The organism is Arthrobacter sp. B2060 (assembly GCF_059090445.1).
The window spans coordinates 337,100-392,789 of the sequence record NZ_JBNHFR010000001.1 but is presented as its reverse complement, the minus strand read 5'-3'; the positions used below and the strand labels follow the sequence as shown (position 1 = coordinate 392,789).

The window sequence follows — 55,690 nt, the reverse complement described above, 5'->3', positions numbered from 1 at the left end:
GCGCTGCCGGCCGGCGCCAGGCATCGGAGCCCGGCTCCATGGTGTCAACGACACCGATCAGCATGGCCAGAAGGCGGACCATATCCGTCAAAGAGATGTCCGTGCGGAGCGTGCCCTGCCCCTGGCCGCGGCCCAGGAGTACCCCCACGGATTCTATGAGGCTCCCCGTGATGCCGGTCAGCAGGTCTCGGCGGCCGGCCACGGCACCGAGGAGGTTGGCGTTCTCGCTCGCCGCAGCCATCACGGCGTCGATGACACGGAACAGTCCGTCGGCTGCGTCCTGGCCTGCCAGGGCGACGTCGATGACAGGGTCAACGGTGAGCCGGAGTTGGCGGTTCAGTGCGGCCAGGACCAGCTCTTCCTTGTCGGAAAAGTTGCGGAAGAGCGTCGCGGGTCCCACACCGGCGGTGGCGGCGATGGTCTGCAGCGGCACATCGGGTCCGTGGTCCCGGAAGCATTCGCGGGCTGCATTAATGATCTTGTCCACATTGCGGGCAGCATCGGCACGAAGGGGCTTGCGCTCTACTGCGAGATTCATAAGTAAAAGGTTAGCAACGCGGTGTCCCGCCGACTTCGTTACCGATTGGTAGTTCCAAATATGACGCAGCGCACGCCCGGCTCCCCTTTCCCGGCATGCCAGACTGAGGCTATGTTGCTTGCATTTTCAGTTGCCCCGTCCGGAATTCCTGCCGATGCCGCCTACACCAAGGAGGACGCCGACGGCTCCGTGCATGACGCTGTTGCCGCCGCCGTCAGGGTTGTCAGGGACTCCGGGCTGCCCAATAAGACCGACTCGATGTTCACCACGATTGAGGGCGAATGGGACGAGGTGTTCGCGGTGGTTAGACGCGCCACCGAGGAGGTAGGGAAATACGGCAGCCGGGTTTCGCTCGTGATCAAAGCCGATATCCGGCCCGGGTTCTCAGGCGAACTGACGGCAAAAGTGGAGCGGCTGGAGGACGCTCTCGGGGACCGTTCCTGAATCTGAAGGACCCGCCGCAGGCATGACACAGACCCGCCGCAGGCATGACACAGGCATGACACAGGATGCCGCCAGCTCAGGGGCAGGGCAGTGCGGGACTCTGGCCCGCCGGTTCCGATGCTGGGAGACTGGGGCCATGTTTGAGCATAAGGCGCGGCCCGAGTGGGTGGCCGTAGAAGAGTTCCTGTCCGACGTCGTCGTGCATCCCGACAGCGCGCTGCAGCGCGCTGTGCAATCCGCCGCCGACGCCGGGATGCCGCCGATCGAAGTATCACCGAATGCCGGAAAGCTGCTGAAGCTGCTGGTCGGGGCTTCGGGAGCACGGCGCGTTTTGGAGATCGGCACACTCGCAGGCTTCAGCACCATTTGGATGGCGCAGGGGCTTCCCGACGACGGGCGGCTGGTGACGTGTGAATATCTCCCAAAGCACGCGGAGGTGGCGCGCGGGAACGTCGACGCGGCCGGGCTTGGCCACAAGGTGGAGATCCGGATCGGCGCGGCGCTCGACACACTGGCGGCTCTTGAGGCGGAGGGCGCCGGTGCCTTCGATTTCGTCTTTATCGACGCCGACAAGGAAAACAACCCCGGCTACCTGGACTGGGCGGTGCGGCTGGGCCGGCCCGGCACCACCATTGTGATGGACAACGTGGTCTGGGAGGGCGCGGTGCTGGATCCGTCAATGGACGAGGTCAACGCGCCTGGGATCCTCAGTGCGCTAAAGCTGATGGGGGAGGACAGCCGTTTGGATGCCACCGTCATCCAAACCGTAGGATCCAAAGGCTGGGACGGCTTCGCGCTGGCCGTGGTGCGCTAGCCGGCCCCGGTGGGAGCTGAGGGCGCAGCTTCCAGGAGAACGGACAAAGCACCGCCCGCATACTGCGTGTACGCGGGCGGTGCTTTTAATGTGCGGTGCTTTTACAGTGCGGTGCTTTATTACAGTGCGAGGCAGTTGCCCTTAGCCGAGCACATTCATGATGTTCCAGCCGCCGCCGACCCGGACCCGGTTGGGGAAGGTGCCGGCACCGTCGCCCATGTAGGACCAGAGGACGCCGCTGGTGTCGCGGGCCACGAGGTCATCGCGTCCGTCGCTGTTGAGGTCTGCGGCGCCGCTGATGGCGTTCATGATGTTCCAGCCTGCGCCTGCCCTGACCCGGGTGGGGAATGCGCCGGCGGCGTTGCCCATGTAGGACCACAGAACTCCGCTGGAATCCCGTGCCACGAGATCGGCGTTACCGTCGCGGTTGAGGTCGCCCGCGGCGCTGATGGCCATGGTGCTCCAGCCTGCGCCGGCCCTGATGCGGGACGGGAAGGTGCCGGAGTTGTTGCCGCTGTAGCTCCACAGGATTCCGCTGGAGTCGATGGCGAGCAGGTCATTCCGTCCGTCGCCGGTGACATCACTGGCTGCGCTGATGGTCTTCATGGTGTTCCAGCCTGCGCCGGCCCTGACGCGGGTCGGGAAGGTGCCGGAGCCGTTGCCGCGGTAGGTCCAGAGGACGCCGCTGGAGTCGCGGCCCACGATGTCAGCCCGGCCGTCTCCGGTGAGGTCTCCGGTGGCGCTGATGGAATTCATGGTGTTCCAGCCGGCACCGACCCTGACGCGGGTGGGGAAGCTGCCGGAGCCGTTGCCCATGTAGGTCCACAGCACCCCGCTGGAGTCGCGGGCCACCATGTCGGCACGTCCGTCACCGTTGAAGTCCTGCGAGACGCTGGTGACGCCGGTGCCCGTACCGATGCGGACGTTCCGGTTGGCAACGACACCGACGTTTCCTGCCGCATCCGTGGCGCGGACGCTGAAGGTGTAGAAGCCGTTGGTCTGGGCGTCCCAGGTCTTCGGCGACGAGCAGGTTGGATCCCACGCGCCGTTGGTGGGCAGCAGCCGGCATTCGTACCGTGCCTGCGGGTCAGCGCTGCTGAAGGTCAGGCTCGGCGTGCTGTCCAGGCTGGGCGTGGACGGGAACGGTGCCGTGACGGCAACTGCCGGCGCCGTGGTGTCCACTGTGAACCTCAACGTCCCGGAGCTCTCAGCGCCGGCACGGGCCTGTACGCTGTGGGAGCCCTGGGCCAGCGGTGCCAGCGTAATTGAGTACGTGGAACCAGCCACTGTGGCTGCCTGCGCGGGGCCGCCATTGACACTCACTTCCACCGGTCCCGTCGTGCCTGTCGGCAGCGTGCCCGTCAGCGTCGGCGTGGTCACGTTGGTGACGTTGTCGGCCGAGGAGCGGCCGCTGTCGCTGGCTGCGGCCAGGTCTGGTGTAGAGGGACCAGCCTCAGTACCCTCGGCGATCAGGCCCTGGACCGTGAACAGGTTCGCCGTCACCGTGTCGACGCCGGGACCACCGGCGTCCGGTCCGACCACCTGGACGAAGTTGTTGCCCGACGGGGCTCCCGTGACAGTCCGTGCCGTGTCGATGGATCCGATGGTGCCGGTCTCTGCGCCGACCTGCTGGAGGAAGGTAGCTGTGGAACCGGTGGTGTAAGCCCCCAGGAAGGCCGCACCGACTCCTGCCCAATCGCAGGCAGTTGTCGCGGTCGGTGCGCAGCCCTCGTCCAGGGTTTCATTGATCACCCCTTCGGCGTCTGCCTCGAAGGTGTGGACGCCGTACGGGTGGGTGATGGTGTACGACTGTCCGGCCTGCAGGCTGTCAAACCGGAACCGCAGCCGGCCGAAGCCCATCTGATCGCCGTCGATGACTTCTTCATTGGCGTGCGCTGCTTCGAGAGCGGCTTCGTAGGAACCGATGCTGCCGACATCGGCCGAGGCAGCAAACCAGAACGCTTCATCAGGGAAGTTATCGGGGTAGGAAACGGGCGCCTCCGGGTTGGGCGGCTCGGAAAGGCAGCCCTTCCCTGCTTCGTAGCAGAGCTGCAGCTTGACGGTTCCGTCTGAATACCAAGTGGGAAAACCGTTCGCATCGTCAACGGGTCCGACGCCGGCGGTTGCGGCGTTGGCAGGAAGGCCGGCCAGCGGCGCCAGGGAGGCGGCCAGCAGTGCGCCGGAGACGACGGCGGCGAGACGGCGGGAAGTTGTTGTCATCGGCTGGCGGTGAGCCCGGCGTGCGCTGCGCGCTCCATCCGGCATCTCGGGCCGATCTACAGACTTGGAAAACATGGTGACTCCTCAAATGGACACTCGATTAGTGGCCCCCAGTACCTTCAAGGCCAGGCCAGGAAGCGGATTCCCTGCCACCGCCACAGTGGCTAACAGACCTTGGATTAATCTCGGATGGGAGAGGCAGGGAATCCCAGCTTTCCGTGCGTGACCTCCCGCTTCGCGCCCGAACCGGCCGCAAATGTGCCCCAAACAGCGGGACGCCGGACCCGGCGCCCCTGGGGATACGTCCCGGACCCGGCGGTCCTTGTCACTCTTCCGGTGGCGGCCATCCGCCGGTCGGGACATCACCAGATTTCCTGCCGATACCTATGAAATTCCCGGGCCTCGGGCACGGGTAACGCCTAGGAGCCAGTGGCGGGGGACCCTGCATTGGAATGGCCGGCAAACCCTGTCCCCCCAGTTAAGGCATCGATGTCCCCCAGTTAAACCATCGATTTGAGGGGGCTCAATTGGGGGTGGGTCCGGGGACGCCCGCCCATGTGCCCCGCAACCCCAGTTTTTTCCAAGAACGGCCGAACATGCTCATGGCAGTCCTTCGAAAGGAGACACAGCCATGTCCGCTTCCCGACGGCGCCCCGTGCCTACGGCAATGTCCCAGACAGCAATGTCCAAGGCGGCGCTATCCGAGGCAGGACCAACCCCGTGGGACGGCTAGCCCGTCACCGGGCAGCTCGGCCCGACACCGCGGGCGGAAAGTTCGGGCGGCACGTTTGGAGCCGAAAAACCACGACGGCGGCAGTTCTGGCGACGGGCCTGCTCGCCACACGCTTGTGGGTCCTTGAGCCGATGACCGTCAGTTCCGAAAGCATGGAGCCGGCGGTTCCCCGGGGAAGCACTGTCCTGCTGTACAAGCCCGGTCCCCTCTTGGGTGGACTGAGAGCCGGGGACCTGGTGGTGTTCAGCAGCCCCGAGGACGGACGCCCGACGCTCAAACGCGCCATCGCATTCCAGGGCCAGTCTGTGGCCATCGAAGACTCCGTCCTGGTAGTGGACGGGACACCGCAGGCCGAGCCTGGAGTCGACCACAGCCGTATCGACGGCACGTACTTCGGGCCCGTCACGGTCCCTGCAGGCCATGTCTTTGTGCTTGGCGACAACCGGTCCGGCTCCATCGATTCACGGGCGTACGGCAGCGTTCCGCTGGACAAGGTGCAGGCCACGGTGGCCTGGCCATCGGGGGAATAGTGGAGTCAGGGCGTAGACCACAGAAGGTAAGTATGCTGGGTATCAGCTTGACCGGCCGTACTCGGCCAGGACCCGTCAACAGCAGCGGAGGAAGAAATGAAAGCGTCCCAGACACTGGCCGGCAACCTTCAAATGGTGCTCACCGATCTGATCGAACTTCATCTGCAGGGGAAGCAGGCACACTGGAATCTGGTAGGCACCAACTTCCGGGACCTGCATCTCCAGCTGGATGAGATCATCGCCAGTGCCCGGCTGCTTGCGGATCAGACGGCGGAGCGCATGCGCGCGCTCCACAGCCTTCCGGATGGCCGCAGCGCAACGGTGTCAGCCGGCACGCGGCTGGAGGACTTCCCCGGCGGGCTCACAACCACCAAGGACACGGTCAAACTCATCACCGCCCGGCTGGAGCAGACCGTGAAGACCATACGGGACGTCCACGACGAAGTGGACGAGGAGGACCCAACGAGCGCTGACTTGCTGCATGCCGCCATCTCACGCCTGGAGCAGCTGGCGTGGATGGTCAACGCGGAAATCATGGCGGCGTCGGCTTCTGTGACTGTGCCCGCGGAAGACTGAGTCGCCGTGAACCCGCCGCGCCGCCGATGGCAGGCGGTCCAAATCAGCTCTACGCCGGAACAGCTCGCAGACCTTGACCCGACGCTCGAGGCAGTCGCGGCCGCAGTGGAGGACGTCCCCGCGCTGCTCGCTGCCGCCAACGAGGCCGGGAAATCCGCGCCAAAGCCGGGAGGCGGGGGCACCGCACGGCTTTGGGAACTGCTGGCGTCTGTCGCCTCCATCGACGTGGCTGCCGGACGCATCCTTGAACCGCACCTTGACGCCGGCGCCATACTTTCGCAGGCCGGAATGGCAGACTCCTTCACCGGAACCTGGGCGGTCTTCGCTGCTGAGGGACCCGGCACCCGCCTGACAGCGCAACCCGGACCCCAGCCCGGGGGAGTGCAGCTCACCGGGTCCAAGCCATGGTGCTCGCTGGCCCAGTTCGTGGATCACGCGGTGGTCACCGCGCACACCGCAACGGGAGGGCGGGGCGCCTTTGCCATCGACCTCAGGGATGCCGGCGTAACCTGCACCGACCCCGAATGGACCAGCCGGGGCCTGCGGGAAATCCCTAGCGGGACGGTCCATTTCGACCGTGTGGCGGCGGCGCCGCTCGGCGGCGATGGCTGGTATTTTCAGCGCCCGGGATTCGCATGGGGCGGCATGGGGGTGGCAGCGTGCTGGCTGGGCGGTGCCGTTGCGCTCGGGCGGTACTTCAAGGCTGCACTCATTCGGGGCGCGCATTCCCAACGGGAGCCCGACCAGGTGGCCATCGCCAGCCTCGGCGAGGTAGACAGGATCCTCACCTCCACCTCCCAGTACCTCGCCCGCGCGGCTGAACTGATCGACGGCGGCCGGCTGGGAAGCGTTGACGCGCCGGCGGCGCAGGTAGAGATCCCGACAGCAGAGCTCCCGCATGCGGAGGCAGCGCAAGGAGAGCCAGAAAGCGGAGGCGGGCAGGGGGACGGTGCATGGAGCGAGGCGCTCCGGGTCCGCGGAACTGTCGCCGCCGCCGTCGACCGCGTTCAGCTGCTTGTAAGCCAGAACCTCGGACCGGGACCGCTGGCCTTCGACGACCGGTACGGAAAATGCATGGCGGACCTGTCGCTTTACGTCCGTCAGCACCATGCGGCGCGCGACGACGCGGAACTCGGTGCGCTGACCCTAAAGGGCGAACACGCGTGGTGACCTTCGGCCGCCGGATCGGCACCCAACTGCGCACCCTCGGAGTGGAGGCCGCCGCCGCGCTGCGTTGCGCTTAGCGGCGGCCGCTTTCTCACTGGGTGCCGGCTCACTGGGAGTCGGCGCGGTCCTGGTCCTTCTGCTCGCGGCTGTGCTGTTCGCGGAGTTCGCGTCCGTGCCGGATGTCTTCTTCTTCCTTCTCCTGCAGTTTGTCGCTCTTCTTCGTGTCCCGGGGCGGCAACTGGATGGTCTCTTCCGCCTCAATGCCGGCCTGGAGTTGCCGTCCGCGTTCCATTTCAGCGTCGAACTCAGCGCCGAAAAGCAGGGACATGTTCAGGATCCACAGCCACAGGAGCATGACGATCACGCCGCCGATGGCCCCGTAGGTCTTGTTGTAGTTGCCGAAGTTGGCCACATAGAAGGCAAAGCCCAGTGAGGCCAGCACGAATGCCAGGAGTGCAATGAAGGAGCCAATGCTCATCCACCGGATCTTCGGCTGTTTGACGTTGGGGGTGGCGTAGTACAGGATCGCGATGACCACGACGACCAGCAGGATGATGACCGGCCATTTGGCAATGTTCCACACGGTCAGGAACGCGCCGCCGAGGCCGAGGACCCCGCCTACCGCTTCCGCCACCGGCCCGCTGATCACCAGCATGGCCGCGAGCAGCGCGACGATCACCACCGACAGCAGCGTCACGCCGAGCATTGTGCCACGGAGCTTGACGAAGCCGCGGCCCTCGTCGATTTCGTAGATCCGGTTCATGCCCCGGCCAAAGGCGTTTACGTAACCGGACGCGGACCAGAGGGCAGTTGCCAGGCCGATGACAAGGGTGAACCCTGCTGCCGGCGACGAGGTCAGTTCCTGGATGGGCTCACGGATTGTGTCGATGGTGGAACCCGGTGCGATGCCCTGGGCGATATCCAAAAGCGCCGTCGTCGTCTTTTGCGCGTCGCCAAAGATTCCCAGCAGCGAAACCAGGGCGAGCAGCGCCGGGAACAGCGAGAGGACGGCATAGTAGGTGAGGCCTGCGGCGACGTCCGGGCACTGGTCTTTCGAAAACTCGCGCAGTGTCTTCTTGGCAATGTACTTCCAGGAAGGCTTGGTGACGTCCGTGGGGCTGTCGGGCTTGCGTTCGTCGTCTGGGGCGGGCGCCGTGGACGACTTCGCCGTACTGGATTCCGGGGCTTCCTTGGTGGCCATGGGACCATCCTTTCGGGCACGTGCAGGCTGGCAAACGACTCATGCTGTTTGCAGTGGAGCTGCCTGCGGTCAAGGGGGATTAGGCGGTGCGGAGGTTGCTCCAGGCTGTTGTTCTTGCCATGCGGCCTGCGGCAACCTGCCCACCGTGCGCCTAACGGGGATTCGATCGATCGCGCGTGAGCGGGTCACTGCCCATCGGATCGTCCGCGACTTCTTTTCCTGCCAGCGGATCGTTCGCAATGTGTGTCGGGGACTCGGTGTCCTCTACGAGTTGGGGCGAGTCCAAAGGGCTGGGGGGCTTGGTGGCAGGGGTGGCCTCGGGCGAGGAAGTGGACCCACCGAGCCCGGCTGTGGTGGCATCAGGGCCGGGGAGGTCCACAGGCGGCGGCGGAACGGCTGCACCCGCCGGTGGGACGTAGCTTCCGGAGGCGGTCTCAGGCCCTGGAAGATCCACCCGGGGCGGCGGCACTGCAGCGACGGTCGAGTCCGGTGCCTGCCGGGCTGCCTCCTCTTTGCCGGCATCCTCTTGGCCGGGGTCGCCCTTCGAGGAAGCCGGGTCCGGTGATTTCGAGCGTTGCGAGGCAGCAGTCTGTGGTTCACTCCCGCCCTGCGACCATTGGTTCTCTGTCATCATCGCTCTCTTTCAAAGAAGGTGGGCTGCCGATTACAGCCGGAGTTACTCGCCATAAAATAGTAAGCATGATTACTATTAGATAGTAAGTACCCCGATTGCCGTTAGTTCAACCGGCCGGGCGTTGGAGCTGCGTTTGCTTCCGCGCGTTGGCCGGATCGCGCTGGATATGGAGAGAGGTGGATCCTCAGTGGATACAACCGTCTGGGTATGGATCGTTGTTGGAATCGTCGTCGTGGCACTGATCGTTGTGCTGCTCATGACGAGCCGCAAGCGCAAGGAAGCGTTTAGGCAAAAGCGCGATGAAGCGAACCGTCAGCACGCTGCGGAAATCCGCAGGGAAGCGGAGAACACGGAACTCGAGGCCCGGGAGAACGAGGCCCGGGCGCTTCGGGCGAAGTCGGACGCGGAGCAGGCGCAGGTCGAGGCTGCACGGCTTCGCCAGGAGGCGGAGCAGCGCCAGTCCGAGGCGGAGGGCCTGCGCGGCGACTCGGAGAAGCATATGACCAAGGCGAACGCGCTGGACCCGGATGTGGAGGACGACGGCAGCCGGCGGCCAGGGGCTGCGATCGATCCCGACCAGAGGGTCGACGCCTCACGCAGCCCGGCAAGCGACCGCAATCCGGCCAGCGACACGCGCACGGACTCCGGTGCCGAGCCTGGCCCAACCGATGCACGACGGAACACTCCGCGGGAGTGACGGGCTGCAGGCGCCCCGCGCTGGTGAATCCAGCTGGGTGAATCCACCCGCGCTGGTGAAACCATGAGCACCGTCGGGGGCGGTGCCCGTCTAGTGCTGTCCCCGCAGCCTGCGCCGCGGCTTTAGTGTGTGCCGCGGCTTCAGCGGCGGGGACAGGGGTACACCGGCCCCTGCCCCCATGCCCTCGATCACTTCCTGGATGGCATCCAAGGATGACGTCCTGGGCTCCCAGCCGAGTTCCGTGCGGGCGCGCGCCGTTTCCATGATGGGCGCGCCGGCGGCCATCTCGACCCAGCCTGAATCCGTCTGCTGCAGCCGGAGGCGCCATGTGGCGTCCACGAAAGCGTGCAGGAACCGCACGGGAATGGGCAGCACCCGCCGCGCATGGAAGAGGCGGGCCAGGTTCTGTGGGGTGACAACCGGCTCGGCTGCGACGTTGAACGCCCCGGCCGCCTTGCGCTGAATGACACGCCAGTAGGCGTCTGCCACGTCGTCCGCGTGCACGGCCTGGAAGACAAACTCGTCCGGAATAGGCAGGATGGGCAGCGCAGGGCGGCGCGGCACGAGCCGGGGATGGACCATGCCAAGGAAATACCGTCCGACCTCACTTCCGGCGTCACGCTGAAAAATCAGCCCCGGCCGCAGCCTTGCCACGGTGACGGAAGGATTGTCCCAGGCGAACCGGTCCAGGAGCGCCTCCTGCTCGGCCTTGTCCCGGCTGTAGTGCGAGCCGGCCATGCCTCTGGCGGGCCAGCCCTCGTCCACCCGCCGATTCTTGTCCGCCTTGCTGTAGGCGCCGACAGAGGAGGCGCACACCACGTGCCCGACTCCCGCTTCCTTTGCTGCAGCCAGCACGTTGGCAGTGCCCGTGACATTCGTCCGGTGCAGCACGGCAAGGTCCCGGTTCGGCTGGACCTGCCATGCCAAATGCACCACCGCGTCAACTCCGGCGAAGGCCGCGCGGATGCCGGCCTGGTCGCTGTCCAGGCCGACGTCCGCGGCGTGCCACTCGACCCCGGCATAGGGGGCCCGTGAAGTGTCCGGCATCCGGCGGCTGATGCCCACCACTTCCGGTCCGCCGTCGGGCTCCTGCTGCAATCTGCGCAGCAGGGCCGTGCCCGCGTTTCCGCTCGCTCCTGTAATGGCGATTCGCATGTCATATCCTCCGTGGTTGCGTTGGACCGGTACCGGCGGCATGGCTATGGTCCGCCCGCCGTATGCCTGATGCTTTCCTGAGCCTATCGCCTGGGAGGCATTGTGTAATAAGCACGCTTATGTTTTCCTACCACTAAGTCTTGCCGCAGGCTTTCTTGAGATCCACATCGAAGGAATCCCCGACAATGCCAGAGAATCCTCCCCATACCACCGTGGATAGCGCCCGGAATGGTGACCCCTTGTTCGAGGGCACCTGCCACGGGCCCGACGTGCGCCGTTCCAGGCGTCCGGCCCAGCAGGCGGGTCGCCTCCATGAGGCCTTCCAGAATCAACTTGTCCTGAGCTACCTCGACCTGGCGGAGTCCCTCGCAGCGCGCTTCGCCACACGCGGCAGGGACCGGGCGGACCTGGTCCAAGTCGCCTACCTTGGGCTGGTCAAGGCGGCCAGGGGGTTCGATGAGAAAAAGGGGGAGAGCTTCCCCGCCTACGCCGCCCCCACGATCAGCGGCGAGCTGAAGCGGTTCCTCAGGGACCGCTGCTGGACAGTCCGGCCGCCGCGCAGGGTGCAGGACGTGCGGACCCAACTGTTGCGCACGGCACCGGACCTGACGCAATCCCTGGGCAGGGTCCCCACCGATCAGGAGTTGGCAGCTGAGATGCGTGTGTCGGCTGATGAACTGAGGGAAGCCATGGCTGCGGGGAGCAGCATGCATCCCGATTCGCTCGACAACGCAGATCCCTGGGGCGGACCGCCGATGGCAGATGTCCTGGTTTCCCCCGACATGGCCATAGAACGCCTGGAAGAGCTGGTCTGCCTGAATGAGGCAATCCAGGAGCTGGACCCTGACGACCGGGAAATGCTCTACCGGCGCTATTTCTGCGAAGAGACGCAAACCGAACTGGGCCATCGGTTCGGGATTTCGCAGATGCAGGTGTCGCGTCGCCTGTCCCGCATCCTTGTCCGGCTGCAGCACCGGCTCCTGGCTGAGGAAGATCAGGTCAGCGGGAGGCCGCGGACCGCAGTGAGCACGTCCTCCACTGAAACAGCCAGAAGTGCCGGGTCGGGTGTGGCAGCGAAAGTGTCGCCCCGTCGGGCTTGAGCATCGGTGAGCACGACGTGCGGTCCCGGCGGTGGCCCCCATACTTCCACTGGGGCGGGTCCGAACAGTACGACCGAGGGCCGTGAATACGCCGAGGCAAGATGCGCCGCGCCCGTGTCGGCCGAGACAACCAGTCTCGCCTCTGCCACCGCCGCCACGAATTCCGTCAGCCCCAATGTGCCGGCCAGGACGTGGTTCTCGCCAAGGCCGGACAGGCGGGCAACATCAAGCGCCCGTGGCCGCTCCGCCGTGCTTCCCGTGAAGACTACATTGTGCCCGTCGGCAGCCAGCGTCCGGGCCACGTCGGCGAACCTCTCAGCAGGCCACAGACGGCTGCCATAGGCTGCACCCACGTGAAGCACGGTGGCGCCGGGGCAGGGACTGGGAACCCCAGGAGGGAGCAGCCGGTAGTCAGCAGGTTCGGCCTCGATGCCATGCCACTGCAGCAGGCGGGTCCAGCGCTCTCGTTCATGGATGTCCTTGATCCAGACAGGGCCAGGCCTGCCGTCGGCATGGTGGCCAACGATGGTACGCGGCTTGATTTCAGCCAGCCGGTCGTCGCTTTCCGGTCCGCTGCCGTGGAGGTTCACCGCCACGTCCACCCGGCCGGGTTCGATAGGAATCGGAACGTCCAGACCGTGGGTGGGGAGCAGTTCGTACCCGCCCACCAGCTCCAGGGCTTCCGCCAGCCAGCCTTGGGCCGCGTAGAGCAGCCGGTGGTCCGGGTACGCGCGTCGCAGTGCACGGAGTGCCGGCACCGCGACCAGCAGGTCGCCGAGCTTTAAGGCGCGGAGAACCAGCAGGACAGGCTGTTCCTGATTGCCATTCGATGCTTCCACTGACTGGCCTCCTCGAGCTGAAGGCACGCCCGTTCGGGCTGCCTGACGAGGAGTCTAGTCCGAAGAAGTAGGCGGCCGGTTGTTTAGGCTTCGCCGGAGGGGGAACGAAGCGTGTATGGCAAGCAACGCTTCTCTGCACGCTTCTCAGCTCAGGGCTGTGCTGTTCGACCGGGACGGCACCCTGGTCGTGGACGTGCCCTACAACGGGGATCCCCGGAAGGTCAGGCCGTTCCCCGGCGCGCGAAAAGTCCTTGACGAACTGCGCAGCCGGGGACTGGCGACGGGCGTCCTTAGCAACCAGTCGGGTATTGCCCGGGGCATCCTGACCCCTGGCGAGGTCGAGAGCGTCAACGCAAGGGTGGAGGAGCTGCTCGGCCCCTTTGACGTCTGGGAAGTGTGCCCGCACGGAGACGGGGATGGCTGCGTCTGCCGCAAACCCGCCCCCGGGATGATCCGCAGTGCCTGCAGCCGGCTGGGCATCGATGCATCGGAAGCGGCCTTCATCGGCGACATCGGCAGCGACATGGAGGCTGCGCGGGCCGCCGGAGCCAGGGGCGTCCTGGTACCCACACCGCTGACGCGGGACGAGGAGGTTGCTGCTGCCGGTGAGGTCGCAGCCGACCTGGAGCAGGCAGTCGCGCTGCTCCTCCGGGGACCGGTATGAGCAGGATACTGGTGGCCCGCCTGGACAGCGTGGGCGATGTCCTGCTCGCCGGCCCTGCCGTCAGGGCCGTGGCAAACGGCAAGAGGGCCGACGGCGGCAGCCCCAATGACATCGTGGTGCTCTGCGGGCCGCAAGGGCAGGCCGCGGCGTCGTTGCTGCCGCATGTTTCGGACGTTTTCGCCTGGGACAGCCCGTGGATCTCCAACCCCGCGCCGCCCATGACCGGACCGCACCTGGACACCTTCGTGACCTTTGTCCGCAACTCCCGGATCACCGAAGCCGTCATCCTCACGTCCTTCCACCAGTCCCCGCTCCCTTTGGCGCTGCTCCTGCGGCTGGCAGGCGTGGGGCGCATTACCGGTGCGTCCACCGACTACGCCGGATCGCTTCTGGACGTCCGGCTTAAGCCGGGCGAGGACTTCCCCGAAGACCAGCCGGAAGCCGTCCGCGCGCTGGGCATCGCCCGGGCAGCAGGCTTCCGGCTCAAGACAGGCGACGACGGAAAACTCATGGTCAAGGACCCGCCCGACGTAAAGCATCTGGTGGGTGAGGGGCCTTACGTGGTGGTGCACCCGGGGGCGACGGTTCCGGCACGGGCCTGGCCTCCGCTGCATCACGCTGCCGCCGTGGAACTGCTGGAGGGCAACGGCCACCGGGTGGTAGTGACCGGGGGACCCGGAGAAACAGAGCTCACTGCCACCGTGGCCGGCCCGTCCGGTATTGATCTTGGCGGGCAGACGGACTTGAAGACCCTCTCCGGAGTCTTGGCAAACGCGGAGGCGGTGGTCTCCGGCAATACCGGACCTGCCCACCTGGCGGCCGCCGTCGGGACCCCGGTGGTGAGCCTGTTTTCACCGGTAGTCCCGGCCGTCCGCTGGGCGCCCTACGGCGTCCCGCTGGAACTGCTCGGTGACCAAAATGCACCGTGCCGCCTGACCCGCGCCCGGATTTGCCCCGTTCCCGGGCATCCGTGCCTGGGCTCAGTATCGCCCGAGCAGGTGGTGGACGCCGTGGAGCGGCTGATCAGCGGGGTTTCCTCGCTCAACACGCGGAGAAAGGTGCGCAGGCAATGAGAATTCTCCTCTGGCACGTGCATGGGTCGTGGACGGACGCGTTCGTCCGGGGCCGGCACGAATACCTCCTGCCGGTCCTGCCCGACGGCGGCCCCTGGGGCCTGGGCCGCGCCGGCCGGAACTGGCCGGCGTCAGTCCACGAAATCTCGCTGGCGACGCTCGACGCGGACAGCATTGACGCCGTCGTCCTGCAGCGCCCCGCGGAAGCAGCCGAACTCGCCCGGATGTTGGGGCGGCGCCCCGGCGTCGACCTGCCTGCCGTGTACGTCGAGCACAACACGCCCAAGGGCGATGTCCCCTTCACGGTGCATCCGCTCGCCGGCCAGCACGAGATTCCGGTGGTCCACGTGACCCATTTCAACCAGCTTTTTTGGGATAACGGCCAGGCGCCGACCACCGTGATCGAACATGGAATCCCCGACCCCGGCTACCTTTACACCGGGGAGATTCCGGAGCTGGGCGTGGTGGTGAACGAACCGGTCCGCCGGGGGAGAGTGACCGGAACGGACCTGCTGCCCGGCTTCGCAGCGGCCGCCCCGCTCCAGGTCTTCGGGATGGGCGGCGACGACCTTCATGCCAGCACCGGGCTCGGACCGGCCAGGCTGAGGATCCGCGGTGACCTGAAAAGCGCAGAGCTCCACCGGGAACTGGCCCGCTGCAGGGTCTACCTTCACCCGCTGCGGTGGACCTCGCTGGGACTCGCGCTGCTGGAAGCGATGCACCTGGGTATGCCCGTCCTCGCCCTGGCCACTACCGAGGCTGCGCGGGCGGTGCCTGCTGACGCCGGAGGGATCTCAACGGACGTGCACGAGCTGCGCCGGTGCGCCGAACTCCTCATCAACGACCCCGAAGAGGCGCGCCGCCGGGGAAAGGCAGCCCGGGAGGCTGTGCTGGAGCGCTATGGGCTCGACCGCTTCCTGGCCGACTGGGACACGCTGTTGGCAGAGCTCCGGGCCCGGCCCCGTCCGCTGCCGCCCCGGAGGGGGAATGCGGTGCAGGGGCTTCTGACGGGGCAGGAAACTTCGGAGGGGAACGGAACATCGATGGGGCCCGGAACCGAGCCCTTAACGCCGGCGCGAGAAAGGAATACCCATTGAGAATCTCAATGATTTCAGAACACGCCAGTCCATTGGCAGCGCTTGGCGGAGTGGATGCGGGAGGGCAAAACGTCCACGTGGCCGCACTGTCCATTGCCCTGGCCAGGCGCGGCCACCGCGTCACTGTCTATACCAGGCGCGACTCGCCGGACTTGCCCGCGAAGGTGCGGGTGCAGCCCGGGCTCGAGGTGGTTCACATCGATGCCGGTCCCGCTTCGCACGTGCCGAAGGACGAACTGCTGCCGTTCATGGGCGCGCTCGCCGACGGTGTGGTCCGGGACTGGGGGAACTCCCCGCCGGACGTCGTCCACGGCCACTTTTGGATGTCCGGCATGGCCGCCCTGGACGCCGGACGCCGCCAACCCGCCGGGTACCGTGTTCCGGTGGTGCAGACATTCCACGCCCTTGGCACGGTCAAACGGCGGCATCAGGGCGCGGACGACACGAGTCCGGCCGAGCGCCGCTTCCTCGAACCGTCGGTGGGACGGTCGGCGGACCGCATCATCGCCACCTGCTCGGACGAGGTTTTCGAGCTGAAGTCGATGGGGATTGACACGGGAAAGGTGTCCATCGCCCCGTGCGGTGTGGACCTGGAACTGTTCTCCGGTGCGGGACCGGCTGATCCCAGGACCCGTTCCCACCGCATCCTGTCCGTGGGCCGCCTGGTCCCGCGCAAGGGTGTGGATCTCGTGATCCGCGCACTCGTGCACCTCCGGGATGCCGGGTTCGACGACGTCGAGCTGCTGATCGTTGGCGGTGGCGGCGCGGAAGACGGACACGATCCCGAGGCGCACCGGCTTTTGGATCTGGCACGGGACCTTGGTGTGGCGGACCAGGTGGAGCTCCGCGGACAGGTGCCGCGCGACGCCATGCCCGGGATTTTCCGCAGCGCCGACGCTGTTGCGTGCACGCCCTGGTATGAGCCTTTCGGGATCGTTCCGCTGGAGGCCATGGCGTGCGGAATCCCTGTGGTCGCCGCAGCGGTCGGCGGTCTGACGGACAGCGTCGTCGATCACGGAACAGGCCTGCATGTGCCGCCCAAGGATCCCGAGGCCATTGCTGACGCTTTGGCAACCCTGCTGGCCAGCCCCGAACTTCGTACCAAGCTTGGCCGGGCCGGCGAGCGGCGGGCGAAGGCCCGCTATTCCTGGAGCCGGGTCGCGGCGGAAACCGAAAAGGCGTACCAGCTGGCCATCGCGGGAGCCGCAGACGCCGCCAGTCTGGAACCGATGGAAGGAGCGGCACTGTGACAACGGAATGGTCCTTGCAGGAAGCTGTGCTTCCGCCCCTGCACCCGCTGGAGGCCCGCCCCGCTGCGTTTGAGCACCGGGCGGACCGGCCCGATCCGGACTTTGCCGACTCCGCGGCTTCCCGCGAGGCAGTGCGCATCCATCTGGAAAATGTCCTTCCCGCGCTGCGGTCGCTGGAGAACCAGGCAGACCGGCTGGCGGCCTGGGGCGTGGAGCTGGCACACCGGCTGCTCGGTGGCCAGCGGTTGCTGGCAGCCGGGAACGGCGGCTCGGCTGCCGAGGCCCAGCACCTGACTGCCGAGCTGGTGGGAAAGTTCGACGGCGAGCGGGTGCCTTTCTCCGCGATCTCGCTGCATGCAGAGAGTTCAGCAGTTACCGCCATCGCCAACGACTACGGTTACGCGGAGCTGTTCGCCCGCCAGGTGCGTGCGCACGGGCGGTCCGGCGACATCCTCCTGCTGCTTTCCACCAGCGGAAAAAGCCCCAATCTGCTCCGCGCCGCTGAGGCAGCCGCCCGGCTCAATGTGACCACCTGGGCACTCACGGGACCTGCTCCGAATCCGCTGGCCTCGTGCTGCGACGATGCCGTGGTGATTGACGCCCTATCAGCCAACGCGCAGGAGGGTCATCTCATCGCCCTGCACGCCATGTGTCGGTCCTTCGAGGCCGAGATCGCCCGGAAGGACCGGACGGCCGCCGGGTCGGAGGACGATCACGGATGAGGATCACGGTAGTGGGTGACGTGCTGCTGGATGTGGACCTTGCCGGCGAAGCAACGCGGCTGTGCCCTGACGCTCCGGTCCCTGTGGTGGACGTCGCCGAAGTTCGGCGGCGCGCGGGCGGCGCGGGGCTGGTGGCCCGGATGCTGGCCAGGGACGGGCACCGCGTCACCCTGGTGACGGTGCTTTCGGACGACGACGCGTCCCTGGAACTGGAGGGCGCGCTCGGCGGTGTCCGGGTTGTGGCCGGGCCCTCCGGGGCCAGGACGCCGGTGAAGACCCGGGTCCGGGCCGGCAGCCACCCTGTGGTCCGAGTGGACGAGGACTGCAGCCGGCCGGAGGTTCCCGGGGCGACGGCCGGCATGCTCAAAGCCATTGAGCAGTCAGAGGTTATTGTCATTGCCGATTATGGACGCGGCCTGGCGGCCAACGCGGAGATCCGGTCCCTTCTCACGACCCTGGCGGACGACGTTCCCATCGTGTGGGACCCGCACCCCGCCGGCGCTGTTCCCGTGCCGGGGGTTGCCGTGGCCACGCCGAATCTGGCCGAGGCCGCCAAAGCCGCGGGCATGGTGGCGGAGACACCCGCGGAAATCGAAGAAGCGGGCAACGTGCTGCTCGACCGATGGCAGTGCAAGGCCGTGCTGGTGACCATGGGGGAGCGGGGCGGACTCCTGCTGGGACGGCGGGACCGCCTGCCTCGGACAATACCGGCACCTCCGACGGCCGTCAGCGATCCGTGTGGTGCCGGAGACCGGCTCGCTGCCAGCCTGGCGGTGCACCTGGCCGAGGGCCGCGGGGTCGAGGACGCGGTGGAACTCGCCATCCACGAGGCGGCCGAGTTCCTGGGCGCCGGTGGAGTGTCTTCCCTGCCGGACCGCCATCGGCCAATCTGGCGGCATCGGCGTGACGAGGACGCCCAGGGACTGGCCCGGAGGATTCGCGCCAACGGCGGAACCGTGGTGGCCACCGGGGGATGCTTCGACCTGCTCCATGCCGGCCACGCCCGGACGCTGGCGGCGGCCCGGGACCTCGGCGACTGCCTGATCGTGTGCCTGAACTCGGACGAGTCCGTGCGCAGGATCAAGGGAGAACAGCGACCCATCGTCAGCCAGCAGGACAGGGCCGAGCTTCTCCTTGCCCTCGAGTGCGTGGACGCCGTGATGATCTTCGAGGAGGACACTCCCGAGGCCTGCCTGGATGAGCTGCGCCCGGACGTCTGGGTGAAGGGCGGAGATTATCAGGCGTCACAGCTTCCCGAAGCAGGCCTCGTGGAGAGCTGGGGCGGCCGGTGCGTGACGGTGCCTTTTCACCAGGCCCGATCCACGTCGGTCCTGGCAGATGCGCTGGCGAAGGTCAGCTGAAACAGACCCGAACGAAAGGAACACCATGAACGAATCGACTTTCCGGCCAGGCCGGGTGCTGGTCACCGGCGGAGCCTCCGGTCTGGGGGCCGCCGTCGTGGATGCCGTCCTGAAGGCGGGCGGAACTCCTGTGGTGCTGGACCGGGACATCCGGAACGTCGCCGCTGCGAAGGCCTTCGAGGTCGATGTCTCGGACCGCGCTGCGGTCAGCGAGGCCGTCCGGCAGTCCGCCGAAACGCTGGGGGGCCTGGATGCCGTGGTCACCGCTGCCGGAATAGACCGCTGCGGGAAGCTCGAGGATGTGGCCGCGGACGAATGGGAACGCGTCATCGGGGTCAACCTCATGGGGACGGTGTCGGTGGTCCGCGCGGCGCTGCCCTACCTGAAGGAATCCCACGGCAGGGTGGTGACCATCGCGTCCACGCTGGGCAAGCGCGCACTTCCTGAGGCGTCGGCCTACTGCGCTTCGAAGTTTGGGGTGGTGGGCTTCAGCCATTCCCTGGCCGCCGAGACGGGAGGCGAGATCGGCGTGACCACGATGATTCCGGGCGGCATGAAGACCCGGTTCTTCGACGACCGGGCCGAGCAGTACAAGCCGCAGGACGACTCCCGCCTCAACGACCCCGCGAACGTTGCCCAGGCCATCCTGTTCGTGCTGTCCCAGCCCACGGGCTGCGAAATCAGGGAAATGCTCATCTGCCACGAGGAGGAAGGTTCATGGCCGTGAGCTGGCGGACGTCCTCGTAGACCGCCTCGGGGGCGACCGCCTCCACCGTGGACTCATCGTGCGGGCACCGCGGGGCGGTCCAGCCCACCTGCGTGAGATCGACCCCGCAGACTGGGCACTGCGTGGCCCAGCCGAGGTGGATCCGGTGCAGGCTGCGTCCCAGCGGTGCGGCGTTGATGGCGTTGCCGGTCCAGAACACGCCCACCGTCGGTGTGCCCAGTGCTTGGGCCAGGTGCCGCGGACCGCTGTCGTTCGCCACCATAACGCTGCAGCCCGCAAGAAGTGCCGCGAGCTCGCCCAGACTGAGCTTGCCGGCCAGCGACTCCACCTGCGGTGCTGTCCCGTGCCCGCCGGTGCCGGCTGCCTGACCGATTGCCTGACCGGCTGGCTGGAGGCGGCCGACGGCGAGCTCCACCACCGCTTCGGCCAGTTCCTTTTCGCTGTGGTCACCGATCACCAGAACCCGGAAGCCGTCGTCGACCGCATTTCGCGCGACCGCCGCGAATCGTTCTGCCGGCCAGCGCCGGCGTGGATCGGTGGCGCCGGGATGGATCACCACGGTGCCCTGGGCCCCGGGAACCTGCGCCCCCGGAACCTGGGATGACCTGTGCAGCCTCGGTGCGAGCTGCTGGCTGAACTCCGGCAGGGCACGGAGCCGGGCCTCCAGCTCAAGGGGCGGCGCCCCCGCGAACCCCGCCACCTCAAGAGCCCGCAGCGGTTCATGTTGGTAGTACAGGTAGGGCACGCTCCGCTCCAGCCGCGCGGCGTCCGGAGTCCTGGTTCCGACGGTATGGCGCGCCCCGAGCCGGAGCAGGAACGGGTTGGAGTAGCGTCCGCCGCCGTGCAGCTGGACGGCGAGGTCGAAATGCCTGGCCTGCATGGCGGCGAAGAATTCCGCCAGCTCCCGCTCGTCCTCGGCGCCCGGCCGGACTCCCTCCGAGAACGGCAGAATCACGGTCTCGTCCACTGGCCCTTCAGTCTCCGACAGCAGCTCCGCGTGGATGGGCGTGCCCAACAGCGTGAGGGAGGCCTGGGGATAGGCGGCCTTGAGCGCAGCGACGGCGGGCAGCGCGAACATCAGGTCGCCCAGGCCGCCGCCGCGCAGTACGGCGATCCGGGAGATTCCGCTGAATTTCTCCAGTACCGGGCCCACGCCGTACCCAGTTGTGCGTGCTCCGCCGAAATCGGCGTTGAAGTGCTCCATGGCGTCAGCCCCTTTCGCTTCGGAACGAATCAGCTCGGAGTGACCGGCTTCTGTGCAGCCCACCATAAGGCCCCACACTCATGGGCCGCCAGCACCGAAACTGGTGAAGACGGGGGCGTGTAAAGCACCGACTGCGGGGTACGGATCAGGTCAGGAGACGGCACGAACCCGGAGCCGCACGAACCCCGAGCCGCAGGGACCAGCAGCCTGCACAGCGAGGAGCCCCATGCACACCACCACCCAGGATTTCCAGACAACCGCACACGACGAGCTGACCATCAGGAACCCCCGCACGGGCGAGCTCGTGGGAAGGTTTGCTTCCGCCCGGCCGGAGGACGTGGCACAGGCTATGGAGGCGGCCCGCGCCGCCCAGCCCGCCTGGTCCGCCACGCCGCCGGCGGAACGGGGCAAGCTCCTGCACGCCGCCGCTGCCGCCCTGGACGGCGCTGCCGCGGAGCTGGAGGAGATCAACGCGCGGGAGACGGGCCGCCCGGTGGAGGAGGCCCGGGCCGGGGTGGCTGCCGGAGTTGCCACGCTGGAACAGTATGCCGAGCTCGGACCGGTGCACCGCGGCCGCAGCCTTCGCGGCAACATGCTGGCGGCCGACTACACGGTAGCGGAGCCGCGGGGCGTTGCCGTCCTGCTGACGCCGTGGAACGACCCCGTCGCCGTAGCCTGCGGACTGATCGGCGCTGCGCTGGTCACGGGCAACACCGCCGTCCATAAGCCGAGCGAGCGCTGCCCCGGCGTCGGCGAACGGCTCGGCGAGGTGCTTGCTTCCGCCTTCCCTGCGGATGTGCTGCAGACCCTGACAGGCGGGGCCGACGTCGGCTCGCTCCTCACGCAGCAGATGAACGTAGATGTTTTTGCGCACGTCGGGTCCAGCGACAGCGGCGCGCGCATTGCGCGGGCCGCCGTGCTGGCCGGGGCCCACGTGATCCGGGAAAACGGCGGCAATGATCCGCTGCTGGTCGATGAGGATGTGGACCCCGCGTGGGCCGCGGAACAGGCAGCCATCGGTGCGTTCAGCAACAGCGGCCAGATCTGCACCTCGGTGGAGCGCATCTATGTCCACCGGGCCGTCGCGGAGCAGTTCTGCGATGCCCTCGCGGCCCAGGCCCGAACGCGCAACCGGGACGGGATCGCACCGCTCGTGGATACTCGTCTGCGGGAGACCGTTGACCGGCATGTCTCGGAGGCATTGCGGCTCGGTGCGCGCGCGCTGGAGGGAGGGACAGTTCCCGACGGTCCCGGAGCTTTCTATCCCGCCACGGTCCTGCTTGACTGCACGGACAGCATGGAGGTCATGACCGAGGAGACGTTTGGCCCAGTCGCTCCGGTGCGCATCGTGGAGAGCTTTGAGGAAGGACTGCAGCTGGCCGCCGCGGGCCGGTACGGGCTGGCCGCGACGGTCCTCACGGGCAGCATCGCCCATGCCCAGCAGGCCATCGCAACCCTTCCCGTGGGAACCGTCAAGGTCAACAACGTGTTCGGCGGCGCTCCCGGCGGTTCCGCCCAGCCACGCGGCGAAAGCGGGCAGGGCTTTGGCTATGGGCCGGAGCTCCTGGACGAATTCACCCGGGTCAAGGTGGTGCACATGGCGGCGGCCCCTGGCGGGACCGGCGCACCGGCGGAAGGCGCGGCGGAATGATGGCCGGGGAGAACCGGCCTGGCGGAAACCTGCCTGGCGGAAACCTGCCTGGTGGGGACGGGCTGCCGCTTTCGGAGCAGCGCGGCCTGGCAGCTTGGCTGCCGCGGCGGCTTGCCGAGGAGCACCCGGCCGTCCTGGTGGTCGGCGACCTGATTCTCGATGGCTGGTGGAGTGGGCCCAGCGACAGGATGTGCCGTGAAGCTCCGGCCCCCGTGGTGGACATCAACCGCCGCGAATTCTCCCCGGGCGGTGCAGCGAACACCGCCATGAACCTGGCCTCCCTGGGTGCCCGGGTGAGCACCGCCGGACTCATCGGAACCGACGACGCCGGCATGGAGCTCAAGCGCCAGCTGCAGGCTGCCGGTGTCGACACCACCTTCCTGATGGAAGACCCGGACCTGGTGACCACCACGAAAATCCGGATCAGCAGCGGCGGACAGGTCCTGCTCCGCTTGGACGAAGCCGCCGCAAAAATTCCGGAAGACGCCCTGGCGGCGCTCGCCGCTTTGGTGCCGGCCGCCGTCGAACGCCCGGACGCCGTCGTCATCTGTGATTACGGGACAGGAGTGCTGGCCGGGCCTGTCCGCGGCAGGCTCATTGGCGCCCTCGCAGGGCGCAGACCGAACCAGTTGGTGGTGGTGGACGCCCACGATCCCCGTCCGTGGGCGGGTGCGAAACCGGACCTCGCCACCCCCAACGCGCAGGAGGCTGCCAGGCTGCTGGACCTCCGCCTGGCCGGCGGTGCCGAGCGTGCCGCCGTGGTTACCGGGAACGGGCAGCAGCTGTTGCGGGCCACGGGTGCCCGGGCGGTGGTGGTCACGCTGGACCGCGACGGCACCGTGCTGGTGACGGCGGATGGCAATTCCCACCGGACCTGGGCACGGCCAACCACCGAGAAGCAGGCCTCCGGCGCCGGCGATACGTTCGTGGCCGCCCTGACCCTGGCCCGCGCCGCCTCCCTCCCGCTTACAGCCAGCCTCGATTTGGCGCAGGCGGCGGCGGATGTGGTGGTCCACCATCCGGGGACATCGGTGTGCGGCACGGACGAGCTGGGGCGCTACCTGGAAAGCTTCGCGGACACGGCGCTGACGGCGGACGAGTTGGAACGGCATATCCGTGGCCACCGCAGCGACGGCCAGCGGGTTGTCCTGACCAACGGCTGTTTCGACGTGCTGCACCGCGGCCACACCCGCTACCTGAACCAGGCCAAGCAGTTGGGCGACATCCTGGTGGTGGCGCTCAACAGTGATGAATCGGTGCGCAGGCTCAAGGGGCCGGACCGCCCCATCAACAGCGTGGCGGACCGTGCTGCCGTCATCGCCGCACTGAGCTGCGTGGACTACGTGACTGTCTTCGATACTCCCACCCCCATTCCCCTGATCGAACAGCTCCGTCCGGAAATCTACGCCAAGGGCGGCGACTACACGCCGGAGATGCTTGCCGAAACAGGGGCTGTAGAGGCCTACGGTGGGCGGGTCTGCATCCTGGACTATGTGGCCGAGCGCTCGACCACGGCGATGGTGCAGCGCATCCGCAACGGCGAAGGCGCGGCGGTTTCGGAGGCGTAGCCTTTTACGGACTCAACTAGGGTTGAAGCATGACGGAAGCGGCGGAAAACTGATGGCACGGCGTGGCAAGGCCGGTGGCCGGACAGCGGATGCCGGTTCCCGCGGAGTCGTGGAGGCACCCAGGCGCCCCCGCCCGGACGGACCCGTTGAGGGCGTCTACTACATCGACACCGGGGACTGCGAGCTGATCGCGGACCAGGACAATTCCAATGGCTGGCTGCTGCGCATCAATGGTGTGATGAGTTCCCACATCGACCTCGCCGATCCCCTCTTCCTTGACTTCGAGTACATGCGCTGGATGGCCGCCCTCATCGAATCGCGCTGGCCACCTGAATCCCGGCCCAGGCTGCGTGGCCTCCATCTGGGCGGCGGCGCCTGCTCCCTTGCCCGCTACTTTCACGCCGCCTACCCGGAGGCGCGGCAGGTAGTGGTCGAACTGGACGGGAAACTCGCTGAATACGTCCGCGGCTGGTTTGACCTCCCCAAGGCACCCCTGTTGCGCCTTCGTGTAGGGGAAGCCCGGGCCGTGACCGAAACGCTGACGCCGGACACCCGCGACTTCATCATCAGGGACGTCTTCGCAGGTGCATTCACGCCGCGGCCGCTGACAACCGCGGAGTTCACAGCCCACGTGAAACGGGTGTTGGCGCCGGGCGGCGTGTATGTCGTGAACTCGGGCGACGGCCCCGACCTCAAGAGTGCGCGGGAGGACGCCGCCGCCATCGCCGCCGCCTTTGAGCACACCGTGATCGTCGCTGACCCCGCCATGCTCAAGGGACGCCGCTACGGCAACATGGTGATGGCCGGCAGCGACCTGCCGTTCGACGACGATCCCCGCCTGGCGCGCCGGCTCCTCGGAGGCGCCGTCCCCGCCCACATTTGGGACGACACCAAGGTCCGCGCCTTTGCCGCAGGGGCCACGGTCCGCCACGACCCTCCAGCGCCATCGGCTGCTGAGTAAGCACCCTTTTCAGCCCGCAAAACAGAAGTTACTCAGCGGCGGACGGGCTTCCTCCGCGCCCCAGCAGCGACTCCCGGTTTGCCCGCACCTCTTCGCGCACCGCCTGGACCACGGCCGCGACGGCGGGTCGCCGCATGGAGTCCGGCCGCAGGACCATCCAGTAGGGGAGCCGCTCCGCAACGTGCCCGGGCAGGAGGCGCACAAGGTCATCATGCCGGTCAGCCATAAAGCATGGCAGGAACCCGATGCCGGCTCCCGCCCGCGTTGCCTCCACATGGACGAACACGTTGGTGGAAGTCACCCCGTCCCGCATCGCCGGGACCAGGCGCCGCGGGGCATCGAGGTCGTCCACCTGCAGCATGGAGTCCACGAAGTACACGAGAGGGTGCGCCGTGAGGGCCTCCACCGTGTCCGGAGATCCGTTCTCCGCCAGGTAGGAGCGGGACGCGTACATGCCCAGCATGTACTCGCCGAGGCGGAAAGCCTCGGCTCGGTGCACCTGCGGCTCACCCACCACCACCTCGATGTCGAGCCCGGAGCGCTGCTGCAGCGCCCGCCTCGTGACGGTAACGATTTCCACGCTGAGGCCGGGATGGTCCCGGCGCAGCTTCGCCACTGCCGGCGCGGCGATGTAGGCGCTGAAGCCGTCCGTCGCGGTCATGCGTACGACGCCGGTCACGGGGTCGGGCGGCCGGCCCGACGGTCCCAGCGCGCGCACCGCAGCTTCGACCTGTTCGGCAACCACGACCGCCTGAGCGCCGAGTTCGGTCAGCTCCCAGCCGCCCGCTGCCCGGGACAGCACACGCCCTCCGAGGGCCTTCTCCAGGGCAGCGATCCTGCGTGACACGGTGGTGTGGTTCAGCCCCAGAACCTGGGCCGCCGTCGTGAATTTCGCCGAGCGGGACACCGCGAGCAGCACAAGCAGGTCATCGGGGTTGGCTTCCATATCTGCAATTTTGCACGAATTACGTGCTGGATTAGCTATTGAGCCGGGAACTCTCTGCAGCAATACTCAGGTGAACCGAAAGTGCCGTGAGGCGGCACGTGTCAGCGCGGACACTTTGAGGAGCAGAACATGAGCGGAAAGACCCTGAACGGCCGCAAAGCCGTGGTGACCGGCGGCGCCAGTGGGATCGGCGCGGCCTGTGCCCGGGAGCTCGCCGCCCGTGGCGCCAAGGTCGTGGTGGCGGACGTGGACGAGGCGGGCGCTGCCGCCCTCGCCGACGAGCTGGGCGGCACGGCCTGGGCCGTGGACCTCCTGGACGTGGATGCCCTGGCGGCCCTCAGCCTGGACTGCGACATCCTGGTCAACAATGCCGGTATCCAGCACATCAGCCCCATCGAGGACTTCGAGCCGGCAGCCTTCCGCCGCATCCTCACCCTCATGCTTGAGGCGCCCTTCCTGCTGGTGCGGGCGGCCCTTCCGCACATGTACGCCAACGGTTTCGGCCGCGTCATCAACCTGTCGTCGGTGCACGGAATCCGGGCCTCGCCGTTCAAGAGCGCCTATGTCTCGGCGAAGCACGGCCTGGAAGGGCTGAGCAAAGTGACCGCGCTGGAGGGCGGGGAGCACGGCGTCACGTCCAACTGCATCAATCCCGGGTACGTCCGCACGCCGCTCGTGGAGAAGCAGATTGCCGACCAGGCCCGCGTCCACGGCATCCCGGAATCGGAAGTCCTCGCCAAGGTCATGCTGACGGAGTCCGCCATAAAAAGGCTCGTGGAGCCTGAGGAAGTTGCCTCCCTTGTGGCGTGGCTGGCTTCGGACGACGCCGGGATGGTCACCGGCGCAAGCTACACGATGGACGGCGGCTGGTCGGCCCGGTAGCCTGGGCTAAATCTGCGGGGAGCGTGCCGGAAGGCTACTCGGCCGGGGTTTCAGCCTGCCTGATGTACTCCTCCACGGCCGACTCCGGAATGCGGTACGACTTCCCGAAACGGACGGAGGCCAGGGCATGGGACTTGACCAGCCGGTAGACGGTCATCTTGGACACCCGGAGGGCCGCCGCTACTTCTGCGATAGTCAGGTACGCGGTAGGCAAATTTGCAATGGACATGGATTCGCGCTCCTTGGTGGGGACGGGATGCTGGCCACCGGCTAGTCCGGCCGCCTCAGCTGCCGGTGGTCATAGAAATAGACGCGGCCGCCTGACCTGATGCCAACCGACGCTCCGTTGCGGACCTCAACGATGCCTTCCCTTCGGCCATTGAAGGGATCATCGCCCACCACGGCGTCGCCGACCTTGTAGGGGATGGCCGCCGTGCGTGCGCGGCTCAGTGTCTTAGTCAGGAACCCGGACAGCCGTCCGGCTCGGATGGGGGCATCGGCGGTGAACTGGATCATCGTGACCACTCCTTCGCAGTGTGACCTGGCGTCGATTCACTGGCGGTGCCGGGATCCGGTTGCTATTGTCGGAGGGGTCTCCGATCCGGGAGTGCACCGTGCGGACAACAGTAGACAGTCACACCAAGAGCCACACGAGTAGCAACTACCTCACTTCTCCCGCGGGCGCCTCTCGGAACAAGAGCGCACTACCTGTTTTTGGGAACCGCCGTGCTGGAATGCCGCCGAACAGCGGCCTCAGCGGTATCCTTGTGGGTCTGCCGGCAGGCCTGCCTCCTGCACCTCCGTAAGGTAGCGCCAGCAGTCCGGCTGTGAACCGTCGACGTCGGTGAAACCGTACTCCCGGGCCAGGCCGCCGGAGGAGAAAGACGCCCCTGTGCGGCTGATGAGGTCCGGGTCGGCGGCGAGCGCGGCAACGGCGCGGCCGACGAACCGCGGGCTCTCCGAGATCGCGGCGAAGTGGGGGTTTACCGCAGCAGCGTCCCGCCAGTTCGCCTCGGTCACCCCGTAGTGCTCCAGCATCATTTCCGAACGCATCCACCCGGGAGTCAGTGCCACAGCTGTGCACTGGAACGGCTGCAGCTCCTCCGCCTGGCTGAAGGCGAGACGAAGGACCGCCCACTTGGCGAGGTCGTAGAACGCCGAAAGCCGGTAATGGGTGGTGTTGTAGTCCCGCGTCCCGTCGGTCATCTCAACGACGAGCCCGCCCGGACGCCGGATCAGCAGGGGCAAGGCGAAATGGCTCGTGACCAGGTGGGTGTCCACGGCGCCGTGCAGCATTTTCAGCCCGGCGTCCAGGCTGTGCTCCCAGAGGGGAGTGTCCCACTCAACAAGGTTTTCACCGCCCCAGACGTCGTTGACGAGGACGTCCAGGCGCCCCTGCTCGTCATCGATCCGGCGCACCAGCGCTTCCACGCCGGCTGCCTGCAGATGGTCGACCTCGACGGCGATCCCGGCGCCGCCGGCCGCGGTCACGAGTTCCGCCGTCTCCTCGATGGTTTCCCGCCGGCCGTACTCCGACGTGCCGTGCCGCGTTGTGCGCCCGGTGCAGTAAACGGTGGCCCCGGCCTCGCCGAGTGCCACTGCCGTTCCACGCCCCGCACCCCGCGTCGCACCCGCGACGAGGGCCACTTTCCCGTCCAGCGGCAAATCCATGCCTAACGCTAACCCACTGGGCTTTGGTTGTGGAAGCAGCAGGGGGTATCTGGGATTTCAGACACAGGGACGAGGCGTGCGTATCTTGCAGACATCGGGGAGGTGCACAGTTAAGTCACGGCTAAGTACGGTATCCCGGACACCAGCGTTTCGTGGGCCGGGGCGATGGAGGAACACATGGCAGACAGCGCGCTCGCGCGGCGGAAAACAGCGGTCCCCACAGGTGCCGCGAAGGTGACGTCAAAAGTTCCGGCGGCGGAGAATACCCTCCGCATCCTCAAACTGCTGGCTTCCAAGCGGGGGCCGATGGCGGCGTCGAACATTGCCACGGCGCTGGGACTGCCGCGCTCCAGCGTGTACCACCTCCTGGGCGTGATGGAGGCGAACGGTTTCGTCCTGCATCTGCACGAGGAGCAGCGCTACGGCCTGGGAATCAGTGCCTTCGAGCTAAGCTCGGCATATTCACGGCAGGAGCCCCTGTCGCGCCTCGGGCGGCCCGTGCTGGCGTCGCTCGTGGATGCGATCGGCGAAAGTGCGCACCTTGCCGTCCTGCACGGGCGCGACGTGCTCTACATCGTCGAGGAACGGGCCAAGAACCGGCCGTCCCTGGTCACCGACGTCGGCGTCCGGCTTCCGAGCCACCTCACCGCCAGCGGGCGCGCCATCCTTGCCGCGCTGCCCAAGTCCCAGGTCCGCGCGCTGTACCCGAACGCCGCTGCGTTCAGCGCCCGGCACGAGGTGGAGGGGGCGATCATGAAGTACTCCGCGCTTTCCTCGCACCTGGACCAGGTCCGGCAGCGTGGCTACGCCACCGAACACGGAGAGGTGACGCCCGGCTTCGGCTCAATCGCCGCCGCCGTCACCGATCACCTGGGCTGGCCGACGGCGGCAGTCGCCGTCACGTTCCTCGAGGACAAACTGCCGCCGGACGAGTGGCCTGGGCTGGCCGCCCGGGTGCAGAAGGTGGCGAACGAGCTGTCGGTCCGCATCCACGGCCGTCCGGCGCAGTAGGCCTGCACCGGAGCGGCCGCACCGGCGGCCGCGGATGATGGTGATCACGGCCGGTCGTATGCCGTGTCCGCGCGTTCCGCCGGAGCTGCCTATGCCACGGGAACCTGTGCCACGGGAAGCGGTGCGGTCTCATCCACGAGTTCCGCCCGGGCGCGGCCATGGCCGCGGACCCACAGCCGGTAGGCCAGCACCAGCACGCCCAGCCACACTGCGCCCACATAGAGCGCAACCCTGGAATCTTCAAACGCGCCCAGGATCACGATCACCATGGCCATGAAGGCGATGGTCAGGATGGAGGCCGCCGGCCACCATGGCGACGGGAACTCCGACGCCGGCAGGCCCTTGCGGGCGATCTCCCGCTTCATGGCGACATGGGAGGCCAGGATCATCACCCACACCCAAACGGTGGCGAAGGTGGCGATCGAGGCGATCAGCAGGAACACGTCCTTGGGCATGACGGCGTTGAGGACCACGCCCACCAACAGGACCCCCGCCATCATCACCACGGTCATCCACGGAACCCCGTGCCGGGACACCTTGCCGAAGCTGGCCGGCGCATGGCCCTGCCTGGACAGGCCGAACAGGATGCGGCCAGCTCCGAAGATGTCGCTGTTGATGGCGGACAGGGCGGCCGTTATCACCACGGCGTTGAGGATGTGCGGGGCGGCGGGGATGCCCAGGCCGCTGAAGATCTGGACGAACGGGCTGCCGTTGGTGCCCACCTCATTCCAGGGGAAGAGGCTCATCAGGACGCCGAGGGTCAGCACGTAGAACAGCAGCACGCGGACCGGCACGGTGTTCACTGCCTTGGGAATGACCTTTTTGGGGTCGGCCGCTTCGCCGGCCGTGACGCCGATGGTTTCGATCCCGCCGAACGCGAACATCACGACGGCGAACGAGGCCAGCAGCCCTTCGAAGCCGTTGGGGAACATGCCCCCGTGCTCGACGAGATTGCCGATACCCGGAGCGACGGTTGCTCCGCCTGCCTGGAACCCGAAGACGATGATGGCGGCACCGCCGGCGATCATGGCAACGATGGCCACTACCTTGATCAGGGAGAACCAGAACTCCAGTTCGCCGAAGACCTTGACGCTGAGCAGGTTGAGGGCGGCCAAGAAGAAGATGATGGCCAGGACCCAGATCCACCGCTCCACCTGCGGGAACCAGAACCCCATGTAGATGCTGAACGCCGTGACGTCCGCAATGGCCACGATCGCCATCTCGAACACGTAGGTCCAGCCGGTCACGAACCCGGCGAGGGGGCCGAGGTAGCGGCTGGCGTACTGGCCGAAGGAGCCGGACACAGGGTGCCGCACGGCCATTTCACCCAGGGCGCGCATCACCATGAATACGGCAGCTCCGCCGATCATGTACGCGAGGAGGACTGCCGGGCCGGCCTTCTGGATGGCTGAGGCGGAGCCGTAAAACAGGCCGGTGCCGATCGCCGATCCTAAGGCCATGAAGCGGATATGGCGGACATTGAGCCCGCGGTTCAGGACGGTGCCGACGGTCTTCTCCACCGCAGCGCCCACGGTGCTGCCGGCATTTGCGCTGGTTTCGGGCGCGGCCGGTGAGGCTTCTGTTGGGGCTTGTTGCATGCCAAATACCTTCTCGTCATTGGGAGGGGGATCGCTATCCAGCAGACCATTTCCGGGCAGCAGGTGACGCGCCTCACGGAGCTTTGGTGTCTTCGATTCCAGACTGTCCAGGCTGCCTCGGCGGCGGGGCGAGAACGCACATTTGTGGCCCGGGATGCAGTGGGGCGGGCGCGGACGGACACTTGGGGCCCCGGCGCCGTGACCCGTGTTTGCCGATCCAAAATCTCAGTGCCCACTGAGATGCTTTGGGCATGGAAAGCAGAGCCGCTGTGGAGGCGTTGAAGGCCGTGGAGGCCTCCCTCGCGGCACTGGCTGTTGTCGTCCGCCGCGGGGCGGCCACCCTGGGTTCGGCCGCTGCGGAACCTCTTCGTGACCACGCGGATGCGTGCCTGGACAGCCTGGCTGAGGTGGCCAAGGTGGAAGCAAGAATGGCCGCCCTGAAAGTGCACCTGGCCGCCGGATATGCCAATGCTGCCATGGCCATGGCTGCACCGGGCATGTCCCCGCAGGAGCAGGCCGTCCAGGACATGGCAACTACCGCGGAGGTTGCGTGCGTCCTGACGGTCAGCGAACGCATGGCCGGAGCCTTCCTCTCCGAAGCCCGCACGCTCACCACGGCCGCCGGACCGCGATGGCATGGCCTGGCTTTCCGCCTACCTGCCTGCCGGCCAGGCTGCCTGTATCTGGGACCGCACCACCACCGCCGCAAGAGCCTTGCAGGGATCGGAGGAGGCCAGGACCCTTTCGCAGCTTCGTGCGGATGTCGCCGCCAGCTGGCTCCTCACTGACGGCCGGGAACGAATGCCCGTTACTGCGGAAGGCATGGAGGACGGCATCTTCGACGACTCCATCCTCGAAGGCGCCGTGCTCGACGACGCTGTGCGGGCAAGCCATCCGCCATTCGGGGAAGTTCCGTCTCCGGCAGCCCAGGTTCTCATAACCGTTCCGGTGCTCTCGCTGCTGGGTCTGACTGGCGACCCGGCCATGTTGGACGGGTACGGCCCGGTTCCGCCGTCCGTGGGGCGCGCCCTTGTGGCGGACGGGGCGTCGTCCTTCCTGAGGGTGCTGATTGACCCGCGTGGATGGTGCGCCTTTGGAGATCGGACGGACCAGCTACCGGGTCCCCAAAGTGCTGCGCCATTGGCTAAGGCTGAGGGACGGCAAATGTCCGTTCCCCGGCTGCAACAATCATTCCCTTGACAACGACGCAGACCATCTCCTTGCCTGGGCCAGCGGCGGGTCCACCGGGATCAGCAACCTGGGTCAGCCTTGCCCCAAACATCATCGCCTCAAACACAGCACCGGATGGACGCCTACCAGTGCCAGCGCCAGCGATCCGCCGGGCTGGACTTCACCCCCGGGCCGCAACTACGCCAGTGAAAAACCCGACTGGGAACCACCACGATGGCCGAGCGGGATCCTTGCCATGGCCAACAACATGGGCCTCGGAATGCCTGAAATGCCTGGGCAGCCTGACAACAACCGTGGCCCCGCGGTGCCCGGAACTGCTGGCACGGACAGTGACCGCGACCTGGTGGCCCCGAAGACCTGCTGCCCGAGATCGAACTGACGGATCATCCCCTGGCCGAAGACCCATTCCGCGACTGGGCGGACTTTCTGTCCTCGGAGGCATACGCAGTCCTCTAGGAAAACGCGGCCCCAGCCGCCATGTCCTGCACACTATGCGTCGCAACGCAGGGCGGCAGCCTCGTCCCTTGCCGTCCCGATGGCCGCTGTTCCTCCTTCGATGGCGGGGGAGATGGCATGTCTGGAATACCGGACAGCACCCGTTCGAAAGCCCTGTCAGGCCTGTCCCCGAGGGGCTTTAGTTGATACAGAAGCACTTCCCCGAACCACCCAGCAACACGAAGGAGCCCCTTATGGCACCCGCCGATTTCACTACCGGTGCCCGCCCGGTCAAAGCAGCCCGCGGCACCGAGCTCACCGCTAAGTCCTGGCAGACGGAAGCCCCGCTGCGCATGCTCATGAACAACCTGGACCCCGAGGTCGCCGAACGCCCGGACGATCTGGTGGTCTATGGCGGCACGGGCCGCGCGGTCCGCTCCTGGGCCGCGTTCGATGCCATCACCCGGACCCTGGAAACCATGGACAAGGACGAGACCCTGCTGGTCCAGTCCGGCAAGCCGGTGGGTGTGTTCCGCACCAATGAGTGGGCGCCGCGCGTGCTGCTGGCCAACTCCAACCTTGTCGGGGACTGGGCCAACTGGCCCGAGTTCCGCCGGCTCGAGGCCGAGGGCCTGATGATGTACGGCCAGATGACCGCCGGCTCATGGATCTACATCGGCACCCAGGGCATCCTGCAGGGCACGTTCGAGACCTTCGCCGCCATCGCCCGCAAGCTCACCGGAGACGAGAACGGCACCCTCGCCGGCACCCTGACCCTCACCGGCGGCTGCGGCGGGATGGGCGGCGCCCAGCCGCTGGCCGTCACACTGAACGACGGCGCCTGCCTGATCGTCGACGTCGACGAGACCCGCCTGCGCCGCCGGGCCGGCAAGCGCTACCTCGACGAGGTGGAAACCGACCTCGACGCCGCCATCGCCAAAGTGCTCAAGGCCAAGGAGGAGCGCCGCGGCTGGTCCGTCGGTTATGTCGGCAACGCCGCCGAGGTCTTCCCCGAAATCCTGCGCCGCCACCAGGCCGGCGAACTCACCGTTGACATCGTCACGGACCAGACCTCCGCCCACGATCCGCTGAGCTACCTCCCCGAAGGCATCTCAGTGGAGGAATGGCACCGCGAGGCCGAGGCTGACCCGGAAGGCTTCACCAAGAAGGCCCAGGCGTCCATGGCCAGGCATGTCCAGGCCATGGTCGAATTCCAGGACGCCGGCGCCGAGGTGTTCGACTACGGCAACTCCATCCGCGATGAAGCCCGCAAGGGCGGCTACGCCCGCGCCTTCGAATTCCCCGGCTTCGTCCCCGCCTACATCCGCCCGCTGTTCTGCGAGGGCCTGGGACCGTTCCGTTGGGTCGCGCTCTCCGGAGACCCGGAGGACATCGCCGTCACCGACGAGGCCATCAAGGAACTCTTCCCCGAGAACAAGCACCTGCACCGCTGGATCGATGCCGCCGCTGAGCGCGTGGAGTTCGAAGGGCTGCCGGCGCGCATCTGCTGGCTGGGCTACGGTGAACGGGCCAAGGCCGGGCTGCTGTTCAACCAGCTCGTGAAGGAAGGCAAGGTCAAGGCGCCCATCGTGATCGGCCGCGACCACCTCGACTCCGGCTCCGTCGCCTCCCCCTACCGGGAAACCGAGGCCATGGCCGACGGCTCTGACGCCATCGCCGACTGGCCCCTGCTTAATGCCCTGCTCAACACAGCCTCCGGTGCCACCTGGGTCTCCCTCCACCACGGCGGCGGAGTCGGCATCGGCCGTTCCATCCACGCCGGCCAGGTCTCCGTCGCCGACGGAACCGACCTCGCCGCCGAAAAACTAGAACGGCTCCTCACCAACGACCCCGGCATGGGCGTCATCCGCCACGCCGACGCCGGCTACGACCGCGCACTCGACGTCGCCAAAGAACGCGGCGTCCGCATCCCCATGCAGGAGTCCGCAGACTCTGCAGAAGCAAAGAAGTAGGAACACCACCATGACAACCATTACCCACGAACCGCTCACCGTCACCCTCGGCTCCAGCGGCGTGACCCCCGAGGACGTCGTCGCCGTCGCGCGCCATGACGCCAAGGTGACCATCTCCCAGGAAGCCCTGGACACAGTGGCCAAGGTCCGCGCGCACATCGACGACCTCGCCTCCAGCGACGTCCCTGCTTACGGAATCTCCACCGGTTTCGGCGCGCTCGCCAACCGGCACATCCCCAATGAGCTGCGCACACAGCTGCAGAAATCGCTCATCCGCAGTCATGCTGCCGGCATGGGGCCAGCGGTGGAGCGCGAAGTGGTCCGCGGCATCATGTTCCTGCGCGCCAAGACCCTCGCCTCCGGCCGCACCGGCGTCCGGCCCGTCGTGCTGCAAACCATGGTTGATGTGCTGAACGCCGGCATCACGCCGGTGGTCCGGGAGTTCGGTTCGCTCGGCTGCTCCGGCGACCTCGCGCCCCTCTCGCACTGTGCCCTGGTGCTCATGGGCGAGGGCGAGGCAACGGGGCCTGACGGTGAACAGTATGGCGGCAAGGACGGACGCCCGGTGGCAGAGCTCCTCGCCCAGCACGGAATTGAGCCGGTGGTCCTCGCGGAGAAGGAAGGCCTGGCGCTGGTCAACGGCACCGAGGGCATGCTGGGCATGCTCCTGATGGCCATCGCGGACATCCGGCAACTGCTGACGACGGCGGATATCACCGCAGCGCTCAGCGTCGAGGCGCTGCTGGGCACCGACCAGGTGTTCCTGCCGGAACTCCACGCCGCACTTCGGCCGCATCCCGGGCAGGCCGCGAGCGCCGACAACATGCTGCGGGTCCTGTCCAACTCACCGATCGTGGCCTCGCACCGCGTGGGGGACTCCAAGGTTCAGGACGCCTACTCGCTGCGCTGCGCTCCCCAAGTGGCCGGGGCGGTCCGGGACACGGTGGACCATGCTGACCTTGTTGCGTCACGCGAACTGGCTGCGGCAATCGACAACCCCGTGGTCCTCCCCGACGGCCGCGTCTCCTCCAACGGAAACTTCCACGGCGCCCCTGTGGCGTACGTGCTGGATTTCCTGGCTATCGCGGTCGCGGACCTCAGCTCCATCGCCGAGCGGCGGACCGACCGCATGCTGGATCCCGCCCGCTCCCATGGGCTGCCGGCATTCCTCGCGGGCGATCCGGGAGTGGACTCGGGGCTGATGATCGCCCAGTACACGCAGGCGGGGCTCGTATCGGACAACAAGCGGCTGGCCGTTCCTGCCTCGGTGGACTCCATTCCAAGCTCCGCCATGCAGGAGGACCACGTGTCCATGGGCTGGCACGCCGCACGCAAGCTGCGGAAGGCCGTGGAGAACCTGCGCCGCGTCCTGGCGGTGGAATTGGTGACGTCGGCACGCGCCATCGACATGCGCACGCAGCTTTCGGGAGGGGCCCTGACTCCGGGGCCAGCGGGTGCCGCGGTCATTGAAGTGCTGCGCAGCGTGGTCCATGGTCCCGGCGCGGACCGGTTCCTGTCGCCGGAACTGGAAGCGGCGGACAGACTCGTGGCGTCAGGCGAGGTGCGGGCGGCTGCCGAATCCGCTGTCGGCATTCTCGCATAGGGCTGAACAATGTGCGGCGCCGGGAAACATTTTCCGGCGCCGCCGAAATACTATGCAACGCTGCGGGTTCCCGCGGCCCGATTGTAGTAGAACTGAAGATGTAGTGAAAGTCACATCAACGATGCTGTGGCGCAAGAACATCCACAAAGGGGTAGAAGTTCAAATGAAAGCACGCGGGGCAGTCCTGTCCAGACGCATCGCACACGCTGCTACGGTTTCCGACTGGGGATCATTGCAGGCGGGCGAGCGTGTCGAGATCCTCAAGCATGCGCATGTCATTGCGACAGGCGAGGTTGAGGAGATCTCACGGAGCGGCAACGTCCTCTGGCTTGTGGGCAGCGGTCATTCCGACTCGCAGCCCTTCATGAAGTCGGACGGCGTGCAGGTCCGGCGGGCCTAGTCCGCCGGCACGTACACAGGGTTAGGCACACAAAAGCCCCCGACCCTGGCATCATCCAGCGCTGATACGCGACGGATGAAGTCAGAGGCGGGGGCTTTTTGCGTGTTAGGCTGCGATGTCCTCGTGCGTTTCGCCGAAGGGGACGGACTGGTCGAGGGCGACGGTGTAACGGCCGGGCTCGATCCGGGTGACGCGGATGCCGCAGGTGCCCTCGTGGGCCGCTGTTTCGATGAGGGCTTCAACGGCGCTCTCCAGGCCCTCGTGGACTTGGTCCGCGCTGGTGAAGGCCAGGTGGATGGACCGGGAATCCGACGAGCCAAACGCGGTTGAAGAAGCGGTTGGGCGCTCCATGGTTGCTGTGCTCATGTACCGAACTTTCTGTATTTCATTGCCGAGGCAGAGACCAGTCTACCCTCTGTAGCACCAAACGTAAGATGACTGGCATTTGACCTGTTTGTTGACAGAGGTTGTCAGGTCAGCCTGCTTCGCCGGAACAACGGACGCCGTGCCAGGTTCGCGGCTAGTGTTGGTCACACCCTGCCCGCGCCGGATTGGAGGCGACCATGTTTGAAGCCGCAAGCATCATCTTCGCCGCGGCCGGTCTCGCCGTTTTTATCGCGGCTGTCCTGCCCAAGCTCCTCCGCAATGCGCCGTTCTCCATGCCCATGGTGTTCCTGGCCGCAGGCTTCGCCGTGTTCTGGCTGCTGGGCGACCTCCCGGACCCGGATCCCGTCCAGCACGCCGACTTTACGATGCACCTGACGGAAGTCTGCGTCATCATCTCGCTGATGGGCGCCGGCCTGGCACTGGACCGTCCCATTGGACGCCGCCGCTGGGCCACCACGTGGCGGATGCTGGGGATTGCCATGCCGCTGTGCATGCTCCTCCTGACGCTGCTGGGCCTGTGGGTGCTGGGACTGGGCCTTGCTGCTGCCGTGCTGGTCGCGGCCGTCCTTGCGCCCACCGACCCTGTGCTGGCGTCCGAGGTCCAGGTTGGTGAGCCGGCCGACGAGGTCGAGGAGGCGGACAAAGAGGACGAGGTCAGGTTCGGGCTGACATCCGAGGCCGGGCTCAACGACGGTCTCGCCTTTCCCTTCGTGTACCTGGCCATTGCCATGAGCGTCGTGGGCACGTCGCCCTCCGACTGGTTCCCGGAATGGTTCGCCGTGGATGTCCTGTGGCGCACGGGCATGGGCGTGCTGCTGGGATTCGGGACAGGCAAGGTGCTGGCCCGGCTCTTCTTCTCTGCGCGGCACGACAGCATCCGGCTCTCCAACCACTCCGAGGGGTTCGTCGCGCTTGCCGCCACGTTCCTGGCCTACGGAGTGACCGAGATGATCGAGGGCTACGGCTTCATCGCCGTTTTCGTGTGCGCCGTGACCATCCGGGCGGCAGAGCATACCCACGGATACCACAAGGTCCTGCACTCGTACGTGGAACAGCTCGAGCGGCTGATGACCGTGGTGATCCTGGTCCTTCTCGGTGGGGCCATCGCCAGGGGACTGCTGGCCGGAGTCGGCTGGGTGGAGGTGGCCGTCGCACTGGCCTTCCTGGTTCTGGTCCGTCCGCTGTCCGGCTGGCTGGCCCTGGCCCGGGGCAAGACCGGTCCGAGGGAACGGATCGCCATTTCCTTCTTCGGCATCCGCGGCATCGGCTCGCTGTACTATCTGGCCTACGCGCTTGGCAAGGGTCAGTTCGCTGACCAGACGGACTACCTGTGGGCCATCGTGGGGCTGGTGGTGGCAACGTCTGTGGTGCTGCATGGTGCCACCACCGCGCCGGTGATGCAGCGGCTTGACCGGCTCCGTGAACGCCGGGCGGCCGAAAGGTTCGGCGACGAGGGGAAGGCGCCGCACACTCCCGTTTGAAGTCCCGCGTGCGGGTCCCGGCAGGCTGTGTGGCTTGCATGGAGGGCAACGCGTATCCTGAACTCAATCGGATGCACGGTGAGCTGGAAGCGTGGCAGTAATGAGGTTTTTGTCGCGGACTGGGTGGGCCTTGTCAAGGATGCTCGGGTTCCTGCTTGTCAGTGCAATTTGCGGTGTCCTGGTGGCGAGCTTCCTGGTGCCTGCCGCGGCCCTGGCCGGCACGACGGTCAGCAGGTCGATCGACTATTTCAACAGCCTTCCCACTGAACTGACCGTGCAGCCGCCGTCGCAAACCACCCGGATGGTGACGGCGGATGGAAAGCCGATCGCCACGTTCTATGCCGAAAACCGCGTTCGGATCCCGCTTAACAAGATGTCCCCGTTCATCAAGAACGCCGTTGTGGCCATCGAGGACACACGTTTCTACGAGCACAGCGGCGTGGACGCCCAGGGCGTTCTCCGGGCGCTGACCAGCAACCTCACCCGTGGTGAACGGCAGGGCGCGTCCACGCTGACCCAGCAATACGTCACCAACATCGTCAACGAAGCAATGATCTCCGCCGGGCGCGAGGACCAGGTGGTCCTCAGCGGGCAAAAGAACATGGGGGACAAGCTGCGCGAGATGCGCCTGGCCATTGCACTGGAAAAGAAATACACCAAGGACCAGATCCTTGAGGGGTATCTCAATATCGTCTTCTTCAACCGCAGTGCCTACGGCATCGAGGCGGCCGCCCAGTACTACTTCAGTATTCCCGCCAGTAAACTCAGCCTGCCTCAGTCCGCCCTGCTGGCCGGACTGGTCAACAGCCCCAGCTTCTACGATCCCGTGGCCAACCCCAAGAACGCCATCCAGCGGCGCAACCAGGTCCTGGACTCTATGCTGGCCGAAGGCATGATCACCAAGAAGCAGCACACCGCCGCCAAGGCTGCACCCATCGGGCTCAAGCTCCGGCCGTCAAGGCAGGGCTGCGCAGCCGCGACAATGGCCCCGTATTTCTGCGATTACGTGAGCCACCTGATCCTTAACAACCCCGCCTACGGTTCCGACACCAAGGCCCGGGAGCAAAAGCTGTACCGCGGCGGTCTGACCATCACCACCACCCTCGACAGCCGCCTGCAGACGGCCGCCCAGGCGCAGGTGGACGCCACGGCCAAGCCGAACCCGGGCAAATGGGGCGCCTCCCTGGTGTCGGTGCAGCCGGGAACCGGCAAGATCCTCTCCATGGCGCAGAACACGGTGTTCCTCCCGCAGCCCGGGAAGTTCGATACGCAGCTCAACTTCAACGTGGACTCCAGGGATCCCAACGGCAACGACCTCAATGGCGCCGGCGGTTTCCAGCCCGGGTCGACCATGAAACCGTTCACCTTTGCAGAGTGGCTGAACCAGGGCAAGAAAATAACGGAAAACGTGGATGCCTCCAAGCGTGAATATCCGCTCGGCTTCAAATGGCGGTCCTCCTGCGGCAAGGTGGCGGGCGCGTACAGCACGAAGCAGCGCAGGGCGGGCCTCGAGGCGGCCGATGATCTCCAGAACGCGGACGAAGGCTATTACCGGAAGATGCCGGTCAACTACGGGCTGTACAACTCCATCAACACGGCGACGTTCGCCTCCGCGGCGCAGCTGGATTTCTGCGGCATCCAGAAGATGGTCAACGCAGTGGGCCTCCACAGCGGGTTGGACGGCGCTCCCATTAACATGCACCAGCTGGGCAACGTGCTGGGCGGCACGGGCGTAGCCCCCCTTCACATGGCCAACTCCTTCGCCACCTTTGCCGCCGACGGCCAGTACTGCGCCCCGATCGCCATCCTGCGGGTAGCAGACCGGGCCGGAAAGCCGCTTCATGCGCAAACCCCCAAGTGCCGGGACGCCATAGACCGGGACGTCGCACGGGGCGTGACCTCAGTGCTCCAGGACGTTCTCAAGGTGGGGTCGGGGATCCACATCAACCCCAAGATCTCCGGGCGGCTGCCGGTGGCGGCCAAGACGGGGACGAACAACAGCAACGGTGCCAGCTGGGTGGTTGGCTACACCTCGGGAATCGCCACGGCATCCTTCTTCGGCGACGCCTTGGAGGGCCAGAAACGTGCCGGCCGGAACCTCACTATCAACGGAAAGTTCTATTCGCGCATCGACGGCTACATGATCGCCGGGCCGCAGTGGGCGAAGTACACGAACAAGGTGGCCGGACTGTATCCGGCGGAAGCATTCCCAAAGCCTCCGTCCTCCATGGTCAAGAAGGCCTCCCCGAAGGCGCCGGCCACTTCCAAGCCCAAGTCCAAGGCCCGGTCCGGCTCCTCTGACTAGCTACTGACTAGCTGCGTCCTAGCCACGGCCTGGCTGCTGCGCGATCCAGCTGCAGTGATCCGGGTCAGCGACGCGTATCCAGCAGGGTATTGACGAGCCGGGCTGCCACCCGGGCGGTGCGGCCGTCGATGTCGAAGGCAGGATTCAGTTCCGCCACGTCCACGTGCAGGAGTTTCCCGCTGGCGGCTGCCTGGCGGCACACAGCTGAGACCAAAGGCAGGGGGACGCCGAATGCCGCCGGCGCGCTCACGCCCGGAGCCACCGCCGCGGGCAGCACGTCGAGGTCGATGGTCAGGTACAGGACGTCAATGTCCGCCAGAAAGTCGGACACGAACGACTGCACGGCGTCCTGGGTGCAGTCCTCGTCCAGGAGATATTTCACTCCGAGACGGTCGGCGGTGGAGAACAGCGCCTGCGTGTTGTTCGGTTGGGAAATGCCGACGACAGCGTAGTTCAGCTGGCGGCCCGCGGCGGCCTCCGCCTGGGCCATCTGGAGGAACGGGGTGCCGGAGCTGGGGGCAGGCTCGTCGCGGAGGTCGAAATGGGCGTCCAGGTTCAGGACTCCGAGCCGCTGCCCGCCGCGGACGGCCTCGGAGCCGGCGACACCGAGGTAGCTCGCAAAGGCCGTCTCGTGGCCGCCGCCCAGCACCACGGTCAGGTTGCCCGTATCAAGGAGGGACGAGACCGCCACGCCTGCCCGCGCCTGGCCGGCTTCGAGGTGGCCCTCCCGGACCACCACGTCGCCGGCGTCGAGGACGGGTCTGTCCAGGTGAAAGGCCAGCGGGCCCAGCGCACCGCGGATGGCGGCGGGCGCTTTTGCGGCACCGGTCCGGCCCTTGTTGCGGCGCACGCCCTCGTCGCTGCAGAATCCGAGGATCACGGCAGGACGCGAGGCCGGTGTCGATGTTCTCCCCGTGGCCCCGGCCCGTGAAGCAGCCCGGACCGGCGGGTCCGGGAGCAGCGGACTGCGGTCCTGCCGGGCTTCTGCATACGGGGTCACGGCCTGCCACCACCGGCGGTGGGCGGCACCGTCACCGTCGAAACGGCCCGTCCACGGGTGGGGCTGAACATCGACCGAGAGCGCAGGAAAGTCCATGCTCCAAGCTCACCGCACGGAGGGGGCGAAAACCAGCCGTGCCGCCGTCGGGATGTCTGAAATCCCGGATCCTCCCTCCCGCGAGCCTTCCGCGAGATGGCATCAGGCCATGCCGAGCGCCTGTTCGATGGGTCCGATGGCGAAGAACAGGACGAAGGCGGCGGCCACTGCCCACATGAGCGGGTGCACCTCCCGGGTACGGCCCTGGAATGTGCGGATGAGGACGTAGGAGATGAACCCCGCGCCCAGGCCGTTGGCGATCGAGTAGGTGAAGGGCATCAGAGTGAAGGTGAGGAAAGCGGGGATGGCGATGCCCCAGTCCTGCCAGTGGATCTTGCCCACTTGGGCCACCATCATGAAGCCGACCACCACGAGGGCGGGGGCCACGGCCTCGAACGGCACCAGATTGATGAGCGGGGTAAAGAACATGGCCACGAGAAACAGCAGTCCGGTCACGATCGAGGCAAGGCCTGTTCGGGCACCTTCGCCGATGCCCGCTCCGGATTCGACGTAAATCTGGTTGGAGGACACGGACGCGCCGCCGCCGACGATGGCGCCGAGGGCGTCCACTTGCAGCACACGGTCCACGTTGGGGATGTTGCCGTCCTTGTCCACGGTTCCGGCCTCGTTGGCCAAGCCCACCATGGTCCCCATCGCGTCGAAAAAGATGCTCAGCAGGATCACGAACGCCAGGAGCGCGGCCGCCACGAAACCGAGGTGCTCGAAGGCGCCGACAGGGTCCGCCTTGCCGATGAGGGAGAGGTCGGGGGCAGCCCATTCGGTGAACGTCGGAGCGACCAGCGACCAGCCCTGCGGGTTGTAGTTCGTGCCGTCGAAGCTCGGCCCGATGTGCAGCGTGACCTCAAGGATCACGGACAGGATGGTGGAGACGATGATGCCGATCAAAATGGCACCCCTGACGTTGCGGACCAGCAGGGCGATGGTCAGGATCAGGCCGAACACGAACACCAGCGTTGGCCATCCCAGAAGTTTGCCGTCAAAACCGAGGCCTACGGGGACGGTGGTGCCGGCAGCGTCCGGGATGCGGCGCACAAATCCGGCGTTGACCAGGCCGATCAGGGCTATGAACAGGCCGATCCCCACCACGATCGCCGTCTTGAGCCCGTCCGGGACAGCCTTGAACACTGCGGTCCGGAAGCCGGTCAGCACCAGGATCAGCATTGTGGTTCCGGAGAGGACCACCAGGCCCATCACGTCCGGCCAGGTCAGGCCCGGGTTGGTGGCCACCGTGACTGCCACGAATGCATTGACGCCCAGTCCGGTAGCTATGGCGAATGGGTGCTTGGCCCACGCACCCATGAGGATCGTCAGGATACCCGCAGCGAATGCGGTGACAGCCGCCACGGCAGGGAAGCCGAGGGTGGCACCCGAGGAGTCCGGGCCGGAAAGAATCAGAGGGTTCAGCACCACGATGTAGCTCATGGCGAAGAACGTGGCAAAACCGCCGCGGATCTCGCGGGAGAAGTTTGACCCCCGTTCGGAAATCTTGAAATACCGGTCCAGTGCAGAGCCCTGCTTAAGCATTAGTCCTCCGGGGGTTTGTGGGGATGCTTGCATCCTATTCGGTGATCGGGATGCTCCCCGGTGAATTCGCCTAGTCTGTAAGGAAGCCAACACGAGGAGAAATCCGCCCATGCATTCCATCCGCCAACTGCTGACCGCCGTCGTGGGCGCCGTCGCCTTCGCTGCCCTGCTTTGTGTCGCCGGCCCGGCCTCCGCCCACGACGCCGCCGTGTCAAGCAGCCCCGCCGACGGCGCCACCGTCGCCGCGCCGCCCGCCAAGGTATCCATCACCTTCAACAACAACCCGATGGGGTTGGGTTCACAGGTGCGGGTCAATGATGCCGCCGGCACGGACTGGGCGGACGGCAAGGTGGAGATCATTGACAACGTGGCCTCGCAGAAGCTGCGCGAGGGAGCCCCGGCCGGCAAGTACACGGTGCTGTGGCGCGTGGTCAGTTCGGACTCGCATCCCATCGAGGGGACGTTCACCTTTACGGCAACCGCCGGGGCGGAAGGCTCGACGACGGCGGCGGCGGTTCCCACGGTCGGCACACCGCAGCCGGGTGTCACCCCGGCCCCCGAGACTGCGCCGGACGCTTCGGAGCCATTCCCGTGGAGCCTGGTGGTGTTCGTTGCCGTGGCCGTAGGCCTGCTCGTGACCCTTGGCGTCCTGGCACACCGCAAGCTGGTTGTGGGGAACGAGGAAGAGGACCCGGATGCCGGGGACGCGGCCACAGGCGGCGCGGGCGCCAAGCGTCCTTAGAGCACAGGGCCTTAGAGCAGGGCCTTAGACAGGGGCGGGGAGGGCCGCGAAGCTACCCGTCAGGACAGACGGGACGCTGTCAGGGTTTACCTTGGCCGAAATTGCCCGGCCCACCACCTTGGCCTGCCGCAGTACCTCCTTGGGGGTAGGGGTGATGAGTTCGCCCACTCCCACGAGGTAAATGCCGACGGCGCGCATGGCGGCCACCAGGTTCTGGCCCACGGAGATGCCCAGATCGGTGAGCATCCGGCGCAGCTGGCCGTTGGCACACCGTGTGAGGATGATGTGGTCTGCCAGCAGCACGCCGTCGGGGGTATGGACCGCCCAGCGGTGGCGGGAATCGCCGGCCGCCGCAGAACCCATCTTGTCCAGCAGCACTGCGCAGGTGTCGTTCCGGATGTCCATCTGGTGGCTCGCGGCGTAATTGCGGAGGTGGCGGATGATCTCGTTGCGCTCCTCCCTTGACGAGTCGCCGGGGTCACCGCAGCGTTGCGGGGGTGCCGGCTGGGAGGCCTGGGACGAACCGGGGAACTCCAGCCCGTTCACGATTATCGAGTCCACGCCACAGCGGCGGAGTTCGGTGGCGACGGCCAGGCCGGGAAGGCCGGCACCTATGACCACGGCGGTGGTACGTTCTGCCCTGCTGAGACCAGGCGTGCTTGACACTACAGCGTCCTCCTCGAAAATTTCGAGGTGCAGGGGCATCGGCGCCCTGCACCGTCCGCTGCCCCAGCAAGCAGACATAAACCACTGTCCGAACGTGTTGTGGCACACAGATATCGGATCAACAGTGCCTCGAAGACTACAGACTTTTTCGGCCGCTGGGTAGCCCATCCCGGACATTGAATGTGAAGCCCCCGGGGAGCAGGACCAAGGCTGGGGAGAGCATCCTCTGACGGGGCCCGGACGCGCGCGAAAAAGCGGGTGCAGGAGGTGCCCTCAGGTGCCCTCTGGCCTGCTTGCTAACTGCTCTTTGACCGAGAATAGTTATGACAAAGAGCAGGTCTTTTTACAATCCGGCAAAGAAGACCTGCCGGGTGACGGCGATCGTGCCTCCTTCTGGCACAATGGCCGCATCACCAGGGCAGTACGCGAGGAGGCGGACCCACAATGGGCGCACACGAGTTGCATCCGGACCCGGCACGGGATGGCGGCGGCAGGTCCGCCAGGCCCGAGGGAATAGTGGTCGGCGTCGACGGCTCGGACCATGGGCAGTGCGCCCTGGTGTGGGCGGCCCGCGAAGCCGAGCGCCGCCGTCGTCCTCTCCACATAGTCACGGCCTACTCGGTTCCTATTTTCGCGGCGTCAGGCCTCGACGGCGGGTACGCGACCGTCGACGACTCCGTGATCCGTGAGGGTGCAGAGGCCATTCTGCAGCATGCCGTGGACAAGGTCGCCGCCTACAACATCGACGTCTCCGCCGCCGTCGAAAATGGGGACGCCTCCGGCGTCCTGCTGGAATTGTCGGAAACCGCGGAGCTCCTGGTCGTTGGAACGCGCGGCCGGGGCGGCTTCGTGGGACGGCTTCTGGGCTCTGTCAGCAGTGCGATGCCGGCACACGCCAAGTGCGCCACGGTCACCGTACCCCTGATCTGCGCAGACCGGCTGGGAGAAACCACACAGGACAAGCACATTAGGGCGGAGCAGGCCAAGGCCGGCCGCGTGCCCGTGGAGAACGTCGTCGTCGTTGGCGTGGACGGCTCCGAACAGGCCCGCGTGGCGGTGCTCGAGGCCGCGGCCCAGGCCGAAAGGCTCGGCGCACCGCTTCGGGTGATCTGCGCGGTGCCGCAGTACAGCGGCTCGCTGGCGTGGGTTCCCGCGCCAATGGACCGGGAAGCCCTGTTCGCCGACATTCAGGTCCAACTGAAGGCCGGGGTCGCCTGGCTGCAGAGCCACTACCCAGGGCTCGCCATCGAAACCCGGCTCCTGGACGGATCGCCGGTGGACGTGCTGGTGGAAGCGAGCCGCCACGTTGAGCTGGTGGTCGTGGGTACCCGGGGCCGCGGCGGTTTCACCGGCATGCTCCTGGGGTCCACGTCGGACGGTGTTTTGCACCACGCCAAGAGCCCGGTCATGGTGGTGCCTGACAGGGAGGATCCGAGGCTTGCGGACCGCGCCAGCTTCGGGCCGATGCTTGGCGACTCATAACCCATGAGCGCGCTGGCGCTCGGCCTGGGCGCTGTCAACGCCGACATGCTGCCCCAGGTGGGCGGCAAGGCCGCGAACCTGGGTGAGTTGCTGGCGGCCGGGTTACCTGTGCCCGAGGGCTTCTGCCTCACCACCGCTGCATACCGTGAGGCGACGGCTCCGCTCGGACTCGATGAAGTGCACCGCTCCCTGAAGGCAACGCCCGCCGACGACCTGGAAGCCCTCTCAGGCTTGGGCGGCAAGGCCCGAAGCCTGATCACGGCGGCCGATCTGCCGCCCGGGATCGTAGCCTCGCTGCGGTCGGCATACAGCGCCCTGGGCACCGCCGGGCAGCCGGACGCGCCGGTGGCAGTCAGGTCCTCGGCCACGGCCGAGGACCTGCCGTTTGCCAGTTTCGCCGGGCAGCAGGACACCTATCTGAACGTGGTCGGCACAGACGCCCTGCTGGCCGCGGTGCGGAACTGCTGGGCGTCCCTCTGGACCGACCGTGCTGTTGCCTACCGCGCCAGCCGCGGCATCGATCCGTCCACGGTGGCGCTCGCCGTCGTCGTCCAGCGCATGGTGGACGCTGCCGTTGCGGGAGTCATGTTCACCGCGAACCCCGTGACTGGCCGCCGCCGCGAGTCAGTGATCGACGCCAGTCCCGGCCTGGGCGAAGCCGTGGTGTCCGGCGCCGTCAATCCCGACCACTTTGTGGTGGACATCGGCTCCGGGACGATCCTTGAGCGGCGGTTGGGAGATAAACGGCTCGTCATCCGCCCGGTGCCAGGGGGCGGCACCGTACACGTGGACCGGCCGGCCTCAGGAGGAAAGCCCTGCCTCACGGACCCCCAGATCCGCGAACTGGCCGCGCTGGGAAGCCGGGCAGAAGCCCACTACGGTTCTCCACAGGACACCGAGTGGGCCATCGATGCTGCGGGCAAAGCCTGGCTGACGCAGTCACGCCCCATCACCACCCTGTATCCCCTGCCGGGGCCGGATGCCGGACATCCGGCCGGCAGGGAGGGCACACGCATCTTTCTCTGCTTCAGTCTTGCCCAGGGACTGACGAGGCCTCTTACGCCGATGGGGATCGCAGCCCTCCGGATCTTCGGGTCCTCGGTGGCCCGGGCTGCATCCTTCGATGTGCCCGATGCCAGGACAGGCCCTCCGCCTTTCGCCGAAGCGGGCCAACGGATCTTCGTCGACGTGACGGGGGTGGCCCGGAGCACCGTGGGACGCTTTATCGTCCCCAAGGTGTTTGACGTCATGGAGGCGCGCTCGGCAGCCGTGCTGCGCAGCGTCTTCACCGACCCGCGATTTTCAGTCACCAGCCGTACGCCATGGCGCCTGCTCCGGCGGGTGGGACCGGTGGTCCTGCGCGGACGCGTGCCGGAGTCCCTGTTGCGTGCCCTGCTCCGGCCGGAAGCCGCGCTCCGCCGAGTTGACCGTTTCACGAGGAACTTCAGCGACGCCCTGGAGCTTCCGTCCGGAGCGTCTCCGCTGCAGCGGCTGGATCACGCGGAGCGGGTACTCGCGGGGGTCTTTCCCATCGCGCCGGCCATCTTTCCGCTGCCTGCGCTCGGCTTTGCCCTGCTGGCCGTCGCCGGCAAACTGCTGGGCGGACGCGATCGCCGCGGGGATTTGCAGCCCATTCTTCGCGGGCTGCCCAACAACGTCACAACTGAGATGGATCTGGAGCTGTGGCGGCTGGCTACTGACATCCGTTCGGACCGCGACTCGCGCCTTGCGTTTGAGGACCAGCCTCCCGCCGTGTTGGCCCAGCGCTTCAGCGCAGGGGAACTGCCTGACGCGGCGCAGCAGGGGCTGGACGCCTTCCTGAAACGGTACGGGCACCGGGCAGTTGCCGAAATCGACGTCGGCATGCCGCGCTGGAGGGACGATCCCACCCACATTCTCGGCGTCCTTGCCAACTATCTCCGGCTCGAGGATCCCGCTCTCGCCCCGGACCGCCAGTTCCGCCGGGCCGAGGACGAAGCCGGGGCCCAGATTGCCCGGCTCGTCGCGGAGGCCCGCTCAAGGGGCCGCGTCCGCGGCGCCATTGTCCGGGCCGCACTGAGGCGGGCGCGGCTCTTAATCGGCCTGCGCGAACGTCCCAAGTACCAGATAGTCCTGGCACTCGCGGAGGTCCGCAAGCAAGTGGCAGCCGCGGGGGCCGAACTGGCACGCCAAGGACGGATTGCCCGGGCCGGTGACGTCTTCTTCCTGGACTTCGCCGAGGTGCGGCAGGCCCTGGGCGGCACAGATATGCAGGACCTCGTGGCACGGCGGCAGGGAGCCTATTACCTGGAGCTGGAACGGCGCCACATCCCGCGGATGCTGCTGTCCGACGGCACCGAACCTGAAACTGTGCTTGCGGCGGGTGCCGCCGCGGACGGCTCGCTGGTGGGAAGCCCGGCGTCCGCGGGAATCGCGACCGCGCCGGCGCGCGTCATTCTGGACCCGGTGGGGGCGCACCTGGAACCGGGTGAAATCCTCGTGGCCCCGTCCACGGATCCCGGGTGGACCCCGCTGTTCCTCACCGCCGGCGGCCTCGTCATGGAAATGGGCGGCCCCAATTCGCACGGCGCGGTGGTGGCGAGGGAGTACGGCATACCCGCCGTCGTCGGCGTCCCGGACGCAACGTCCCGCCTCCGGACGGGTCAGGAAATAACGGTCGACGGCGGCGCCGGCACCGTGGTGCCCGGCAGTTAGAAGCTACGGCAGCTAGAAGCTCCCGCAGGTAGATGCTACTGGGGGCGTTCGGCCGACTTCCTCCTCCGGACATAGCGGACGATGAGCCAGACAACGAAGAGTCCGAGGCCCGCATATACCGCGAAGTTCAGGTACCGCGAGTACTGCTCGACCATGGAGTATTGGCGCCCGAGGATGGATCCCAGACTGATCAGGGTACTGTTCCAGATGCCGCTTCCCGCGATGGTGAAAAGACTGAAGGTGCCCAGATGCATCCGCTGGGCGCCTGCCGGCAGCGAGATGAAGCTTCGCACGCCCGGAAGCAGCCGGCCAAAGAATATGGCGGATTTGCCGTGGCGCCGGAACCAGTCATTTGCCGCTTCGAAGTCCTCACGGTCCACGAGGGGGAGCTTGCAGAGCAAGCGCATTGACCGCTCGAGCCCCACCTTGGCTCCCAGGAAATACAGTGCCAGAGCACCCAGATAGGCGCCGAGTGTGCTGGTGACCAGGACCAGGCCCAGGTGCAGGGTGCCCTGGCGTGTCAGGAAGCCGGCGAGCGGAAGGATGACCTCGCTGGGGATCGGCGGGAACACTGTTTCGGCCAGGGTAAACAGCCCGACGCCCCATTCCCCCAGCGCCTCGATGGACCGCGCCGCAAACCCGACAATTCCGGTCATCTCATCTGCGGGACTGGAGGCGGCGATCGGGGTGCGCATTGTTCAGGGCTCCTGAAGCTGGATCAACGGCGTCCCGTCCAGTCTGTCGCAGTAAGAGTACTTAGGAAAGCTGGGGAGCAATCCGGGGCTGTCAGGAGAAAGGCGCCGAGGCGTACCCTGAGGATATATAAAGCTGCGACGTCGGAGCGGAGTTAGAGATGACCTCCAAGTGGCTGCGGTGGATGCCTGCCGCGGCCGTACCTGCTGTAATCGCTGCCGGGGTATTGGCAGGATCTGTACCCGCCAGCGCCCGTGATCCGCTGCCGGACAAGACGCCGGCACAGGTGCTTGCCATGATCGCGCAGCACACCACCAAGGCCCTTTCGGGGACCGTTGAGCAGACCTCAGAGCTTGGCCTGCCGGATGTTCCGCAGATTGGCCCTACCTCCGGGGCAGGAACAGGCTCCATCGCCGAACTGCTGACGGGCCCGCACAGCGCACGGGTTTACGTCGACGGACCTGTCAAGGTGCGGATCCAGGTCATGGACAGGCTCGCCGAGCGGGACGCCGTGCGGCAGGGCAATGAGCTGTGGCTGTACAACTCCAAGGACAACACGGCCACCCATGTGACTCTCCCGGACAAGGCTGCCGGCAGCAGTCCGCCGGCCACCAGGATGCCGGGATCCGTGCTTACGCCGGAGGAACTGGCTGCCCGGATGCTGGCGAAGATTGACTCCTCGACGGACGTGACCGTCGGTGACGACGTGGAGGTGGCCGGCCGCGCGGCATACAGCCTGAGGCTGACCCCGCGGTCGGAAGGAACGCTGGTTGAGTCCGTGGCCATTGCCGTGGACGGCGAAAGGGGCCTGCCGCTCAGCGTTGAAATCCGCGCCCGCGGACAGGTCGAGCCAGCGTTCCGGGCCGCATTCTCCAGCCTGAAGTTCGAGGCGCCGGACGCCGGACTCTTCAACTTCACGCCGCCGCCGGGTGCCACGATCAAGGAAGTGGTAGTGCCGGGATGGCCGCACGCAGCAAAGGATCCCGGCAGGCACCACGGGACACACCAGCCTCCGGGCGCCCGGCTGAACTCCCCGTCGGTGACGGGCTCGGGCTGGGAGAGCATCGTCAGCTTCCCGGCCCGTGCCGCGGTGCCTGATGCGAGTGCACCGAACACGGGTACACCGAACGCCGGCGTTCCGTCCATTGACGGCCTGCTGTCCGACCCGCTGCTGAGGCAGGCCACTGTGACCGTCCCCGGAGGCCGGGCGATCTCTACATCCCTGCTGAATGTCCTGCTGACTGACGACGGCCGCGTAGTCGCCGGGTCCGTACCCTTGGAGCGGCTTCAGGCAGCCGCTGCCGCGAGGTGACGCCCGCTCACCGGGCCCCGGGACTCGCCATCGAGACCCGGGAACTGACCAAGCGCTTTGGCCATCAGGTGGCCGTCGACAGCATTGACTTGGCTGTGCCGCAGGGATCCGTTTTCGGGTTCCTGGGCCCCAACGGTTCCGGCAAAACCACCACCATCCGCATGATGCTCGGGCTCGCCTCCGCCACCGCCGGTTCCGTCGGTGTGCTCGGCCTGGACATGCCGCGCCGGCTCGACGAAGTGCTGCCAAGGGTGGGCGCCCTGGTTGAGGGACCCGCGTTCTATCCGTTCCTCTCGGGGGCGGCAAATTTGCACCGTTTAGACGCCGCGGACCGGCATGCGGTTCCCGGCACCCGGCGTGCCCGGGTAACGGAAGCACTCGAGCGGGTGGGGCTGTCACACGCCGCCCGCAAGAAGGTCCGGGCCTACTCGCTCGGCATGAAGCAGCGGCTGGGAATTGCCAACGCCCTGCTCTCCCGGCGGGAATTGCTGGTGCTTGATGAACCGACCAATGGACTGGATCCGCAGGGCACCCGGGAAGTGCGAAGCCTGGTCCGCTCGCTGGCCGCCGACGGCGCCACCGTGTTTGTTTCCAGCCATCTGCTCGCTGAAGTGGAGCAGATCTGCACACACGCGGCGATCATGAGCGCCGGCCGGCTCGTGGCCCAAGGCACGCTGCCCGAACTCCGTCAGGCCGGCTCGGCGCAGCTGCGGCTTCTCACGCCCGACGCCGGTGCGGCTTCGGACGTTCTGGCCCGGTTTGGCATGACTCCGGTCATCGGACATCCGGACGGCCAGGGCGTCGTCATCACCGCCATAGTGCCTGACGCCGTGCCCGACGCCATGGCGCCGGGAGCCATAGCTCCGGAATCAATCGTGGCGGCACTCGTGGCGGACGGCGTGCGGATCCGTGGCTTCACCGTGGAGCGCGGCAGCCTGGAGGACCGCTTTGTGGCCCTGACGGGGGAGGGCTTCGATGTCGCGCAGTGATTCGGTTTCGGACAGTAAGCGGACAGTCAACAGCGCGGGGGAGGCCAGACGCCGGCCGTCCAGCGCATCGTTGTTCGGGTCAGAGCTGACGCTGCTGTTCCGGCGGCGCAGGACCCAGGCCCTGCTGCTGGCGCTGGCCGCCATACCGGTGATGATCGCCGTCGTCGTCCGGATTTCCTCGTCGGTCCCGCCGGGCCGGGGGCCGGCGTTCCTGGACCGCATCACCCAAAACGGGCTGTTCGTCGGGGTGACAGCCATGATCGTTGCTGTGCCGCTGTTCCTGCCGCTGACAATCGGCGTCGTGGCGGGGGACACCATCGCCGGCGAGGCCGGGCACGGCACGCTCCGGTACTTGCTCGTGGCTCCTGCCGGGCGCGTGCGTCTGCTCCTGGTGAAATATGTGGGTGCGGTGGCATTCTGCGTCGCGGCACCGCTGGCGGTGGCACTCGCCGGGGCCGGCATCGGTGCCGCGCTTTTCCCCATCGGTCCGGTGACCCTGCTCTCCGGTGACGTGGTGGAGCCGGGCGAAGCATTCAGCAGAATGCTGCTGATCGCCACCTACCAGACGGTTTCGCTGCTGGGACTTTCGGCGATCGGACTCTTCCTGTCCACCCTGACTGACGTGCCGGTGGGAGCCATGGCTGCCACGATCGTCCTATCCGTGGCATCGCAGGTGCTGGACCAGTTGCCGCAGCTGGAGTGGCTGCATCCGTGGCTGTTCAGCCATTACTGGTTTGGATTCGCGGACCTGCTCCGCCAGCCCATCGGATGGGATTCCTTCACCGATAACGCCCTGCTGCAGGCGGGCTATATCGCTCTTTTCGGTGCCTTGGCATACGGCAGGTTTGTCAGCAAGGACGTGCTGTCATAGGCCCGGCTAGTAGCGCGCCGCCACAGGGTGGAGCTGCATGCCGGCCATCGTGCCCAGATCCGTCACTGTGATCCCGGCAGACGGGTTCAGGGCCTGCACCACCCTGCCGCCTCCCAGGTAAATGGCCACGTGATAGAAGCCGGGAGCTGATCCCCAGACGAGGAGGTCACCCGGCTGAGCCTGGGACAGGGGCACGTGGACGGGCGCCTGCGAGAATTGCGCTGCGGCCGTGCGCGGCAGGAATTTCCCGGCCGCCGCGAAGGCATTCTGCACGAGTCCTGAGCAGTCAAAGCCGTAGGCGCCGGTACCGCCGTACTCGTAGAAATAGGGCTTTCCCACCTTGCCCAGGGCGACGGATATGGCGGTCTGGTTGGAGCCTCCCGGCGACGGAGCGGGGGCGGGCTGTACCGGTTGCGGTGCGGGAGCGGGAATGACCGGGGCCGGTGCCGGCGGAGCGGGGCGGACAGGGGTGACGGCTGGCGCGGGGGCCGCCGGCGGTGCCGGAGCAGGGGCCGCCGGCCTCGCAGGCGCCGGGACCGGCTCCGCAGGCACCCGGGCCGGGGCTGCGGGTGCCCGGACTGCCGGAGCCCGCACTGCAGGCGTGCCGACTGCGGGCGTGCCGCCTGCAGGGGATTGCGCGGCAGGGGCCGGAACCGCAGCAGCCCGATCAGCAGCCTGATCACCTGCAGGGTCGGCGGCGGCCGTTACGGCGGCGAGACGGGCTTGTTGCCGCTGCCGTTCGAGCCCCTCGATCCTTGCCGATTCGAGGGCGGCGGTGGTGCGCCGCAGGGAGGCCAGTTGGCCAACCAGAATGGACCTCTGCGCCTTGGCCTCGATTACTGCCTGCAGTTGCGCGGCGTTGGCCTGCTCGGCCGCGGCCTTGAGCGATTCGGCGGTCTTGGCGGCATCGTCCGCTGCCCGCCGGGCGTCTGCGGCGGCCGCGGTCAGGGACGCTGCCGCCGAGGCAGTGGCCTCAGCCGTTTCGAAGGCGCGGCTGCGGCCGGCGGAGAGGGCCTGCAATGTGGCTGCCTGCTCCAGGACGTCGCCGTTGCCGGCGACGAAGCTGCTGAGTGCGGGGTTCAGTCCGCCGCTGCGGTACAGGTCCCCGGCCAACCGGCCGATCTCCTTGCGGCTCTTTTGCTGCGCTTTTTCCGCGGCATTGGCCCTTGCGGCCGCTCCGTCGGCGGCACCTGTCCGCACCCGTAGTTCCACCAGGGCGTCGCTGTAGGCGTTGTTGGCTTCCAAGCTCCGGGCGAACGTGCTTTCCTGGGCGGCGGCTGCCTCCGCCAGGAGGCCCTCGATGTCGGTGACTTTTGCCGCCGTCGTGCTTTCACTGGTCTTGGCAGCGGCGATGTCTTCGGGGGCAGGGACCTGCGGCGACGCCGGAACGGTTACGGCGCCGGGGAAGGCACCCGCCGGCCTGTCAGCGTGTGCCGGTCCCGCCAAGGATCCAAGCAGCGCAGCGGCGGCGAACAGCGCGGCGGCCCTGCGGCCGGGACGGGTCGATCTCATTCGCAAACCTCGCAGCGTTCAGGCCGGGACGAACGAGCGTTGAGGTGGCACGGAAGTGCCCCTCTGCCTGCCCAGCAGGACCGAGGTTACGTGTTCATATTCACTTTGGCAACAAGAGTCTCATCCTTAACATAAACAACTTGAGTGTCATTCAGCTGGATTTCCCGGGCGTGTCGCACTGTCGAGCGAGGAACCTTTGGGGGCGAGGATCGTCAGCCCGCACGCTCAGGCGTGCTGATGCGATTCGTGCTCGGAGTGGCTGGCAGGTTCGAGCTGAAAGGTGCAGTGCTCGGTGTCGAAGTGCGAGCCGAGGCAGGTGGTGAGCTTGTCCAGGACCTGGTCAGCCCCGCGGGCGCTCAGCACGTCGTCCTCCACCACCACGTGGGCGGAGAACACCGGCACACCCGACGTGATGGTCCAGATATGGATGTCGTGGACCGCCACCACGCCCGCCACTGAGAGGATATGTTCGCGGATCATCTGGACCTCCACCCCTTTCGGGGCGGCCTCCAGCAGCACGTCCACAACGTCCCGCAGCAGGTGCCAGGCCCGCGGCAGGATCATGATGGCAATGACGACAGAGGCGATGGTGTCCGCAGCAAGGAATCCCGTGAGCATGATTACCACGGCCGCGGCGATGACCGCCATTGAGCCCAGGAGGTCACCCAGCACCTCGAGGTAGGCCCCCCGGACATTGAGGCTTTCCTTCTGGGCGCCCCGCAGGATCAGCAGCGAGACAAGGTTTGCGGCGGCCCCGAGGACGGCGGCGTACAGCATGATGTCCGTCTGCACTTCCGGCGCGGCACCGATCCTTCGGACGGCCTCCGTGAAGATCACCACGGCGATCGCCACGAGGATCAGCGCGTTGGCGAGGGCGGCCAGGACCTCGGCGCGCTGGTAGCCATAGGTCCGCAGGTCACTCGCCGGGCGGGACGCGATCCACGCCGCAAGGAGCGCGATGAAGATGCCCGCCGCGTCTGAGAGCATGTGCCCGGCGTCCGCGAGCAGTGCCAGGGAGCCCGACAGCGCGGCACCTGCCACCTGAATGAGAACAACGGCCACTGTGATGGCCAGGACGGCGATCAGGCGCCGGCGGTGCTTGCCGGTCGCCGTGAGGCCCGGGGCATGGTTGTGGTCGTGTCCCATGCCTATAAGGCTAATCCCAACCGAGTTCGTGGAGCCGGTCGTCGTCGATTCCGAAGTGGTGGGCGATCTCGTGAACCACTGTTACGGCGACTTCCTCGACCACGTCCTCGCGGGAGGAACAGATGTCCAGGAT

Annotated in this window: 50 protein-coding genes and 1 pseudogene (2 of these 51 cut by a window edge); 31 read left to right on the top strand and 20 right to left on the bottom strand. The window is 67.0% G+C overall.

The window, feature by feature from the left end; all coding sequences use genetic code 11:
* Positions 1-538: the 5' portion of a TetR/AcrR family transcriptional regulator gene (locus AC5RUM_RS01905; RefSeq protein ID WP_494033341.1), read on the bottom strand. The gene continues 83 nt to the left of window position 1, outside the view; 538 of the gene's 621 nt are visible here — the first part of the coding sequence; it begins with the start codon at positions 536-538; its stop codon lies off the left edge, out of view.
* Between the two features lie 111 nt (positions 539-649).
* On the opposite strand from AC5RUM_RS01905, the gene AC5RUM_RS01900 reads away from it, so the two are divergent.
* A complete protein-coding gene (locus tag AC5RUM_RS01900; RefSeq protein WP_494033340.1) occupies positions 650-982 on the top strand; it encodes a thiamine-binding protein in 333 nt (110 codons plus the stop codon).
* A 136-nt stretch (positions 983-1,118) separates the two neighbouring features.
* Positions 1,119-1,796: an O-methyltransferase gene (locus AC5RUM_RS01895; RefSeq protein ID WP_494033339.1), complete on the top strand. Its 678-nt coding sequence runs from the start codon at positions 1,119-1,121 to the stop codon at positions 1,794-1,796.
* A gap of 141 nt (positions 1,797-1,937) precedes the next feature.
* On the opposite strand, the gene AC5RUM_RS01890 is transcribed toward AC5RUM_RS01895, so the two are convergent.
* On the bottom strand, positions 1,938-4,016 hold the full coding sequence (locus AC5RUM_RS01890; protein WP_494033338.1) for a VCBS repeat-containing protein: 2,079 nt from the start codon (positions 4,014-4,016) through the stop codon (positions 1,938-1,940).
* Between the two features lie 720 nt (positions 4,017-4,736).
* Between AC5RUM_RS01890 and lepB the strand changes: the two genes are divergently transcribed.
* From lepB to AC5RUM_RS01875, 3 genes are all read left to right on the top strand, one after another.
* On the top strand, positions 4,737-5,279 hold the full coding sequence (lepB, locus tag AC5RUM_RS01885; RefSeq protein WP_494033337.1) for a signal peptidase I: 543 nt from the start codon (positions 4,737-4,739) through the stop codon (positions 5,277-5,279).
* Between the two features lie 96 nt (positions 5,280-5,375).
* Positions 5,376-5,855, top strand: a complete 480-nt coding sequence (locus tag AC5RUM_RS01880; protein WP_494033336.1) for a Dps family protein — start codon at positions 5,376-5,378, stop codon at positions 5,853-5,855.
* 6 nt (positions 5,856-5,861) lie between these two features.
* Positions 5,862-7,025 (top strand): acyl-CoA dehydrogenase family protein, encoded by a 1,164-nt coding sequence (locus tag AC5RUM_RS01875; RefSeq protein ID WP_494033335.1) that lies wholly within the window; start codon positions 5,862-5,864, stop codon positions 7,023-7,025.
* A 103-nt stretch (positions 7,026-7,128) separates the two neighbouring features.
* On the opposite strand, the gene AC5RUM_RS01870 is transcribed toward AC5RUM_RS01875, so the two are convergent.
* Positions 7,129-8,223 carry a YihY/virulence factor BrkB family protein gene (locus tag AC5RUM_RS01870; RefSeq protein WP_494033334.1) on the bottom strand — a complete coding sequence of 365 codons (1,095 nt, stop codon included), beginning with the start codon at positions 8,221-8,223 and terminating at the stop codon, positions 7,129-7,131.
* A 151-nt stretch (positions 8,224-8,374) separates the two neighbouring features.
* The gene (locus AC5RUM_RS01865; RefSeq protein ID WP_494033333.1) at positions 8,375-8,854 is read right to left on the bottom strand and encodes a hypothetical protein; all 480 of its coding nucleotides are present in this window, start codon (positions 8,852-8,854) and stop codon (positions 8,375-8,377) included.
* 190 nt (positions 8,855-9,044) lie between these two features.
* On the opposite strand from AC5RUM_RS01865, the gene AC5RUM_RS01860 reads away from it, so the two are divergent.
* The gene (locus AC5RUM_RS01860; protein WP_494033332.1) at positions 9,045-9,554 is read left to right on the top strand and encodes a hypothetical protein; all 510 of its coding nucleotides are present in this window, start codon (positions 9,045-9,047) and stop codon (positions 9,552-9,554) included.
* Between the two features lie 90 nt (positions 9,555-9,644).
* On the opposite strand, the gene AC5RUM_RS01855 is transcribed toward AC5RUM_RS01860, so the two are convergent.
* Entirely contained in the window at positions 9,645-10,709 is a 1,065-nt protein-coding gene (locus AC5RUM_RS01855) for an NAD-dependent epimerase/dehydratase family protein (protein ID WP_494033331.1), read from the bottom strand.
* A 185-nt stretch (positions 10,710-10,894) separates the two neighbouring features.
* On the opposite strand from AC5RUM_RS01855, the gene AC5RUM_RS01850 reads away from it, so the two are divergent.
* Positions 10,895-11,809, top strand: coding sequence for a sigma-70 family RNA polymerase sigma factor (locus tag AC5RUM_RS01850; protein ID WP_494033330.1), 915 nt, complete (start codon positions 10,895-10,897; stop codon positions 11,807-11,809).
* On the opposite strand, the gene AC5RUM_RS01845 is transcribed toward AC5RUM_RS01850, so the two are convergent.
* Positions 11,704-12,648, bottom strand: a complete 945-nt coding sequence (locus AC5RUM_RS01845) for a glycosyltransferase family 9 protein (protein ID WP_494033329.1) — start codon at positions 12,646-12,648, stop codon at positions 11,704-11,706. The genes AC5RUM_RS01850 and AC5RUM_RS01845 overlap by 106 nt on opposite strands.
* 115 nt (positions 12,649-12,763) lie before the next feature.
* Between AC5RUM_RS01845 and AC5RUM_RS01840 the strand changes: the two genes are divergently transcribed.
* From AC5RUM_RS01840 to AC5RUM_RS01810, 7 genes are read left to right on the top strand one after another with little or no spacing between them, the layout of a single operon-like run.
* Complete coding sequence (locus AC5RUM_RS01840; RefSeq protein ID WP_494033328.1) at positions 12,764-13,312, top strand: D-glycero-alpha-D-manno-heptose-1,7-bisphosphate 7-phosphatase; 549 nt, start codon at positions 12,764-12,766, stop codon at positions 13,310-13,312.
* Positions 13,309-14,385 (top strand): glycosyltransferase family 9 protein, encoded by a 1,077-nt coding sequence (locus AC5RUM_RS01835; RefSeq protein WP_494033327.1) that lies wholly within the window; start codon positions 13,309-13,311, stop codon positions 14,383-14,385. Before AC5RUM_RS01840 ends, AC5RUM_RS01835 begins: the two co-directional genes overlap by 4 nt.
* Complete coding sequence (locus AC5RUM_RS01830) at positions 14,382-15,482, top strand: glycosyltransferase family 4 protein (RefSeq protein WP_494033326.1); 1,101 nt, start codon at positions 14,382-14,384, stop codon at positions 15,480-15,482. Before AC5RUM_RS01835 ends, AC5RUM_RS01830 begins: the two co-directional genes overlap by 4 nt.
* Positions 15,479-16,732, top strand: a complete 1,254-nt coding sequence (locus AC5RUM_RS01825; RefSeq protein ID WP_494033325.1) for a glycosyltransferase — start codon at positions 15,479-15,481, stop codon at positions 16,730-16,732. The genes AC5RUM_RS01830 and AC5RUM_RS01825 overlap by 4 nt, the downstream gene beginning before the upstream one ends.
* On the top strand, positions 16,729-17,454 hold the full coding sequence (locus AC5RUM_RS01820) for a D-sedoheptulose-7-phosphate isomerase (RefSeq protein ID WP_494033324.1): 726 nt from the start codon (positions 16,729-16,731) through the stop codon (positions 17,452-17,454). Before AC5RUM_RS01825 ends, AC5RUM_RS01820 begins: the two co-directional genes overlap by 4 nt.
* Positions 17,451-18,815: a D-glycero-beta-D-manno-heptose 1-phosphate adenylyltransferase gene (rfaE2, locus tag AC5RUM_RS01815; RefSeq protein ID WP_494033323.1), complete on the top strand. Its 1,365-nt coding sequence runs from the start codon at positions 17,451-17,453 to the stop codon at positions 18,813-18,815. Before AC5RUM_RS01820 ends, rfaE2 (AC5RUM_RS01815) begins: the two co-directional genes overlap by 4 nt.
* 25 nt (positions 18,816-18,840) lie before the next feature.
* Positions 18,841-19,542: an SDR family oxidoreductase gene (locus tag AC5RUM_RS01810; protein WP_494033322.1), complete on the top strand. Its 702-nt coding sequence runs from the start codon at positions 18,841-18,843 to the stop codon at positions 19,540-19,542.
* Here the strand turns inward: AC5RUM_RS01810 and AC5RUM_RS01805 are convergent.
* Positions 19,508-20,746: a glycosyltransferase family 9 protein gene (locus tag AC5RUM_RS01805; RefSeq protein ID WP_494033321.1), complete on the bottom strand. Its 1,239-nt coding sequence runs from the start codon at positions 20,744-20,746 to the stop codon at positions 19,508-19,510. The two genes, AC5RUM_RS01810 and AC5RUM_RS01805, sit on opposite strands and share 35 nt — an antisense overlap.
* A 226-nt stretch (positions 20,747-20,972) precedes the next feature.
* On the opposite strand from AC5RUM_RS01805, the gene AC5RUM_RS01800 reads away from it, so the two are divergent.
* The 3 genes from AC5RUM_RS01800 to AC5RUM_RS01790 are packed head-to-tail and all read left to right on the top strand — an operon-like array spanning position 20,973 to position 24,926.
* Positions 20,973-22,397, top strand: coding sequence for an aldehyde dehydrogenase family protein (locus AC5RUM_RS01800; protein WP_494033320.1), 1,425 nt, complete (start codon positions 20,973-20,975; stop codon positions 22,395-22,397).
* On the top strand, positions 22,397-23,965 hold the full coding sequence (rfaE2, locus tag AC5RUM_RS01795; RefSeq protein WP_494033865.1) for a D-glycero-beta-D-manno-heptose 1-phosphate adenylyltransferase: 1,569 nt from the start codon (positions 22,397-22,399) through the stop codon (positions 23,963-23,965). The genes AC5RUM_RS01800 and rfaE2 (AC5RUM_RS01795) overlap by 1 nt, the downstream gene beginning before the upstream one ends.
* A gap of 52 nt (positions 23,966-24,017) precedes the next feature.
* Positions 24,018-24,926: a spermidine synthase gene (locus AC5RUM_RS01790; RefSeq protein ID WP_494033319.1), complete on the top strand. Its 909-nt coding sequence runs from the start codon at positions 24,018-24,020 to the stop codon at positions 24,924-24,926.
* A 28-nt stretch (positions 24,927-24,954) separates the two neighbouring features.
* On the opposite strand, the gene AC5RUM_RS01785 is transcribed toward AC5RUM_RS01790, so the two are convergent.
* Entirely contained in the window at positions 24,955-25,872 is a 918-nt protein-coding gene (locus tag AC5RUM_RS01785; protein WP_494033318.1) for a LysR family transcriptional regulator, read from the bottom strand.
* Between the two features lie 129 nt (positions 25,873-26,001).
* On the opposite strand from AC5RUM_RS01785, the gene AC5RUM_RS01780 reads away from it, so the two are divergent.
* Entirely contained in the window at positions 26,002-26,754 is a 753-nt protein-coding gene (locus AC5RUM_RS01780; RefSeq protein ID WP_494033317.1) for a 3-hydroxybutyrate dehydrogenase, read from the top strand.
* Positions 26,755-26,788: 34 nt separating this feature from the next.
* Here the strand turns inward: AC5RUM_RS01780 and AC5RUM_RS01775 are convergent, their stop codons facing one another.
* The 3 genes from AC5RUM_RS01775 to AC5RUM_RS01765 all read right to left on the bottom strand — a co-directional run bounded on the left by AC5RUM_RS01775 (position 26,789) and on the right by AC5RUM_RS01765 (position 28,425).
* Positions 26,789-26,983 carry a helix-turn-helix domain-containing protein gene (locus AC5RUM_RS01775; protein WP_494033316.1) on the bottom strand — a complete coding sequence of 65 codons (195 nt, stop codon included), beginning with the start codon at positions 26,981-26,983 and terminating at the stop codon, positions 26,789-26,791.
* Between the two features lie 41 nt (positions 26,984-27,024).
* Positions 27,025-27,270 carry a hypothetical protein gene (locus tag AC5RUM_RS01770; RefSeq protein ID WP_494033315.1) on the bottom strand — a complete coding sequence of 82 codons (246 nt, stop codon included), beginning with the start codon at positions 27,268-27,270 and terminating at the stop codon, positions 27,025-27,027.
* Between the two features lie 237 nt (positions 27,271-27,507).
* Positions 27,508-28,425 carry an SDR family oxidoreductase gene (locus tag AC5RUM_RS01765; RefSeq protein WP_494033314.1) on the bottom strand — a complete coding sequence of 306 codons (918 nt, stop codon included), beginning with the start codon at positions 28,423-28,425 and terminating at the stop codon, positions 27,508-27,510.
* 177 nt (positions 28,426-28,602) lie between these two features.
* Between AC5RUM_RS01765 and AC5RUM_RS01760 the strand changes: the two genes are divergently transcribed.
* Positions 28,603-29,436: an IclR family transcriptional regulator gene (locus AC5RUM_RS01760; RefSeq protein WP_494033313.1), complete on the top strand. Its 834-nt coding sequence runs from the start codon at positions 28,603-28,605 to the stop codon at positions 29,434-29,436.
* A gap of 89 nt (positions 29,437-29,525) precedes the next feature.
* On the opposite strand, the gene AC5RUM_RS01755 is transcribed toward AC5RUM_RS01760, so the two are convergent.
* A complete protein-coding gene (locus AC5RUM_RS01755) occupies positions 29,526-31,034 on the bottom strand; it encodes an amino acid permease (RefSeq protein ID WP_494033312.1) in 1,509 nt (502 codons plus the stop codon).
* Between the two features lie 251 nt (positions 31,035-31,285).
* On the opposite strand from AC5RUM_RS01755, the pseudogene AC5RUM_RS01750 reads away from it, so the two are divergent.
* The 4 genes and pseudogenes from AC5RUM_RS01750 to AC5RUM_RS01735 all read left to right on the top strand — a co-directional run bounded on the left by AC5RUM_RS01750 (position 31,286) and on the right by AC5RUM_RS01735 (position 36,636).
* A pseudogene (locus tag AC5RUM_RS01750) lies at positions 31,286-32,604 on the top strand (HNH endonuclease signature motif containing protein).
* A gap of 310 nt (positions 32,605-32,914) precedes the next feature.
* Positions 32,915-34,633, top strand: coding sequence for a urocanate hydratase (gene hutU / locus AC5RUM_RS01745; protein WP_494033311.1), 1,719 nt, complete (start codon positions 32,915-32,917; stop codon positions 34,631-34,633).
* Between the two features lie 10 nt (positions 34,634-34,643).
* Positions 34,644-36,236 carry a histidine ammonia-lyase gene (hutH, locus tag AC5RUM_RS01740; protein ID WP_494033310.1) on the top strand — a complete coding sequence of 531 codons (1,593 nt, stop codon included), beginning with the start codon at positions 34,644-34,646 and terminating at the stop codon, positions 36,234-36,236.
* 163 nt (positions 36,237-36,399) lie between these two features.
* Positions 36,400-36,636: a hypothetical protein gene (locus tag AC5RUM_RS01735; RefSeq protein WP_400577580.1), complete on the top strand. Its 237-nt coding sequence runs from the start codon at positions 36,400-36,402 to the stop codon at positions 36,634-36,636.
* 105 nt (positions 36,637-36,741) lie between these two features.
* On the opposite strand, the gene AC5RUM_RS01730 is transcribed toward AC5RUM_RS01735, so the two are convergent.
* The gene (locus AC5RUM_RS01730) at positions 36,742-37,002 is read right to left on the bottom strand and encodes a hypothetical protein (RefSeq protein ID WP_494033309.1); all 261 of its coding nucleotides are present in this window, start codon (positions 37,000-37,002) and stop codon (positions 36,742-36,744) included.
* Between the two features lie 197 nt (positions 37,003-37,199).
* Between AC5RUM_RS01730 and AC5RUM_RS01725 the strand changes: the two genes are divergently transcribed.
* Positions 37,200-38,504 carry a cation:proton antiporter gene (locus AC5RUM_RS01725; RefSeq protein ID WP_494033308.1) on the top strand — a complete coding sequence of 435 codons (1,305 nt, stop codon included), beginning with the start codon at positions 37,200-37,202 and terminating at the stop codon, positions 38,502-38,504.
* Between the two features lie 139 nt (positions 38,505-38,643).
* Complete coding sequence (locus AC5RUM_RS01720) at positions 38,644-40,809, top strand: transglycosylase domain-containing protein (RefSeq protein WP_494033864.1); 2,166 nt, start codon at positions 38,644-38,646, stop codon at positions 40,807-40,809.
* Between the two features lie 64 nt (positions 40,810-40,873).
* Here the strand turns inward: AC5RUM_RS01720 and hutG are convergent, their stop codons facing one another.
* Both hutG and AC5RUM_RS01710 read right to left on the bottom strand, forming a co-directional pair.
* Positions 40,874-41,905, bottom strand: a complete 1,032-nt coding sequence (gene hutG, locus AC5RUM_RS01715; protein WP_494033307.1) for a formimidoylglutamase — start codon at positions 41,903-41,905, stop codon at positions 40,874-40,876.
* Between the two features lie 102 nt (positions 41,906-42,007).
* Complete coding sequence (locus tag AC5RUM_RS01710; RefSeq protein ID WP_494033306.1) at positions 42,008-43,450, bottom strand: NCS2 family permease; 1,443 nt, start codon at positions 43,448-43,450, stop codon at positions 42,008-42,010.
* A gap of 109 nt (positions 43,451-43,559) precedes the next feature.
* On the opposite strand from AC5RUM_RS01710, the gene AC5RUM_RS01705 reads away from it, so the two are divergent.
* The gene (locus AC5RUM_RS01705; protein ID WP_494033305.1) at positions 43,560-44,192 is read left to right on the top strand and encodes a copper resistance protein CopC; all 633 of its coding nucleotides are present in this window, start codon (positions 43,560-43,562) and stop codon (positions 44,190-44,192) included.
* 24 nt (positions 44,193-44,216) lie between these two features.
* Here the strand turns inward: AC5RUM_RS01705 and AC5RUM_RS01700 are convergent, their stop codons facing one another.
* Complete coding sequence (locus AC5RUM_RS01700; RefSeq protein ID WP_494033304.1) at positions 44,217-44,858, bottom strand: FAD-binding protein; 642 nt, start codon at positions 44,856-44,858, stop codon at positions 44,217-44,219.
* Between the two features lie 444 nt (positions 44,859-45,302).
* Here AC5RUM_RS01700 and AC5RUM_RS01695 point away from each other — a divergent pair, with 444 nt between their 5' ends.
* Together AC5RUM_RS01695 and AC5RUM_RS01690 are read left to right on the top strand one after the other, a co-directional pair.
* A complete protein-coding gene (locus tag AC5RUM_RS01695; protein ID WP_494033303.1) occupies positions 45,303-46,340 on the top strand; it encodes a universal stress protein in 1,038 nt (345 codons plus the stop codon).
* A 3-nt stretch (positions 46,341-46,343) separates the two neighbouring features.
* Positions 46,344-49,034, top strand: coding sequence for a PEP/pyruvate-binding domain-containing protein (locus tag AC5RUM_RS01690; RefSeq protein WP_494033302.1), 2,691 nt, complete (start codon positions 46,344-46,346; stop codon positions 49,032-49,034).
* A gap of 35 nt (positions 49,035-49,069) precedes the next feature.
* Here AC5RUM_RS01690 and AC5RUM_RS01685 read toward each other — a convergent pair whose 3' ends face one another.
* On the bottom strand, positions 49,070-49,729 hold the full coding sequence (locus tag AC5RUM_RS01685) for a DedA family protein (protein ID WP_494033301.1): 660 nt from the start codon (positions 49,727-49,729) through the stop codon (positions 49,070-49,072).
* Positions 49,730-49,887: 158 nt separating this feature from the next.
* On the opposite strand from AC5RUM_RS01685, the gene AC5RUM_RS01680 reads away from it, so the two are divergent.
* The 3 genes from AC5RUM_RS01680 to AC5RUM_RS01670 are packed head-to-tail and all read left to right on the top strand — an operon-like array spanning position 49,888 to position 52,899.
* Entirely contained in the window at positions 49,888-51,039 is a 1,152-nt protein-coding gene (locus AC5RUM_RS01680) for a LolA family protein (RefSeq protein ID WP_494033300.1), read from the top strand.
* The gene (locus AC5RUM_RS01675; RefSeq protein ID WP_494033299.1) at positions 51,036-52,028 is read left to right on the top strand and encodes an ABC transporter ATP-binding protein; all 993 of its coding nucleotides are present in this window, start codon (positions 51,036-51,038) and stop codon (positions 52,026-52,028) included. Before AC5RUM_RS01680 ends, AC5RUM_RS01675 begins: the two co-directional genes overlap by 4 nt.
* Positions 52,015-52,899: an ABC transporter permease gene (locus AC5RUM_RS01670; protein WP_494033298.1), complete on the top strand. Its 885-nt coding sequence runs from the start codon at positions 52,015-52,017 to the stop codon at positions 52,897-52,899. Before AC5RUM_RS01675 ends, AC5RUM_RS01670 begins: the two co-directional genes overlap by 14 nt.
* Positions 52,900-52,905: 6 nt before the next feature.
* Here the strand turns inward: AC5RUM_RS01670 and AC5RUM_RS01665 are convergent, their stop codons facing one another.
* The 3 genes from AC5RUM_RS01665 to AC5RUM_RS01655 all read right to left on the bottom strand — a co-directional run.
* Positions 52,906-54,411 (bottom strand): C40 family peptidase, encoded by a 1,506-nt coding sequence (locus tag AC5RUM_RS01665; RefSeq protein WP_494033297.1) that lies wholly within the window; start codon positions 54,409-54,411, stop codon positions 52,906-52,908.
* Positions 54,412-54,636: 225 nt separating this feature from the next.
* A complete protein-coding gene (locus AC5RUM_RS01660) occupies positions 54,637-55,557 on the bottom strand; it encodes a cation diffusion facilitator family transporter (protein ID WP_494033296.1) in 921 nt (306 codons plus the stop codon).
* A 10-nt stretch (positions 55,558-55,567) separates the two neighbouring features.
* On the bottom strand, positions 55,568-55,690 hold the end of the coding sequence (locus AC5RUM_RS01655; protein WP_494033295.1) for a metallopeptidase family protein. The gene runs 306 nt beyond the window's last position; only the last 123 of its 429 coding nucleotides appear in the window; its start codon lies beyond the right edge, outside the window; its stop codon occupies positions 55,568-55,570.

Bases quoted from the DNA above. Each gene is read 5' to 3' on its own strand.
- AC5RUM_RS01685 (WP_494033301.1), bottom strand. From the start codon at position 49,729: ATGCGCACCCCGATCGCCGCCTCCAGTCCCGCAGATGAGATGACCGGA.
- AC5RUM_RS01775 (WP_494033316.1), bottom strand. From the start codon at position 26,983: ATGTCCATTGCAAATTTGCCTACCGCGTACCTGACTATCGCAGAAGTA.
- AC5RUM_RS01800 (WP_494033320.1), top strand. From the start codon at position 20,973: ATGCACACCACCACCCAGGATTTCCAGACAACCGCACACGACGAGCTG.
- AC5RUM_RS01850 (WP_494033330.1), top strand. From the start codon at position 10,895: ATGCCAGAGAATCCTCCCCATACCACCGTGGATAGCGCCCGGAATGGT.
- AC5RUM_RS01760 (WP_494033313.1), top strand. From the start codon at position 28,603: ATGGCAGACAGCGCGCTCGCGCGGCGGAAAACAGCGGTCCCCACAGGT.
- AC5RUM_RS01765 (WP_494033314.1), bottom strand. From the start codon at position 28,425: ATGGATTTGCCGCTGGACGGGAAAGTGGCCCTCGTCGCGGGTGCGACG.
- AC5RUM_RS01835 (WP_494033327.1), top strand. From the start codon at position 13,309: ATGAGCAGGATACTGGTGGCCCGCCTGGACAGCGTGGGCGATGTCCTG.
- AC5RUM_RS01895 (WP_494033339.1), top strand. From the start codon at position 1,119: ATGTTTGAGCATAAGGCGCGGCCCGAGTGGGTGGCCGTAGAAGAGTTC.
- AC5RUM_RS01695 (WP_494033303.1), top strand. From the start codon at position 45,303: ATGGGCGCACACGAGTTGCATCCGGACCCGGCACGGGATGGCGGCGGC.
- hutH (WP_494033310.1), top strand. From the start codon at position 34,644: ATGACAACCATTACCCACGAACCGCTCACCGTCACCCTCGGCTCCAGC.
- AC5RUM_RS01870 (WP_494033334.1), bottom strand. From the start codon at position 8,223: ATGGCCACCAAGGAAGCCCCGGAATCCAGTACGGCGAAGTCGTCCACG.
- AC5RUM_RS01730 (WP_494033309.1), bottom strand. From the start codon at position 37,002: ATGAGCACAGCAACCATGGAGCGCCCAACCGCTTCTTCAACCGCGTTT.
- AC5RUM_RS01770 (WP_494033315.1), bottom strand. From the start codon at position 27,270: ATGATCCAGTTCACCGCCGATGCCCCCATCCGAGCCGGACGGCTGTCC.
- AC5RUM_RS01710 (WP_494033306.1), bottom strand. From the start codon at position 43,450: ATGCTTAAGCAGGGCTCTGCACTGGACCGGTATTTCAAGATTTCCGAA.
- AC5RUM_RS01705 (WP_494033305.1), top strand. From the start codon at position 43,560: ATGCATTCCATCCGCCAACTGCTGACCGCCGTCGTGGGCGCCGTCGCC.
- AC5RUM_RS01830 (WP_494033326.1), top strand. From the start codon at position 14,382: ATGAGAATTCTCCTCTGGCACGTGCATGGGTCGTGGACGGACGCGTTC.
- AC5RUM_RS01880 (WP_494033336.1), top strand. From the start codon at position 5,376: ATGAAAGCGTCCCAGACACTGGCCGGCAACCTTCAAATGGTGCTCACC.
- AC5RUM_RS01780 (WP_494033317.1), top strand. From the start codon at position 26,002: ATGAGCGGAAAGACCCTGAACGGCCGCAAAGCCGTGGTGACCGGCGGC.
- rfaE2 (WP_494033865.1), top strand. From the start codon at position 22,397: ATGGCCGGGGAGAACCGGCCTGGCGGAAACCTGCCTGGCGGAAACCTG.
- hutG (WP_494033307.1), bottom strand. From the start codon at position 41,905: ATGGACTTTCCTGCGCTCTCGGTCGATGTTCAGCCCCACCCGTGGACG.
- AC5RUM_RS01660 (WP_494033296.1), bottom strand. From the start codon at position 55,557: ATGGGACACGACCACAACCATGCCCCGGGCCTCACGGCGACCGGCAAG.
- AC5RUM_RS01725 (WP_494033308.1), top strand. From the start codon at position 37,200: ATGTTTGAAGCCGCAAGCATCATCTTCGCCGCGGCCGGTCTCGCCGTT.
- AC5RUM_RS01805 (WP_494033321.1), bottom strand. From the start codon at position 20,746: ATGGAGCACTTCAACGCCGATTTCGGCGGAGCACGCACAACTGGGTAC.
- AC5RUM_RS01840 (WP_494033328.1), top strand. From the start codon at position 12,764: ATGGCAAGCAACGCTTCTCTGCACGCTTCTCAGCTCAGGGCTGTGCTG.
- AC5RUM_RS01690 (WP_494033302.1), top strand. From the start codon at position 46,344: ATGAGCGCGCTGGCGCTCGGCCTGGGCGCTGTCAACGCCGACATGCTG.
- AC5RUM_RS01720 (WP_494033864.1), top strand. From the start codon at position 38,644: ATGCTCGGGTTCCTGCTTGTCAGTGCAATTTGCGGTGTCCTGGTGGCG.
- AC5RUM_RS01890 (WP_494033338.1), bottom strand. From the start codon at position 4,016: ATGACAACAACTTCCCGCCGTCTCGCCGCCGTCGTCTCCGGCGCACTG.
- AC5RUM_RS01790 (WP_494033319.1), top strand. From the start codon at position 24,018: ATGGCACGGCGTGGCAAGGCCGGTGGCCGGACAGCGGATGCCGGTTCC.
- AC5RUM_RS01680 (WP_494033300.1), top strand. From the start codon at position 49,888: ATGACCTCCAAGTGGCTGCGGTGGATGCCTGCCGCGGCCGTACCTGCT.
- AC5RUM_RS01665 (WP_494033297.1), bottom strand. From the start codon at position 54,411: ATGAGATCGACCCGTCCCGGCCGCAGGGCCGCCGCGCTGTTCGCCGCC.
- rfaE2 (WP_494033323.1), top strand. From the start codon at position 17,451: ATGAGGATCACGGTAGTGGGTGACGTGCTGCTGGATGTGGACCTTGCC.
- AC5RUM_RS01735 (WP_400577580.1), top strand. From the start codon at position 36,400: ATGAAAGCACGCGGGGCAGTCCTGTCCAGACGCATCGCACACGCTGCT.
- AC5RUM_RS01855 (WP_494033331.1), bottom strand. From the start codon at position 10,709: ATGCGAATCGCCATTACAGGAGCGAGCGGAAACGCGGGCACGGCCCTG.
- AC5RUM_RS01810 (WP_494033322.1), top strand. From the start codon at position 18,841: ATGAACGAATCGACTTTCCGGCCAGGCCGGGTGCTGGTCACCGGCGGA.
- hutU (WP_494033311.1), top strand. From the start codon at position 32,915: ATGGCACCCGCCGATTTCACTACCGGTGCCCGCCCGGTCAAAGCAGCC.
- AC5RUM_RS01900 (WP_494033340.1), top strand. From the start codon at position 650: ATGTTGCTTGCATTTTCAGTTGCCCCGTCCGGAATTCCTGCCGATGCC.
- AC5RUM_RS01785 (WP_494033318.1), bottom strand. From the start codon at position 25,872: ATGGAAGCCAACCCCGATGACCTGCTTGTGCTGCTCGCGGTGTCCCGC.
- AC5RUM_RS01865 (WP_494033333.1), bottom strand. From the start codon at position 8,854: ATGACAGAGAACCAATGGTCGCAGGGCGGGAGTGAACCACAGACTGCT.
- AC5RUM_RS01755 (WP_494033312.1), bottom strand. From the start codon at position 31,034: ATGCAACAAGCCCCAACAGAAGCCTCACCGGCCGCGCCCGAAACCAGC.
- AC5RUM_RS01670 (WP_494033298.1), top strand. From the start codon at position 52,015: ATGTCGCGCAGTGATTCGGTTTCGGACAGTAAGCGGACAGTCAACAGC.